Source organism: Nocardia sp. NPDC050175 (assembly GCF_044459885.1).
Classification (GTDB): domain Bacteria; phylum Actinomycetota; class Actinomycetes; order Mycobacteriales; family Mycobacteriaceae; genus Nocardia.
Genome location: NZ_JBITJI010000011.1, coordinates 57,672 through 115,342, shown reverse-complemented (window position 1 = coordinate 115,342; position 57,671 = coordinate 57,672). Strand labels below are relative to the sequence as shown.

Below are 57,671 nucleotides of genomic sequence, written 5' to 3'. Positions count from 1 at the left end.
ACATACTGTCCGGCGGCCTCGGTGATCGAGGCGAAGCCGTCCTCGCCCGCGACGTGCGGTGCCTGCAGCCCGTACACCGGACGGTCCGGCGCGAGATGCGCGAGCAGACCGGAGTAGCACCAGGCCAGCCCGATCGCGGGATGGATGCAGAACAGCGGCGCCCCGGTACCGTTCGGACGGATCGGCAGCACCGGACCCAACGCCGCCGCGATGCCCGCGCCCGAGCCGTCGAGGCGCGCGGCGATGGCCGCCGGGGTCGCCTCGCCGAACATCAACTGCACCGGCAGGTCGAGACCGTTGGCCCGCACCTGCGCAACAACTTTCGTGGCAAGCAGCGAGTTGCCGCCGAGTTCGAAGAACCCGTCGTCGGCGCCCACCGATTCCATGCCGAGCACCGTCGCGAAGGCCGCGCACAGCGCAACCTCGGTCGGAGTCGACGGCGCACGGTAGCCCTCGGCGGACGCGAACACCGGTTCCGGCAACGCTTTTCGATCCAGCTTCCCGACCGGACTGAGCGGCACCCGGTCCAGCATCATGATCGATTGCGGCACCATGTAATTCGGTACCAGCTCGGCCACGTGATCGGTGAGCTCGGCCGCGGACACCCCGTTGCGCGCCTTCACATACGACACCAGCGCGGTAGTCCCCGCAGGCGTGCGATGCCCGATGGTGGTGGAGAATTCCACCGCGCCGTGCCGCGCCAGCGCCGCGTCGATCTCGCCGAGTTCGATACGGAAGCCACGGATCTTGACCTGATGATCGGTGCGCCCGACGTATTCGATCTCACGCCCCGCGCCCGTGCTGCGCCCCGCCGACAGCGAACCCTGCCCGGACCACCAGCGCACGAGATCGCCGGTCCGATACATCCGCTCGCCCGGCTTCCCATACGGATTCGCGACGAACCGCTGCGCCGTGAGACCCGGCCGATTGAGGTAACCGCGCGCCAACGCGGCACCGGACAGATGCAATTCGCCGGTGACACCGACCGGTGCCGGGTGCAGGCGCATGTCCAGGATGGTCGCGCTGACACCGCGGATCGGCCCGCCGATGGTGATCGGACCGCCCGGCGTCAACGGCTGGCCGATCACCGTGACGATGGTCGTCTCGGTGGGCCCGTACACGTTGTACAGGTTGCGGTTCGGCGCCCATCGGGTGACCAGGTCCGGCGGCAGCGCCTCGCCGCCGACCAGCACATGCTGCAGCTCGGTGACCCCGGTCGGGTCGACCGTGCCGAGCGCCGAGGTGGTGATGAACGCGTGCGTGATCGCCTCGTCGATGAACACCCGCGCCAGATCTTCGCCGCCGACCACGCCGGGCGGCGTGATCACCAAGGTGGCCGCGCCGCCGAGCGCCAGCAACAGGTCGAGCATCGCCGCATCGAAGCTCGGCGTCGCGAAATGCAGGACGCGGCAACCGGGTCGGACGTCGAACCGCTGCGCCGTCTCGGCCGCGAAGTTGGACAGACCGCCGTGCGTGACCACCACGCCCTTCGGCGTACCGGTCGAACCGGACGTGTAGATCACATACGCCGGGTTGTCCATCCGCAGCGGCGCGGTGCGTTCCGCGGCGGTGATCGGCGCGTCCGACGCGTCGAGCACGAGCCCGCGGAAGTGCGCGTCGTCCAGCACGATCCACTCCACGCCGGCGGGCAACTCGGCCCGATAGTCGCTGAGGGTAATGCCCAGCGCCGCACCGGAATCCGACAGCATGTGCTCGATCCGATGCGCCGGATACAGCGGGTCGACGGGCACGAACGCGGCACCGGCCTTGGCCACCGCCAGCACCGTCGCCACTGATTCGACCGAGCGCGGAATACCAAGCGCCACCAGCGTTTCCGGACCGACGCCCTGCCGGATCAGCACCCGCGCCAACCGGTTCGTCCACCGGTCGAGCGCGTCGTAGCTGACCTGCGTCTCCTCGGTGCGCAACGCGACCGCCTTGCGATCGACGTTCGCCGCCGCCGCGAACACCTCGGGGAAGGTGACCGGCCGGTCCGCCTCCGCACCCCGCACCGGGGCGAGCCCGGACCATTCGGCGGGATCGAGCAACTCCAGATCACCCACGGCCGTAGTGGGATTCGCGGCAACGGCGGCGAGCAGCCGGACCAGCCGCTTGCCCAGCCGCAGCGCGGTCTGCTCGTCGAACAGGTCGCTCGCGTAGTTCACCGACAGCGTGATGCCCGCCGGATCCCGTTCCGGGGTCTGCGATTCGGTGAGCGTGAACTGCAGATCGAACTTGGCGATGCCGGTGTCGATATCGGCCGCCTCGATCCGCAGTTCGGGCAGGTCGAGGCCGCGCACCGGCTGGTTCTGCACCGAGAGCATCACCTGGAACATCGGGTGATGGGCTTGTGAGCGGGCCGGATTCAGCACCTCGACGAGCCGCTCGAACGGCACGTCGGCGTGGGCGAACGCGTCGAGATCGGTGTCGCGGACGGTGTGCAGCAGGTCGGTGAACCTGGCATCCGGATCGATCCGAGTACGCAGCACCAGGGTGTTGACGAACATGCCGATCAACCGGTCCAGTGCGGGGTGGCCGCGTCCGGCGATGGGCGTGCCGACGGTGATGTCGTCGGTCGCGCTCATCCGGTGCAGCAGTACCGCGAGCGCGGCGTGCAGCACCATGAACATGCTGACGTTGTTGCTGGTCGCGACCGTCCGCAGTTCGCGGTGGGTGAACGCGTCGACCGTGCATTCGACCAGCCCGCCCCGGTAGGACGGCACCGGCGGCCGCCGCCGGTCCGCGGGCACGGTGAGCAGCTCGGGACTGCCGTCGAGGGTGCGCCGCCAGTAGGCGAGCTGACGGCTCAGCACCGAGTCGGCGTCGTGTTCGGCGCCGAGCGTGTCCTGTTGCCACAGTGTGTAATCCGCGTACTGCACGGTGAGATCGGTCCACTGCGGCGTCTGTCCCGCGCAGGCCGCCCGGTAGGCGGTGGCCACGTCGAGCGCCATCGGCTCGAGCGACCAGCCGTCCATGGCGATGTGGTGCACCACCAAAACGAGGACGTGCTCGTCGGACACCTCGGCCGGATTCTGCACGCCGGTATCGCCGTAGGGCGACACGGAGATCAGCGCGGCCCGGATCGGCACCATGCCCGCGAGGTCGAATCCCGGTGCGGCGAAGCGCCGTACGGCGTCGTCGACTTCGTCCGGGGTGACCGTCGCGACGAACAGCGTCAGCGCGGCGGCGGCCAGATCCAGGATCTGCTGGGCCGGTTCACCATTGGTCTCGGGGAACACAGTCCGCAGCGTCTCGTGCCTGGCCTGCACCGCGTGCAGCGCCATCACCAGCGCGTCGACGTCGAGCTTGCCGTTCATCCGCAGCACCACCGGCACGTTGTACGCGCCCGCGGTCTGGTCTTCACCGGATCCGTTGAACCGGTTGAGGAACCACAGCCGACGCTGCGCCGCCGACAGCGGAATCCGTTCGGGGCGGTGCCTCCGCGCCAACGCCGGACGTGCGTCCGAGCCCGCGGGCCCCGAATCAAGCAGCGCGGCAAGCGCGGCCACCTTTGGCGCGGCGAACACAGTGCGCACTTCCAGCCGGATGTTCGTCGCCGCGGCGAGCCGGGCCACGAGTTGCGTTGCCAGCAACGAGTTTCCGCCGATATCGAAGAAGCTGTCGTCGGCCCTAACCTCGTCGACGCCGACCAGGTCCGCCATCACCCTGGCGACCAGCAGCTCCGACTCGGTCTCCGGCGCACGCGCCGCGACGTCGGCGATGAGCTGCGGTTCGGGCAGCGCGGCGGTATCCAACTTGCCCACCGGTGTCAGCGGAATATGTTCCAGCACAGTGATACTTGTCGGCACCATGTGCGTCGGCAACTGCGCGCCCAGATGGGCGCGCACCGCCTCCACATCCACACCTGCGTGCTCGTCGGAGGCCTGCACAAAGGACACGATCCGATCCGCGCCCGCGATCTGGCGCACCTCGGTGTGCGCGAACCGCACTCCGGGATGCTCGCCGAGCGCGGCGGTGATCTCGCCGAGCTCGATACGGAAGCCACGAACCTTCACCTGATGATCACTGCGGCCGAGGTAGCACAGCTCGCCCGCGCCGTTCCAGCGCACCACGTCACCGGTGCGGTAGAGCCGCGCACCGGCCGGACCGTACGGATCGGCCACGAAACGCAGTGCGGTGAGCCCGAATCGGTCGAAGTAGCCGCGCGCCACGCCGTGTCCACCGAGGTACAAATCGCCGGGCACACCGACCGGCACTGGCCGCAGCCGTTCGTCCAGCACCAGCGCCCGCGCGCCGCGCACCAACGTGCCGATGGTGACCGGCCGGTCGGCGGTCAGCGTCGCGATGGTCGCGACGACGGTCGTCTCGGTCGGCCCGTATCCGTTGAACATGGTCCGTCCCGGCGCCCAACGGGCCACCAGGTCCGGCCCGCAGGCCTCGCCGCCAACCATCAGCGCCCGCAGGTGCGGCAGCGGCCAGCGCTGGTGATCGATGGTGGACAACGCGGCCGGGGTGAGGAAGGTGTGCGTGATCCGCTCCCGCTCCAGCAGCGCCGCCAGCTCGTCGCCGCCGTAGACCTCCGGCGGGCAGATCACCATGGCCGCACCGGAACCCACCGCGAGCAGCAGGTCCAGCATCGCCGCGTCGAAGCTCGGCGAGGAGAAGTGCAACGTGCGCGACTCGCGGTCGACCCGCATGCGGTCGCGCAGCTCGTCGGCGAAGTTGGACAGTCCGGCGTGGGTGACCGCGACGCCCTTGGGTTTTCCGGTGGAGCCGGAGGTGTAGATCAGGTACGCGAGGTCGGACGCCTCGATGGTGCACAGCCGGTCCAGGTCGTCGACCAGTGCGTCGTCGTACGTCTCCAGTTCGGTGCCGAAGTCGGGATCGTCCAGCAGCAGCCATTCGGTGGCCGGGCCGTCGATCGCGTGCAGCCGGTCGGCGTGCGCGGCGACGGTGACGCCGACCCAGCAGCCCGCGTCGGTGAGCATGTGCTGGATCCGGTCGGCCGGGTAGTTCGGGTCGACCGGCACGAACGCGGCGCCGGACTTGACGACGGCGAGCTGGGTGACGATGGACTCGACCGATCGGGTGAGCCCGAGCGCGACCCGATCCCCGATCCCGATATCCCGCGCGAGCAGGGCGCGTGCCAACCGGTTCGAGCGGCGATCCACCTCCGCGTAGGTCAGCGTGGTGCTGCCCGACTGCAGCGCGGTGCGCTGCGGATGCATGTGCGCGGTGGCGGTGAAGTACGCGGACAACGTGCACTGCGGCATCGTCGCCCCGCCTGTCGCCGGCGCGAACAGGCGTCGCTCGCGTTCGGTGCGAGCGTCGATGTCGCGCACCAGGACTCGCGGATCGGCGGTGACCGCCGCGAGCACCCGCAGGAACCGGTCGGCCAGCGTGTGGATCGTCGACTCGTCGAAAAGCTCGGCGGCGTAGACGAATTCGAAGGCCTGACCGGGTTCGCCCGGCCCGGCGTCGCAGCCGATGTGGGCGACCCGCAGCTCCAGGTCGAATTTGGCCAGCGCGATGTCGAGTTCCTCGGCGCGCAACGCGAGACCCGGCAACTCCAGCATCGGGACCGGACCGTCCTGCACGCTGAGCGCCACCTGGAACAGCGGATGGCGACCGGAACTCCTTGCGTCCCGGCCCAATTCCTCGACGATGCGCTCGAACGGTATGTCGGCGTGCGCCATTGCGGCCAGCTCGGTGTCCCGATCGGCGCGCAGCAGCCCCGCGAAGGTGCGGTCCGGATCGACATCGGAACGCAGCACCAGCGTGTTGACGAACATGCCGACCAGCTCATCGAGCTTGGTGTCGGTGCGCCCCGCGACCGGGGTACCGATGACGATGTCGCGACCGCCCGTCACCGAGCGCAGCAGCACCGCAAGCGCCGAGCGCAGCACCATGAACATGCTGACGCCCTGCTCCTTGCCGAGATCGGCGAGGGCATGCTGCACCGGCTCGGGCACCGTGAATTTCACCGTGCCGGCCCGCTGCGTCGGTTCCGCGGGTCGCGGCCGGTCGTAGGGCAGCGGGAGTTCGTCGGGCAGGTCGGCCAGCGCGGTCCGCCAGTACGCCAGCTGATTGCCCGCGAGGCTGTCCTTGTCGTTCTCGTCGCCGAGGCAGGCGCGCTGCCACAGCCCGAAGTCCGCGTACTGCACCGGAAGTGGCGCCCACGCGGGCGCGGCGCCCTCGTGCCTCGCCACATACGCGGCGGCCAGGTCCCTGGTCAGCGGGCCGAGCGACCAGCCGTCGGCGGCGATGTGGTGCACCACGATGCCGAGCAGGTAACGCTCGGAGCTGGTGCGCAGCAACGTTGTTCGCAGCGGAGTGGCACGCACCAGATCGAAGCCGGTGTGCGCGAGGATGCGCAAGGCCGCCGCCGCACCCGCGTCGTCGGTGTCGATCGGGTCGATCGTCGGCAGCGCGCGGGCGGTCGGCAGCACCGACTGCTGGGCCCCGGCGCTGTCCTCCGGGAAAACCGTCCGCAACACCTCGTGCCGCTCGACGACGTCGGTGAGTGCCGCGCGCAGCGCCGCCACATCCAGATCACCGGAGATTCGGATAACGAAAGCGATGTTATATGCACTCGATTCGGGAGAATATCGATTGAGGAACCACAGTCGCTGCTGCGGCAGCGACAATGGAATGCGTCCCGGACGCGTGGTCTGCACAGCCAGCGCCAACCGCTGCGTCCGGGGCGCTTCCGTCAGCCGCTCGGCGACACCGGCGACGGTGGGCGCCTCGAAGATCACCCGCACCGGCAGGTCGACCCCGAACTCCGCGTGCAGTGCCGCGGCGAGCCTGGTGGCCAGCAGCGAGTTGCCGCCGACATCGAAGAAGCTGTCCTCCGCCCCGGTGACGGGACGGCCGAGAATGTCGCCGAACACGCCCGCGACCCGCAATTCCAGTTCGGTACTCGGCGCGCGCGACGAACCGATGGCGGCGAAAACGGGTTCCGGGAACGCCTTTCGATCCAGCTTGCCCGCCGGAGTGACCGGCAGCTCGTCCAGCACGATGACCGACGCGGGCACCATATATCCGGGCAGCCGCTGCCGTGCGGTCTCGACGATCGCCGCGGCCTCCACCGGCCGGTCCGCCGTGACATACGACGCGAGCCGCGGTTGCCCCTGCTCGTCGGTGTGCACCACGGTGAGCGCGAAACTCACCCCGGGGTAGCCGCGCAGCACGTGGTCGACCTCGCGCAACTCGATCCGGAAGCCGCGGATCTTGATCTGATCGTCGGCCCGGCCGAGGAAGCGCAGCTGCCCTGCGTTCACCCACCCCGCCGGCTCCGCCGGCTGCCGTCCCCCGGCGGATTCGACGACCACCAGATCGCCGGTGCGGTACATGCGCTCGCCGCGCCTGCCGTGCGGGTTGGCCGGAAACCGTTGCGCGGTAAGGCCGAACCGCCCGTGATAGCCGCGCGCCAGCCCGGGTCCGGACAGGTACAGCTCACCGGGAGTCCCCGGCGGCACCGGGTGCAGCCGTCCGTCCAGCACGAACAACCGCATGCCGCGGATCGGCCTGCCCAGCGGCACCGGGCGGCCCGGCACCATCGGACCGGTCGCGGTGGCCGCGACGGTCGCCTCGGACGGCCCGTACATGTTGTGCATGCGGTGCTCGACCGACCAGGTTTCGACGAGCTCCTCCGAGCACGCCTCACCACCGACGATGACCGCCTCGAGCTCGTCGAGCCCCTCGCTCGGCACGGTCGCCAGCGCGGCGGGCGTGACGAAGGCATGGGTGACCCGTTCGTCGCGTAAGAACGCGGCGAGTTCGGTGCCGCCGTAGAGGCCGGCAGGCGCGACGACGATGGTCGCGCCCGCCGCGAATCCGAGCAGCAGCTCGAGCACCGACGCGTCGAAGCTCGGCGACGAGAAGTGCAGTGTCCGTGCCGAATCCGAGACGCCGAACAGATGCATCTGCTCGTGCGCGAGGGACGCGAGCCCGGCATGGGTGATGACCACTGCCTTCGGCGTTCCGGTCGAGCCGGAGGTGTAGATGAGGTACGCCGGATGCACCGTGCACAGCGGGAGGTGCCGGTCCACATCGGTGATGGGACCCGTTGAGTGGTCCACCAATTCGTCGGCCAACTCGTCGGAACCGAGCACCAGCCAGTCGACGTAGGTCTTGCGATGCTTGCCGCGGGGCGCGGGCCATTCCGGCATGGCCGCAAGGCATTCCGCGTCGGTCAGGCCGAGCAGCGCGCCGGAGTCGCCGATCATGTGGGTGATCCGGTCGCCCGGGTAGCCCGGATCGATCGGCACATAGGCGGCACCGGTTTTCGCGACAGCCCATACGGCGGTGATGGCGTCCAGTCCGCGCGGCAGGGCGATCGCGACGACCACCTCGGGACCCGCGCCGTGCTCGATCAGCGCGCGGGCCAGCTTGTTCGACGTCTCGTCGAGCTCGCGGTAGGTGGTGTCGATGCCGAGGTAGCGCACCGCCACCGCGTCCGGCAGCCGCTCGGCGGTGTCGGTGAGCAGCCGCGCCAAGGTGTTGAACGGCTCGGCGGGCGAGCCCGCGATCGGCACCAGGTTGGCCAGTTCGCGGCGGTCCAGGATGGTCAGGTCACCGATCGGCAGGCTCGGCGCGGCGACCACCGCGTTGAGCACGGCGACGAAGCGGCGGGCGAACGACTCGACCGTCGAGGCGTCGAAAATGTCGGTGGCGTAGCCGAATTCGGCGGTCAGCGGCCCGTCGGAGATATCGTCGTGCACCACCAGCTGCAGATCGAACTTGGCGATGTCGGAGACGATCGGCAGCACCTCGGCCTGGACGCCGGACAGTTCGACGCGCAGGTCGGGCGCGCGGTCGTAGGACAGCATCACCTGGAACAGCGGATGCCTGGCGGCGGAGCGTTCCGGATTGACCACCTCGACCAGCCGCTCGAACGGCACGTCGGCGTTGGCGAACGCGTTGAGGTCGGTCTCGCGCACCACGTCGAGCATCCGGTCGAAGCCCGCGGCGTGGTCGACCTCGGTGCGCAGCACCAGGGTGTTGACGAACATGCCGACCAGCTCGTCCAGCGCCGGGTCGGAGCGGCCTGCGATGGGCGTGCCGATGGCGATGTCGGTGCTCGCGCACAGCCGCGACAGCAGGGTGGCCAGCGCGGCGTGCAGCACCATGAACATGCTCACGCCCCGGGTGGCCACCAGTTCGCCTGCGGCACGCCGGATTTCGGGGGCGATGGTGAATTCGACCCGGGCGCCGGTGGTGGACCGGCGCAGCGGGCGTGGGCGGTCGAGCGGCAGGTCGAGCTGGTCGGGCAGCCCGGCCAGCGCCGAACGCCAGTGTGTCAGTTGGCCACTGAGCGCGCTGGCCGGATCGGATTCGTTGCCGAGCAGTTCGCGCTGCCACAGCGCGAAATCGGCGTACTGCACGGGCAGCGGTGTCCACTGCGGCGCGGCACCGTCGGTTCGTGCCGATACCGCGGTCATCAGGTCCCTGGCCAGCGGCGCGATCGACCAGCCGTCACCGCAGATGTGGTGCAGCACAAGGAGAAACACCCAGCTGTCGGGTCCGGTGGTGTAGAGCGCGACCCGGATCGGGGCCTGGATGCGCAGATCGAAGCCGTATCCGGCGAATTCGGTGGCCAGCGCCGCGACGTCGGCACCGGTGGCGTCGATCGGGTCGAGCGTCAGCGGGATCTCGGCGGCCGGGTGGATCAGCTGGCACGGCCCGTCGGTCGACTCCGGGAACGTGGTGCGCAGGCTCTCGTGCCGTTCGATCACGTCGACCAGTCCGGCGCGCAGGGCCTCGACGTCGAGCGGGCCTTCGATCCGAACAGCAAGGGGCATGTTGTAGGCGGCGGCGTGTTCGGCGAACCGGTTGAGGATCCACAGCCGCTGCTGGGCGAGCGACAGCGGAATCCGCTCCGGCCGTTCGCCTGCAACGAGTTTCGGCGAGGCGACGTCGGTGGTGTGCGTGGCGAAGCACTGGGTGAGCGCGGCGATGGTGGACGCCTCGAACAGGTCGCGGATGGTCAGACCGGTGCCCAGAGCGGCGTTGATCCTGGCCACCGCGCGGGCGGCGATCAGCGAGTTGCCGCCGAGGTCGAAGAAGCTGTCCTCGACGCCGATGTCGTCGGTACCGAGCACCTCGGCGAAGATGCCCGCGAGCACGCGCTCCACCTCGGTGCGCGGCTCGGCGGTCGATCTGTTGGCCGAGCGGGCACCCACCGCGGGTGCGGGCAGCGCCTTGCGGTCGATCTTGCCGTTGGCGCTGAGCGGCAACTCGTCGAGCTCCATCAGCGCGGACGGCACCATGTACGCAGGCAGGGTGCGACGCAGTGCGGTCAGCAGTGCGGCGGTGTCGATCCGGGACGCCGGGTGCGGCGGGCCTGCGCTGGGTACGGCGGGGCGATACTCCTCGGCGTCGAGGGCGGCGACGACATAGGCGACCAGTTCGTCACCGTTGCGGCCGGTGTGCGCCACACACACCGCCCTGGCCACCCGCTCGTCGGACAGCAAGGCTGCCTCGATCTCGCCGAGTTCGATGCGCAGGCCGCGGATCTTGACCTGGAAGTCGCTGCGGCCCATGTATTCCAGCACGCCGGGGCGGCCGGTCGAGAGCTGCCAGCGGGCCAGGTCGCCGGTGCGGTACATCCGGACGCCGGGGCTGAACGGGTTGGCCACGAAGCGATCCGCGGTGAGCCGGGGCTGACCGAGGTAACCGCGGGCCAGCTGCACACCGGCCAGATACAGCTCACCCACCACACCGGGCGGCACCGGTCGCAGGTGCGAATCCAGCACGTAGGTCTGGGTATTCCAGACCGGCGAGCCGATCGGCACGGTCGACGGATCGGCCGTGCACGGCCAGTAGGTGACGTCGACGGCGGCTTCGGTCGGACCGTACAGGTTGTGCAGGGCAGGGTGATGCAACGCGGCGTGGAAGTCGCGAACCGTCGCGGCGGGCAGCGCCTCACCACTGCAGAACACCTGACGCAGCGCCGTGCAGCCGCGCACGTCGGTGTCAGTGACGAACACCGACAGCATGGACGGCACGAAATGCGCTGTGGTGATCTTCTTTTCGGTGATCAGCCGGGCGAGGTAGCCGGGATCGCGGTGCCCGTCGTGCTCGGCGACGACCAGTCGCGCGCCGATCTGCAAGGGCCAGAAGAACTCCCAGACCGAGACGTCGAAGGTGGCCGGCGTCTTTTGCAGGACAGCATCGGTCTGGTCGAGCGGATATTCGTGCTGCATCCAGCGCAGCCGGTTGACGATCGCGGCGTGTGTGACGCCGACGCCCTTCGGCTTTCCGGTCGAGCCGGAGGTGAAGATGACGTAGGCGAGGTGACCGGGGCGCAGCGCGGCCGTGCGGTCGGCGTCGGTGATCGGGGCGCCGTCGAAGCAGGACAGGTCGACGGTGTCGAGGTCGAGCCGGTGCACGGGCAGGGTGAGCTCGTCGCGCTCGGCCGTCAGCACGCAGACCGGTGCCGCCTGAGCCACGATCTGTTCGATGCGCTCGGCCGGATGCTCGGGATCCAACGGCAGGTAGGCCGCGCCCGTCTTGACGATCGCGTACATGCCGACGACGAGTTCGAGGCTGCGGCGCAGGCAGAGGGCGACGACCCGCTCGGGACCCGCGCCGTGTGCGATGAGCAGCCGGGCAAGCCGGTTGGCACGGTCGTCGAGTTCGGCGTAGGTCAGTGCGTCGTCGCCGAATTCGAGGGCGACAGTCCTGGGGCAGCTCGCGGCACGCTCGGCGAACAGGCTCGCGAGGGTGCCGGTGTGCGGCGGGGTCTCGGTGGCGTTCCAGTCGTGCAGGACCCGGTCGCGTTCGGTCGCCGTGATCGCGGTGAGCGACTCGGCGAGGGTGTCCGGTGCGGCGGTGAGGAAGCGAGTGAGGAAATCGAGGTAGCGGTCGTGGTGGGTGCTCACCTCGGTCTCGCTGTAGAGCCGGGGGTTGGCCTCGAAGTCGACATGGATGCGGTTGCCGACGCCGTTGTACAGGTTGACCGACAGGTCCTCGACGGGTCCGGTGGCCAGCACGTTCAGCGAGCCGACCAGGTTGCCGAACTTCAGCTCGTTGTGGAACAACATGATGTTGACCATCGGGCCGAAGAAACCGCGCGCGTCGCGGGAGTAACCGCAGTCGCGGCGGATGTCGTCGTGCCGGTAGCGCTGATGGCGCAGCGCGCCGGTGATCTGCAGCTCGGTGGCCTTCACCACCTCGGCGACGGTGGTCTCGGCGGTGAACCGCAGCCGGATCGGCACCACGTTGGACACCACGCCGGCCGAGCGGCGCAGCGAGACCGTGGTGCGCGCGGACACCGGCAGGCTCAGCACCACATCCGAATTGCCGGTCACCGACCGCACATACGCGCCGAGCGCCGCGACGAACAGCGCGGAGTTGGCGGTGCCGAAGCCGGTGACCGCCGCGTCCATCGCGGACTGGGCGCGGTCGTCGAGCACCGCGGTGGCGGTGCGCCGGCCCACGTCGTGGCTGGCCGCGGTGACGGTGGCACCGCTCAGGCTCATCGGCTCGCCCGCACCGGCCAGCTGCTCGAGCCAGTAGTCGCGGTCCGCGCGGAACCGGCTGGTGTCGCGGTAGCGCACCTCGTCGGCGTAGATCTCGGCCAGCGGGGTCGCCCTGGACACCACCGGCTCGGTCTGGTTGTCCAGCGCGGTGTAGATCTCCGCGGTGCGGGTGAGCGCGTTCATCGCGCCGTAGCCGTCGATCACGATGTGGTGCGCACGGGCGTACCAGATGTAGTCCGAATCACCGGTCCGCAGTACGACATTCGTGCTGAGCGGATCGCGTTCGAGGTCGATCGGCGCGCTGGCGTGCTCGTGCATCCAGCGCATCGCCGCGGCGTGCGGGTCGGGTTCGGCGCGCAGATCGACCCGCGCCCACCCCGGCCGACGCGTGGAATCGACCACCTGATGCGGGATTCCATCGATTTCCCGCAGCCGCACCTGACCGACCTGGGCTTCGGCGCCGAAGCGCTCGATCGCGTAGAGCAGCCGGCCGACATCGAGGTCGCCCCGGATCTCCACATACTGGGCGATCGTCAATGGCACGTCCGGACGAATCCGCTGCGCGTACCAGAGAGCCGTTTGGGCCGGCGACAAGACGAATGGTTGTGCCGAGGATTCGCCCGATGAACATTGGTCGACGCTGTCCGTGGCCAATGAACTCATCAATCACTCCGTTCTGCCGCTGTTTGACGCAACTCTCTGAGCTACGTCCCACAGCAGGCACGCAAGGCCGACCGTGGAACGTGATCCACGCCCTATGATTCGGAGCGTCTGATCGGCCGGATTGCCAACGTGGCGGATTTGTTTCACATCGCACGCTAGCTACGATGGTCCCGATTGGCTAGCAAACGTTTGGCTAACTACCCAAACCGCCCAGATGGCACAGCGGAAGCGCCCGGACATTTATGCGCTGACAAGCGCTTACGGTCGCCCAATCGCACTCTTGCGAATGTTTCGTTACATGACGAGTCACTCACAGCAACCACAGAAAAAACCGGGAGTCAGGTTATCTCCCCGAGACCTTCAGCCGAGGATTTCGGCTTTAAGTACCTTCCGGTCGGTCTCGTTTGCGGCTCGTGCAGACCTTCTCCGGAGCATCGCAGCGATCATGGCGAGGACAGTCAATGCGACAAAAACCCGTTCTGGCGCGGGCCCCACCTGGGTTGCTACAGTGTTGCTGGTACGTAGCGGGAGGTCGGCTACCAACGCGGCGGGCACGAACTGCGGACTTTCTTGCCGCACACTGCCATCCGCGCCGATGATCGCGCTCACCCCGGAGGTCGCCGCGACGACCAGGGCACGACCGTGCTCGACCGCTCTGATCCGCGACATGGCCAGCTGCTGGTAGGTCATCTCGCTGTCGCCGAAGGTCGCGTTGTTGGTCGGCACGGTGAGCAGCTGGGCGCCCGCGCGCATCGCGTCCTCGAAGGCACGGTCGAAGGCGACCTCGTAGCAGGTCGCGACGCCGATCGGGATGCCGTCGGCGTGTACAACGCCGTCGCCGTGGCCTGGCACGAAATATCCGGCGCGGTCGGCGTATTCGGAGAACAGCCGGAAGAACGAGCGCATCGGCAGGTACTCGCCGAACGGCTGGATGATCTTCTTGTCGTGCCGCTCCCCCGGGCCCGCCGCGCCGTTCCACACGATCACCGAGTTGGTGGTGGTGCGGTCGCTGTTCACCAGCACCGCGCCGACCAGGATCGGTGCGCCGATCTGCTCGGACGCCTCGGTGATCAGCGTGGCGGCGTCGGTATTACGCAACGGGTCGATGTCGGACGAATTCTCCGGCCAGATCACCACATCCGGCTTCTTGACCTGGCCCGCCTCGATCGCGCGGGCGAGTTCCTTGGTGCGGCGGACGTGGTTGTCCAGTACGGCGCGGCGCTGGGCGTTGAAGTCGAGGCCGAGGCGCGGCACGCTGCCCTGGATGGCGGCGACGGTGATGGTGCGGTCGCCCTGATCCGGGTCGGGCAAGGTCGCGCCCAGGATCAGACCGGCGATCGGCATGATGACCAAAGTTACTGCGGCGGTGACCAATGCGATTCGCGGGGCGCGATGCTGGTCCGCGGATGCGCGATGCTGGTCCGCCGGAGTGCGAGGCTGGTCCGGGGTGCGAGGCTGATCCGCCAGGGTGCGAGGTTGATCCGCAGGCGAGCGATCCGGTTCCCCGGCTGTGTGGTCCTTGACGCCGACGCCATGCCCTTGTTGGCCTTGGTCCGAGGCGTCTTCAGTCACGGCGTCCGTATTCGACTCCTCGCCAACACCATCCGAGTCGGACCGACCCGCACGCATCGATCGCACGACCAGAACCAGTGCCGCAGCACCAGTTCCAGTGAGCGCCACCGCAAAACTGACCAGCGGCGCACCACCGATCGAAGCCAGCGAGAGGAACCACCCATCGGCCTGCCCGAATGCCAAACGGCCCCACGGAAATCCACCGAACGGAAAACTGGACCGCGCCCACTCAGCGGTCGCCCACGCCAAAGCCACCCACAGCGGCCAGCCCGGCAATCGGCCCACCAGCCGCGCCATCAACCCGAACAGCCCGATGTACACCGCGCACACCGTCGAAAGCGCCAGCCACGGCACCGGTCCGACATAGATCCCGGTCCACGGCAACAACGGAACGAAAAACGCGAGCCCGGCCAGGAACCCATACCCGAACCCACCACGCAACCGCCCGCTCCCCCGCACGACCAACGTGAGGACCGTAATCCCCAGCGGCGCAAGAAACCACCACGGCCGCGGCGGAAAACTGCCGAACAACAACAGCCCCGCCACAATCGCCGCCACCGATCGCCACAACACCGGATACCGCGTCAATGCCGCCGACAGTCGTTCAAGCACCACGAGTGGTCGCCTTTCCATGCGATAAGGCCGCAGCGATTCCCCGATGCAGCGATGTGGTGCCGAGCCGCCGACGCGCACGCCGACCGCAGCGAGTTCGATGGCCGCACAGCTCGACTGGACTGCCTGTCGAGCTGAAACCCGAGCGCTGACTGTCGCTCGCAATGGTCCGCGCCCTGCTCGTCGGAACGCCACCGATGGCAGCGATTGTGGCGCTGATGGATTCGGCCACATCGATGCGACGAGGTGCGCCTGCAGGCCGCGCGCTCAACTTCAGTGATCTGCGTAGCGAAGAAGCGGGCCAGGCGGCGCGTTCACGCTTCATAGATGGTTGCTCCGCGGTGCACGGTGCGCAGGCAGGTGGGCAGGGGCGAATTCGGTGCGAGCGGGGGCAATCCGGGGACGCGGGATCTCGGGTCGGTGGACCAGCGTTGGACGGTGTCGGCGGCTGCGGCGACGACGAGTTCTTCGGCATCCCATATCGCGTAGGAGGCGGGGGCGCCCGGGACCAGGGTGCCCGCGATGCCGTCGCGGACGCCGCCTGCGCGCCAGGCCCCTCGGGTGGCGGCGGCGAAAGCGGCTCGCGGGGAAAGGGAGTGGCCGGGGGTGTGGTGGTTGGCTGCGGCGCGGACGGCGGACCAGGGGTCGAGGGGGGTGACGGGGGCATCGGAGCCGATCGCCAAGGAGATACCTGCGGCGGCCATGGCGGCGAAGGGATTCAGGGTGGCGGCGCGGTCGGTGCCGAGGCGGGCGGCGTACATGCCGTCCGCGCCGCCCCAGGCCGCGTCGAATCCTGGTTGCACGCTGGCGATTACGCCCCATGAGGCGAGTTTGGCGATCTGGTCGGCGTCGAGGAGTTCGGCGTGTTCGACGCGGTGACCGAGGGCGGCGACGGCCGGGCCGCCGAATTCGGTGACGACACGGTCGAATCCGGTGATGATCGCGTCCATGGCGGCATCGCCGATCACGTGGAAGCCCGCCTGAATCCCGACTTCGGTGCAGGCGCGGACGTGGGCGGCGATGGTGTCGGCGTCGAGGTAGGCGCGGCCGGTGCCCGGGTCGTCGGTGTATCGGTCGCGCAGCCAGGCGGTGTGTGAGCCGATGGAACCGTCGACGAACAGGTCACCGCCGAGGGCGTGCACGCCGAGTTCGTCGACCAGTGCGCGGGCTTCGTCCGCGCTCTGCACCGCTTCGCCCCAGTACGCGCGCACCTCGACCCCGTGCCGGAAGTCGAGCAGTTCGCGAATGTCGGTGCGGCCGGATATTTCTGGGCCCGCGCATTCATGCACCGCGACGATGCCGTGCGCGGCCGCGTGGTCGAGGGCGGCGGTTCTGGCTCGATCTCGTTGTGCCCGATCCAGTTCCGCGAGCACGGCGGTCCGCACCAGGTGATGCGCGGTGGCCCGCACCGGCTCGCCGCGGGTGAAGCCGTCGGCGGCGGTCACCTGGGGCATCGCGTCGAGCAGCGCCGACGACACCGCGGCCGAGTGCGCGTCCACCCTGGACAGGTACACGTGCCGGGGGCCCGCGGCCGTGTCGATCTCCTCGACCGTGGGCGGGCGGCCCTCCGGCCAGGTGGTCTCGTCCCAGCCGTCGCCGAGGATCGCACCCTCGGGACGTGCCGCGGCGAAGTCACTGAGCAGCGTCAGGCAATGTTCGAGCGATCGAGCCACCGACAGGTCGAGTCCGGTGAGCTTGAGTCCCAGCGCGGTGACGTGCACGTGCGGGTCGACGAAGGCGGGCGCTACGAACGCGCCGTCCAGGTCGATGACCTCGGCATCCGGATGCAACGCTCGCCCCGGCTGTTCGGCACCCAACCACACCACGGTCCCGTCGGTCACCGCCATCGCTGTCGCGTCGGGGGAACTGGAACTGTAGAAACGACCGCCGATCAGCAACTGGGTTCTCACGAGGCACCAGTCTGCCGTATGCCTGATTCAGGTGTTCAGGTCAGCCGTTCAGTACGGCGTGCGGCACCGTGTCCTCCGGGCACGCCAGCACCGTCATCACCTCCGCGAACTGCGACGGGCCTAGGTGCGACCCGGAACGACACCCTGCTTCGACTGCGATCAGCTCCAGCCGCAGCGCCGCTGCGGTGAACCCAGAAATCGACTGTCCGGCAGCTGCCGCGGCTTTCTTGACCGCTGCGGCTAGCTCCTCGCTCACCGTGATGGTGAGTTGCTCGGTGGCCATCGCGCCACCATAGTCCCGATTCGCGCGGATCCCTAGCGCGCCCGCGCGCCTTTACTACTCGTTGGTAATAGCGAAACTATGGCTTGGTAATCGCACGGTGTGCGTTGCCTTGTCCGTCGTCGTACCACTGCTGCACCACGACGCCGTCGACCACCTCGTCGCCGTCGATCACCACACCCCGATACGGGACTGCCGCGGCCAGCTTGCCGAACCGGCGCGCGGCGAACGCGGTGACCACCGGCCGCACCAGCATCCGGGTCGGCGGCAACAGCAGGAGCAGGCCGAACAGCGAGGTAACCAGACCGGGCACGAACATCAGGAACCCGCCCGCGGCGACCAGCGCGCCGTCGGCGACCGCGGTGCCCGGCGCGATCTCGCCGCGCCCGGCGCGCCGGAACTGCTCGAACACCCGCCGACCCTGCGAACCGATCAGCAGCATGCCCGCGGCGGACCCAGCGATCAGCAGCAGAATGGCGGGAATCACACCGAGCCACTGGCCGACGGCGACCAGTGCGATGATCTCGGTGATCACGTAGAGGACGAATACTAGGGCGGGCATGGCGATCCTTTCGGACGATCTACTGGTTGCAACGTCCGGCGGCGCCGATTTTCTCCCGAATCCGCCTGAGAGCCCGCTGAGATCCGATCAGGCGACCGGTTCGCGGTAGGAGGTCATCTGCGCGATGAGGTTCTCCAGTGCGTCCGGTCCGAACATGACGGCTTGGTTTTCGGCGGAACCGGCGGCCATCTCCGCACTGCGCGGGAAGAGGGCTTGTTCGTAGGTCCGCAGTGCCTGCTCGGTGTCCGGGTGGGTAGCGAGGGCAGTGGCGAGTTCGGCTCCGTCGAGCATGGCGAGGTTGGCGCCTTCGCCCGCGAAGGGTGACATCAGGTGAGCGGCGTCGCCGAGCAGCGTGATGCCGGGAGTCGGGTCCCACCGGTGGCCGATCGGTAGCGCGTTGATCAGGCGGGGAACGAGTGGGCCGTCGGCGTCGGCGATGAGCGCGCGGAGTCGGTCGTCCCAGTCTTGGAACTGTTGCAGTACAGCGGATTTCGCTGCGTCGGCGTCGGCGAAGTCGATAGTGTTCAGCCAGTCCGCTGCCGCGGCGAAGGCGGCGTAGGTGTGCACCGAGCCGTCGGTTTCCGTATGCGTCAGTAAGCCTTTGTGGTCGGCGAGGGCGAACATCATTCCGCCGCCGACCAATTCGGCGGTGGCGGGATGCTGGGTCGCGTCCCGAAGGTCGCATTCGATGAACGAGACGCCGGAGTAGCTCGGGGTGGCAGCCGACACCAGCGGGCGGATCTTGGACCAGGCGCCGTCCGCGCCGATCAGCAGATCGGTGGTGAAGATGGTGCCGTCGGCGAGGGTCACCTCGTGCCTGCCGTCGCCGAGCGCGCGTGCGGCGGTCACCTTGGCGCCCCAGCGAATCACGTTGTCGGGCAGCGAGTTCAGCAGCAAGCGCCGGAGGTCGTTACGGTCGATTTCGGGTCGATCGCCGTCCTCGCCCGCCTCCGCCATGCGGACGGTGCCGTGCTTGTCGATGATGCGCATCTCCTCACCACCCTGGTGTACGAGGGCGGTGAACTCCTCGAACAGTCCGGCCGCGCGCAAGGCGGCTTGGCCGGATTCCGCGTGCAGGTCGAGCATGCCGCCTTGGTTGCGGGCGGTCGGCGAGGCGTCGAGTTCGTAGATGGCCGTTGCTATTCCGTGCACGTGCAGGACGCGGGCGAGCACGAGGCCGCTGAGCCCCGCGCCGATTACGGCGATGGGATGGTGTTCTGACATGGCATTCCCCTAACGGTTCTGTTCGATGGGGCGCGGTGTGTGTATGGCGCCGTTGATCAGTAGCCGGAAGCCCCAGTCGAGACGGTCGGAGCCGGGGCCGGACACCAGGTCGTCACCCAAAGTGGCGATCCTGGGGTGGGTTTCGGCCGAGGCGTTGCGGATGGCCGCGACGAGCGCGTCCATTTCCTGCTCGGCCTCGGTGTTGTGGTCGCGGGTAGCTTGTTCGGCGGCGGTCGCGGTGGCGAACTGCAGCAGGACGTCGCACAGCCAGGCCGCGCGTCCGTCGGGGACGGCGCCCTCGTTCAGCAGCGCGAGCACCGCTTCGAGCAGGTTCAGGTAGCCGGGGCCGGATGGGCGGGCGACCAGCGCGGATTGCGCGAGGCCGGGGTTGTCGAACAGCAGCTTCGTGTACGACACGAGCACCTGCACGAGTCGGTCCTGCCAGTCGCCCGTTGCGGTGACCGGAGTGAGGTCGACCGCGCCGAGCATGCCATCGAGGACCGCCGCGTGCAGTTCGGCGGTATTGCGGACATACACGTAGAGCGAGGCAGGTCCGGTGTCCAACTCTGCCGCGAGGCGTCGCATGGTGACTCGCTCCAGACCTTCGGCCCGCATCAGTTCGACGGCTGTCGCGATGATGCCCGGCCGGGTCAGTGCGGGTTTCGCCGGCCGCTCACGGCGGCTTCGCGGTCCATGTCGCTGAGTTGGCATGACTTCATACTAGCGAACATGTTCGTTACGAACAAGTTCGTTGATGCGAACAATACGAAAAAGCCTGGTCAGGACGCATAGCAGGCACGCCGACGAAGAAGGAGGCCGCCCCGGTTGGGTGCGACCTCCTTGATCTCTGGTCAGTAGTTACGCCAGCTGCTCGCCGCCAGCTACGAAGCCGAAGCCGGCGACGCATAGGCCGGAGGGCCACCGTACGGGTGCGGATGCTCAGCACCGGCCAATTCGGTTGCGGCGCTGCAGGGCTCCCTGATTCTCGATCCAGCGCAGGAAGAATCCGTCAGCCGCCGGGACGGACCAGTCCGGTCTCGTAGGCAAGCACGACGGCCTGAACCCGGTCGCGCAGACCAAGTTTCGTGAGGACGCGACCCACATGGGTCTTCACCGTGGCCTCGGAAAGGAAGAGCTGCTCGGCGATTTCGGCATTCGAGCGACCCGCAGCGATCTGCTCCAGCACCTCGCGCTCGCGGGCCGTCAGCACATCGAGGACACCCGGATCGCGCATGCGCGCCGGATCCTCGGCGATGAGCCGGTCCAGCAGTCGCTTGGTCACCTTCGGCGACACCACCGCATCCCCCGCGGCGACGCTGCGAATAGCGGAGATCAGGTCTTCCGGCGGCGTGTCCTTCAACAAGAACCCGCTCGCGCCCGCACGCAACGCACCGAGCGCGTGCTCATCGAGATCGAAGGTCGTCATCACGAGCACCCGGCAACCATGCCCGGCCTCGACGATCCGCGCGGTCGCGGTAACCCCGTCCACCACGGGCATCCGCACATCCATCAACACCACATCGGGCCGCAACTCCGCCGCCCGGCTGACCGCGGCCGCCCCATTGGCCGCCTCCCCGATCACCTCGATATCCGGGTGCGCACCGAGCACCATCTTCAACCCCATACGCATGAGTTCCTGGTCATCCACAACGAGAACGGTGATCGGCACGCCCCCAATCTAACGTGCCCACCCCCGCACCCCACCCCGCACGCCGCGCACCTCCTCACCCGCCGCGCACAAATCAGCTGGCAATTCCACACGCAGCGAGCGGACACGTGCGCGGCGCACCGGCATGTACGCGGCACGCAAACCCGAGCGCACCGCCGAACAAGGTGATCGCCGCGCACCCTTTCGCCTGCCGCGCGCAGATCCGTTGGCAATTTCATACGCGGCGAGCGGATTCGTGCGCGGCGGACAAACACGCGCGCAGCGGGGCGGATTCGCGTGCCACCGAGTGCGGTGGTGGCCGCGCGCTGTTTGGCCTGCTGCGCACGAATCAGCTGGCGACTTCGTGCGCGGGACGCCAATGACTGCGCGGCGGGCGGATTTGTGCGCGGGGCGACTACTCCGGGAAGCCGGGTTCGAGGGGGATGGTGGCGTGGACGCGCCAGGCTCCGTCGGCGGCGCGGCCGGTTTCGAGGGTGCCGCCGAGGACGGCGATGCGTTCGCGCATGCCGACCAGGCCCATGCCGCCGCCCTTGATGCGGACGGCGGGTTCGTCGAGGGGGACGCCGCCGGTGTCGGTGATGTCGATGGTGACGTCGGTGTCGCGGCGGCGCACCTGGACCCAGGCCTTCGGGTGCGGGCCGGCGTGGCGCAGGGTGTTGGTGAGGGATTCCTGCACGATGCGGTGTACGCCGAGGCTGACTTCGGGGGCGATGTCGTCGAGTTCGCCGGTCAGTTCGAGTTCGACGGCGAGGCCGGTGCCGCGCATCATCTCGACCACCTTCGCCAGGCCTGCGGTCCCGTGTTGTGGCAGCTGGTCGGGGGCGTGTTCGGTGCGCAGTAGCGCGACGGTCCTACGGAGTTCGCGCAGCGCCTCGCGGCCGGTGCCCGCGATGGTGCCGAGGGCTTGTTCGGCGGCGTCGGGGTCGCGGCGTAGCGCATACCTCGCGCCGTCGGCCTGCACGATGATCACGCTGACCGCGTGTGCGACCACGTCGTGCAACTCGCGCGCGATGCGGGTGCGCTCGGACGAGACCGCGTCGTGCGCGCGGCGTTCCTTGTCGTAGTCGGCGACCGCGAGCCGCGCCGCGACCTCGGTGTCGTAGGCATGTCGCGCGCCGATGAATTCGGCCAGCGTCCAGCACAATGCGAAGAACATCGCGGTGAAGATGAGATCACTGGGCGCGACGATGCCCGCCGATGCGGACAGACCGCTGTCGGCGACCAGTCCGACCCCGAACCACAGTCCGTCCCGCCGCCCGACGTAGGCCACCAACGTGTACAGCATGATGCCGAGGCTGAACAGCGTGATGTGCTCGACCTTCTCGTCGCCGACCACATACTGCACCGCGGTCGCCGTGAACGACAGCAGCAACGAGACCGCCGCCATCGCCCGCGGATACACCCGCCGGAACACCACGGGCAGCGGCAGGAACAGCCCGATCGCGATCGCCGCAGGCTTGTTCTCCGCATTGGTCGCCCCGAGCACCTCGAGCACCAACAGGACAAACGCCAGCATCGAATCCGCAACGATGGGCTTCCCGCGAAGCCACAGACTGAACCGACGCATCGCTTCAGCCTAAGGCGACCGGCACCCCGCCTACGACATCGCCACAGCTCCCAGCGCAGCCGCACGCCTCTTGATTTCCAGCACCGGAAATCGCATGCGATTTCCGGTGCCACAAATCGGAAGGCGTGCGGCCGCACTGGACCGCTGACTGGTATTGGACACCTGGTCTGGTTGGCTGACGACGTGCAGATCGGTGATTGGGCGGTGTTGTTGACCGCGGCGACGGCCGCGGGCTGGGTGGACGCGGTGGTCGGCGGCGGCGGATTGATCATCCTGCCAACCCTGTTCCTCGTCGCACCGACCATCGCGCCGCAGACCGCGCTCGGCACCAACAAACTGGCTGCGGTCGCGGGCACCACCGCTTCGGTGGTGACCTTCGCCAAGAAGGTTCCGCTGCGCTGGCGAGCGCTGCTGCCCGCGGCGGCGATCGCGGCGGTCGCGGCCGGAATCGGTGCTGCCGCCGTGTCTTTGATCGATCGCGAACTGTTCATCCCGATCGTGATGGTGGTGCTGGTCGCCGTCGCGGTGTTCGTCACGCTGCGTCCGTCGATCGGCGTCACTCTCGCCACGCACGCGCCGACGCGACGCAAGTTCATCCTCACGATCGCGCTGGCCGCGGGCCTCATCGGCCTCTACGACGGCCTACTCGGACCCGGCACCGGCACGTTCCTCATCATCACCTTCGCCACCCTGCTCGGTACCGAATTCGTCCGCGCGGCGGCGATGGCGAAGGTGATCAACTGCGGCTCGAATGTCGGCGCGCTGATCTTCTTCGGCGCGACCGGCCACATCATCTGGGCGCTCGGCGCGGCCATGGCGGTCGGCAATGTGGCGGGCGCGATCGTCGGCTCGCACATGGCGTTGCGCAATGGCGCGGGGTTCGTCCGGGTCGTGCTGCTGGTGGTGGTGATCGGGATGGTGATCCGGTTGGGCTGGCAGCAGTTCGGCTGATCAGCCGCGCGTTTCCACCTGCGAGGCGAGCCACGGCTTCAGCACTCGCGAGGTGGTCTCGTGGATGCGCCGGTGTAGCCGCTCGCCGTCCTCCGCGCCGTTGAGCGGCTGCTGGAACAGCACGGTGAGCGCGCCGGACACGGCGCCGACGACCGCACCGACCAGCGCCGCGGCGCCGACCTCGTCCAGTTCGTTCGGGAACGCGATGTGCAACTGACGCGCGATCTCACGCTGCGCGACGAGTTGCGCGTGCGCGGCCCGGCCACTCACCGACGGCACGGTGCGCGACACCTGCGCACGCAGCGCGGCGATCCGCGCGTTCAGATCGTCGACGAGATGCTCGCCGGGATTGTCCCCGGCCGCGCGCAACGCCCGTAGCAACACCTCGACCGGCCGCTCCCCCGGCCGCCTGCTGCCGATCGCGGCGACCGCGGCCCGCACCCGCTCGTCCGTCTCCGGAAAGAGCAGTTCTTCCTTGCTGGCGAAGTAGTTGAAGAAGGTGCGGGTCCCGACATCGGCGACCGCGGCGATGTCGGCCACCGTCGTTTCTTCATAGCCTCTCGTTTCGAAAAGCTCTACGGCTGCCTGGAGCAGGGCTCGGCGGGTACGTTCGCGTTTGCGGTCACGAAGGGCGGATGGCGGCACGGCGGGCACAGTACGGCATTTCGCGAGGCAGACGCGGTAGGCGGCGGTTTCGCGCGTGCCGTTTTCCCCGCTCATGCCCTGTCTTTCACGGTGTGCCACTGTGCATTTCGTGCCTGTTTGCATGCACTGCAAACTCGCACGGCGTGTAATCGAGGCGGGCGCAAGTGCTCTCGGATGGAACCGACTAGGTTGGACCGGGTGAGCATCGCGACTTCCAAAGACGTGGACGCCGAGTTCCTCGACCTCCCACTGGCCGCGCTCGCCGAGGCCGCGTTGACCGCGGCGAAGGCGGCGGGCGCCGAACATGCCGACCTGCGGGTGCATCGGCTGGTCACCCAGTCGATCCGGCTGCGCGACGGGCGGGTCGAGTCGATCACCGACAACGCCGAGCTCGGCCTCGCGGTCCGGGTGATCGTCGACGGCACGTGGGGCTTCGCCTCGCATGCCGCGCTGACGCCGGAGACGGCGGTGGACGTGGCCCGCCGCGCGGTGACGGTGGCGACCACGTTGCGCGCGCTCAACCGCGAACGCGTGGTGCTCGCCGACGAGCCGATCTACGACAACGTGCACTGGGTCTCGGCCTACGACCTGGACCCGTTCACGGTGTCGACCACCGACAAGGTCGCACTGCTGCAGGACTATTCGGGCCGCCTGTCCGGCTCCGACGGCGTCGACCACGTCACCGCCTCGGTGCTGCAGGTCAAGGAGCAGACCTACTACGCCGACACGGCGGGTTCGTCCATCACCCAGCAGCGGGTCCGGCTGCACCCGGTATTCGAGGCGACCACCGTCGACTCCTCGGCGGGCGTGTTCGAAACCATGCGCACGCTGGCGCCGCCGGTGGGTCGCGGCTGGGAGTACGTCAGCGGCGCCGACGGAACGTGGGACTGGCAGGGCGAACTCGCGCGCATCCCCGAGTGGCTCGCCGAAAAAGTGAAGGCGCCGACCGTCACCCCCGGCCCGACCGATCTCGTGATCGATCCGACCAACCTGTGGCTCACCATCCACGAATCCATCGGCCACGCCACCGAATACGACCGCGCCATCGGCTACGAATCCGCCTACGCGGGCACCTCGTTCGCCACGCCCGACAAGCTCGGCTCGCTGAAGTACGGCACGCCGATCATGCACGTCACCGGCGACCGCACCCAGGAGCACGGGCTGGCCAGCGTCGGCTACGACGACGAGGGTGTCGCCGGACAACGCTGGGACCTGGTGCGCGACGGCATCCTGGTCGGCTACCAGCTCGACCGCGTCTTCGCGCCGCGCCTCGGCCTGGACCGCTCCAACGGCTGCTCCTACGCCGACTCCCCGCATCACGTGCCGATCCAGCGGATGGCGAACGTCTCGCTGCAGCCCGACCCCGAGCGGGACACCAGCACCGAGGAGCTCATCTCCCGGGTCGACAACGGGATCTACATCGTCGGCGACAAGTCCTGGTCGATCGACATGCAGCGCTACAACTTCCAGTTCACCGGGCAGCGGTTCTTCCGCATCCGGGACGGAAAGTTGGACGGACAGCTGCGCGATGTCGCCTACCAGGCGACCACCACCGACTTCTGGGGTGCGATGGAGGCGGTCGGCGGACCGTCCACCTGGCAGCTCGGTGGCGCGTTCAATTGCGGCAAGGCGCAACCCGGGCAGGTGGCGGCGGTCAGTCATGGTTGTCCGTCGGTTCTGGTGCGCGGCATCAACATTCTCAACACCCGGACGGAGGCGGGCCAGTGACTACGCAGACTGTTATCGCTGCGGGCGAGGTCGTCGAGCGGGCGCTCGCGCTGTCCCGCGCTGATGAGGCGATCGTGATCGTCACCGACGCGCACGACGCCTCGCTGCGGTGGGCCGGGAATTCGATGACGACCAATGGGTCGTCGGTGTCGCGTGATTGGGTCGTCGTGTCGATCTTCCGCGACGGACCGCACGCGGCGCGCGTCGGCACCATCGGCTCCACCAGCGTCGACCCCGCCGAGATCGAAGCGGTGGTGCGCAAGAGCGAGGAGGCGGCGCGCACCGCCGAACCCGCCAGGGACGCGATGCCGCTGCTGGAACCGGACGCGTCCGCCGACGACTGGGCGGCCGCGCCGGGCAGCACCGGGATCGAGGTGTTCACCTCACTCGCCCGCGACCTGTCCACCGGCTTCGACGGCAGCGACCGGCTCTACGGTTTCGCCCACCACACCGTGCACACCACCTGGCTCGGCACCTCGACCGGACTGCGGCGTCGCTTCGTGCAGCCGACCGGTTCGGTGGAGATCAACGGAAAGCGCGGCGGGGGAACCGATCTCGCGAGCGCGTGGGTGGGTGTCGGCACCGCCGATTTCACCGACGTCGACGTGCCGGGCCTGCTCACCGAGCTGTCCCGGCGACTGGACTGGGCCAAGCGCAAGGTCGAACTGCCCGCAGGCCGCTACGAAACGCTGATGCCGCCCTCCACCGTCGCCGATCTCATGATCTACATGAACTGGGAGATGGAAGGACGCGGCGCGCACGAGGGCCACACCGCATTCTCCCGCGCGGGCGGCACCCGAATCGGCGAGCGGCTCACCGACATTCCGCTCACGCTCTACTCCGACCCGACCGCGCCCGGGCTCGAATACCGTCCGTTCGTCGCGACATCCTCATCGTCGCAAGCGATGTCGGTCTTCGACAACGGACTCTCCGCCGAGCGCGTCGACTGGGTGCGCGACGGCGTCATCGAATCACTGGTCTACCCACGCGCCACCGCCGCCGAATTCGACACCGCCGCTACGGTTCCCGGCGGCAACCTACTCCTCACCGGCGGCTCCGACGCCACCCTCGACGAGATGATCGCCCGCACCGAACGCGGCCTGCTACTCACCACCCTCTGGTACATCCGCGAGGTCGACCCCGCCAGCCTGCTCCTCACCGGCCTGACCCGCGACGGCGTCTACCTCATCGAAAACGGCCAGGTAACCGCCGCAGTCAACAACTTCCGCTTCAACGAAAGCCCCCTCGACCTACTCCGCCGAGTCACCGAAGCAGGCGCCACCGAAATCACCCTCCCCCGCGAGTGGAAAGACTGGTTCACCCGAACCGCCATGCCCCCCTTACGAATCCCCGACTTCCACATGTCCTCGGTCAGCCAGGCAACCTGATGCTCGGGATCTGCACTCTCTCTCGGGATCGGCACTCGGAATAGGGCCCTAGAGTCGGTGCTGATCCCGAGAGAGTGCGCGGATTCTGCCGTCGGCTCGGCGTGGGGTTCCGGCGTGGTGGGTTGTTAAGGGGTCAGGGTGATTTCGATGGCTATGGTGCCCTTTTTGCCGCGGCGTAGGTTGCTGCCGAGGATGGTGATGGGGCCCATCAGCCAATACTTGCGCATGAGGAGTTTGCGGACGCGGTCGGTGCCGTCCTGGTCGAGGATGCGGGCGGTGCCTGCGACTGCCTCGCCGCGGGTCTTGCCTGCGACGTTGCACGGCTGGACGGTGACGTCGGTGTTGCGGCGTAGCCGCTTGACCTTCCAGCTGTCGGTGACGGTCCAGACGTAGAGCTTGTCGCCGTCGGCTACCGCCCAGACCGCGGTGCCGACGGGTGTGCCGTCCTTGCGGAACGTGGTCAGCAGAACGTAATCGGCCTTGCCGACGGCTCCCAGCGTGTTCGTCATGAGGGCAGCGTATCGGGGTGTCGGTTATTCGGACATTCGGTACTCGCCGGCCTCCAACCGGGCCAGCACGCCGTCGGTCCAGCCGGTGAGGTTGCCGAAGACGCTGCTCCACAGTTCCAGGAGGTCCGTCGTGTGCGGCGGCTCGTGGCGGCCGCCGGGGAAGGTCGGGATCATCTCGAGCAGGCCGGCGCGGACTTCGTCGCTGCGCCTGCGCTGTTCGCGCAGCTTCTCGATGACGTGCGCGCGAGGCAGCGCGTCCATGAACGCGATGCCCGCGCCGAGTTCCTCCATGTCGATGCTGACCAGCGCCTCGTCCATCAGCTTACGGAATTCGGCCTCGCCCGCCTCGGTGAGGTTGAACAGCGTGCGGCCCGGGCCCTCGCTGCTGCCCTCCGTGCCGAAGGCGCTCAACTTTCCTTCTTGCGTCAGCTGTTTCAGCGCGTGGTAGATCGAGCCCGGCTTGACGTTCGTCCACGTTTCGGCACGCCAGGACAGCAATTCGCGACGCACGGCGTAGCCGTAGGTGGGCTGACGCAAGCGCATCACCCCCAGCACCAACAGGCGCACAGCCGACATCGACGAGCCTCCTCCAGATAGGAAATCTCCATAGTAGTCAAACTTGACTTCTGGGTCGCGACCGCCCTAATCTTCGGTAGTCAAAATTGATTACCGCAGTATGGGGAGGCTTTATGAGCGACGTGTCGGTGCCGATGATGTGGAGCGGCGACCTGTCCGAGACGCTCGACTTCTACCGAACGCTCGGCTACCAGGTGACCGCCGAGCAGACTCGGCCCTACAACTACGGCGCGGTGGCCCGCAATGGTTACTCCTTGCATTTCGGCCCCACCCCGAAAGACAAGGGCACTGCCGAGGAGTGCCACGTGTCGTGTGTGGTGTTCGTCGACGAGGTAGCCGAGCTGCACCAGCGGTTCAGTGCCGCGTTGCGGGAACGCTTCGGGCGCGTGCCCGCCAGCGGCCTGCCGCGCATCACCAGGTTCCGGCCGGGCCAGACCAGGTTCACCGTGATCGATCCGGTCGGCAACACGGTCGTCTATGTAGTGCGCGACGAACCCGACCCGGACTATGGCGGATCGCGCGAACTCCAAGGGCTGCAACGGACTTTGGACAACGCCCGGATCCTGCGTTACTCCAAACTCGACGACAAGGCGGCCCGCAAGGCGCTGGAGTCCGGGCTGCGTCGCTTCGGCGCCACGGCAGCTCCGGTGGACAAAGCGCACGCACTGGCCGAACTCATCGAGTTGGCGGTGGCGGCAGATGAACGGCAGCGCGTCACCGAGTTACGCGCCGAGATCGCCGCACTCGACCTGTCCGACGAGGAACGCGCGAAGATCGACCAGCACCTCCAGATCGCGACCGACTTGGAGCAGTGGTTGGACGAAACCGACTGAGCCGCAGCAAAGCCGTACCCATCGGGCAAGAGCTGCTTAGGACTCCAGGCGTGCACCTGTCCATTGAACTGAAGACCTATCCACGTTTCCTGTGAAGTAGTGCTGAGCGCGTCGTGTGCGTACCCGGCTTTAGGTGTGCGTCAGCGGCGCGGGGTCGCGTTCTGGAGGTGGTCACCGGCTTGTGGTTGCGTCCCAAGCGCCTCGGACAAGAGGGGTCGTGGCGGTTGGGGCGTCGATCAGCCCTGCGAACGCGGCCCACCGGCGGTATTGCTGAAGATCTGCACTCTCACTCGGGATCGGCACTCGGAATAGGGCTCTAAAGCCAGTGCGGGGCCCAAGTTTCAGTGCAGGCCCCGAGTTAGGGTGCGGAGTCTGTCACCGGCGGTGGGACCGTCGATCAGCCATGTGCGCGACGGCCGCACCAGCGGCGACCATCGGCTTGTGCCCGCATTGCAGGAACCCCAATCGAGCTGCACTCCACCGGCAGCCTCGGCGACTCGACGTATGAAGCGTGCTCTTGACGTAGGTTGCAGCATGCTCCAAGTGCATGCAACGTACGTCAAGTGGGTTGCTGTGAGGGCGGCGCTTCTTACGGACGGTGTTGTGGTCCTTGGGCTTTCACTGGGGCCAAGGTCAGGACGTCGGGGCCGGATTCGGTGATGGCGATGGTGTGTTCGGAGTGGGCGGTGCGGGAGCCGTCGGCGGAGCGGATGGTCCAGCCGTCGGGGTCGGTGACGATGCGGTCGGTGGTGCGGGCGAACCAGGGCTCGATGGCGATGGTCAGGCCGGGGCGCAGGCGGAAGCCGCGGCCCGGTCGGCCGACGTTGGCGACGTGTGGGTCCTCGTGCATGGTGCGACCCAGTCCGTGGCCGCCGAATTCGGTGTTCACCGGGTAGCCGTAGTCGCGGGCGACCGCCGAGATCGCGGCGGAGATGTCGCCGATGTGGTTGCCGGGCAACGAGACTGCGATCGCGGCGGCGAGTGCTTCCTCGGTCGCCCGGACCAGGCGCAGATCCTCTTCCGCGGCATTGCCGACCACGAAGGTGGTCGCCGCATCCGCCACCCAACCGTCGATGCTCACGGCCAGGTCCGTGGTCAGCACGTCGCCGTCGCGGAGCGCGTAATCGAACGGAAGTCCGTGCAGGACAGCGTCGTTGACCGAGAGGCAGACGGTATTGCGGAACGGGCCGCGCCCGAAGGACGGCGAGTAGTCCCAGTAGCAGGATTCCGCGCCACGCTGCTTGATCCGTTCGCGCACATGGGCTTCCAGCTCCAGCAGGTTCACCCCGACGCGCGCGAGCTCCCGCAACTCCCCCAGCACCTCGGCCACGAACTGACCGGTCACCCGCATCCGCTCGATCTCGTCCGGCGACTTCAGCTCCACCATGAGCATCCCTTTCCTTGGTATTTTTATACCAACGTAGCTCATTCGGTATTTTAATACCAACCCCTCCTGGTCCCCAGCGGTATGTGCAGGTTCCAAAGGGTCGTGGTGCAACCTCAGATGCACACGATTCAACGTTGAATGCGCATATCTACGTAAGAGCATGGTTCAATCCTGAACGTTCCACTGAGCCTGATGGCCATGCCAGCTGAGGCGCCGAACACGACTGCGCCCGACGCATGGGTAGGGCCTCGCACCGGTCTACGCGGTCAATATAGGAGCCGTAGCGGCGATTTCGGTGTGACCAGTTACGAAAATGTCCACTCAGACCGACTTAGGCGGTGCCGCGATCACTCAACCGACGGGCAACGCGTCGCGAATCGATACATCCGCACATCCGACCGCTCGCCCAGCACATACTTGCGGTATTTAAATACCGCCAATACTCTGTGCCCATGGTCCGTCTCCCGTTGACCCCGGCTCAAATCGACGCAGGTCGCCGCCTCGGCTGCGCCCTGCGCGCCGCCCGCGCCGACCGCGACCTCATCGAAGTCGCCCGCTCAGCAGGCATTTCCCCGGAAACCCTGCGCAAGATCGAAACCGGCCGCCTCCCCTCCCCCGCCTTCGGTACCGTCGTCGCCCTGAGCCTCACCCTCGACCTCCCGCTCCAGGACCTCGCCGACACCTGGCGCGCCGCAGGCCTGGCCGAATCCGCCTGACCGCTACTCGCCGACGGCAGGCTGCTGAGTGATGGCGAGGCCGATGGACCCGTCCGCGCCGCGAAACAGCTTGTGCAGCTTGATAACCAACGTGCCGATGATCCCGTACTTGCGCGAAACCAGATCGCGCACCCGCTGAGTGCCGTCGGCATCGAGGACCGCGGCGGTACCCGCGAACACCTCGTCGGCCTTCGGGCGGCCGCGAGCATCGGAGGCCTGCAACGTCACGTCTGAGTTGCGGCGGACGCGCTTGACCTTCCACGTCGTCGGATTGGTCCATACGACGATCCGATCCCCGTCCGGCGCGACCCACACCGGCGTCCCCACCGGTGTGCCGTCCTTCTTATACGTCGTCAGCAGCACGAACGTGCTCGCGCCCAGCTCATTCCATGTCATAGCGAAAACGGTAGGCCGCCAATCGCGCCCGGACATCCGTCCGTAGACACAAATCCGCACTACGCGCCGTGACGTATCCGCAGCGAGTAGGGATCGGCGTGCGCCGATCCCTGTTGCGACTCAACCTCGATGGCCGCGGAAGAACGTCCGCACGTCCTCGAGAAACAGCTGCGGCTGCTCCAACGCCGCGAAGTGGCCACCCTCGGCGTACTCGGTGAAGTGCTCGATGTATCCACCCGGGTTCATGACTCGGCGCATCAGCGGGCTCGTATTGAACACCGCCCAGCCCTGCGGGACACCGGAGGGCATCACCCAATCCATGCCGGAATGAGCTGTCTCCCACAAGAACTGAGCAGCCGAGGCACCGCTGCGAGTGAACCAGTAGATGCTGATATTGGTCAGCAGCAGATCACGGTCCACCGCCGCACCGGCCGGACGAGCCTGGTCGGTCCAGGCCTGAAACTTCTCCGCGATCCACGCCAACTGCGCGATCGGCGAATCGGTCAACGCGGCGGCGATCGCGTTGGGCTGCGTCGTCTGCAGCACCAGATACCCCTTCTGCCCCGACCACCGCACCTGCGCCTCCTTGATCGCCGCCAACTCCTCGTTGGTCAGCCCATCCGGCACCGGCAACTGCTCGCCAACCAATCCGAGCGAGCCCTGATCACTGTTGACGTGCGTCGCGATCACCCGCTCCGGATAGATCGCGGCCAGCCGCCCGGTCACCCCCGCACCGACATCCCCACCCTGCGCCGCGAACTTCTCGTACCCCAGCCGAGTCATCAACTCCGCGAACGCATCTGTCGTCCGCGCCAACTCCCACCCGGTCGACGCCAACGGCGTGGAGAACCCGAACCCAGGCAGCGACGGAATCACCACATGAAACGCGTCCGCCGAATCACCCCCGTGCGCAACAGGATCCGTCAACGGCCCGATCAGATCGAGAAACTCGACCACCGACCCCGGATACCCGTGCGTGATCAACAGCGGCAGCGCCCCCGCCTCCGCCGACCGCACGTGGATGAAATGGATTGCCTGCCCGTCGATCTCGGTCGTGAACTGGTCGAACGCATTCAGCTTCGCCTCCTGCGCCCGCCAGTCGAACCCGTCCCGCCAATACTCCGCCAGCTCCGCGAGATACGCGGGCGCAATGCCACGGCCCCAATCGTTTTCGGTCCCCGGCACCGAATGCGGCACCCGCGTGCGTGCCAGCCGGTCACGCAGCTCATCGAGCTCGGCCTGCGGGATGTCGATACGGAAGGGGCGGATCGCTGTGTTCGTCATGAGAACCACTCTCGCGGGCATTGCGGCGGACTTTCTTCCGCAATCCAACGCTGCGGCCCAGAACATTCGGCAATGATCCGGGTCGCCGTCATGCACTGCCGTATTGATGCTTCCCGTCGAAGTACTCGCGCACCCGTCGCTCGCCGTCCTGCATGGCGCGAGCCTAGTTCGGAATCGACCCGCTACTCCACCTGCAGCTCGACGGGCTTCCCGAGTAAGTCGCTACCGCTAGGGGCGCCGTCCCAGCGGTTCGGCTATTTCGGGCAATCTCCTCTATCTTCTTGACGACGTCGAGCGAGACATTGGTTTTCTGAGTCAGTGGTGCACCCGCTGCCGGTGACTGCGCACAGACCTTCCAGTTGCCGGGCCATTCGACATGTCGATGTTGTCCGCTCAGGTCCCTGATTTCGGTCTTCTCGTGCTCACCCAAGATGTTGAGGGCTCGAGCGAGTCCTGTGTCCACCAACTTCGGCATCTCAGCCGGCGCGGCATTGGCCGACGCCGACGCGCAAGGGACAACACACGCCGCTGCGTCTGCCGAGCCGCCTGCTCGCATCAGCTGCATACCAAACCACATTCGCCGAGGTGGACCGGACGGTCCGATTCACCGTACTTCCCAATATCCGGACCAACGCGTAGCCCGGATGGGCCGGAGTGTCAGCTGCAACGGGGTTCTGCTGGCCTGCGGCCCTAGCGCGCGGGGTTCCAAGCCTTGTGCACAAACTCCAGACGGTTGCCATCGAAGTCGGCGACATTGGCGGCGTAATAGCCTGGGGCGAAATAGGTCCGGTGGGCCGGACCGCCTTCATCGATGCCACCGGCGTTGATCGCGGCGAGGTAGGCGGCGTCAACTGCCTCGTTGGTATCGCACACGATGCCGATGTACAGACCTGTCTCGCCGGGCTGACGCTGTCGCAGCCAGATGCTCGAGCCGACTCCGGTGCCGGAGATGTATGCGTCGTCGCCGAGACCGAAGAGATTCGGGACGTTGTCGGGCCCGGACGCGGCGTCGTAGTTCCCGAATTCGCGCCAACCGAGGGGCTTCAGTGCCCCGACGTAGAAGGCCACCGACTTCCCGATGTCCGTGACCGAGATGTAGACATGATCGATCATTTCGAGGCATCCTTCCTCATTGCGGTGTTCTTGCGGGCGACGGAACGTGCGCCACGGTACGCCGGTGATCTGCGCGACCAGACCCGACAGACAGCGATCAGACCACAACGCTTTCAAGCAGCACGTGCAGCACGATCGCCGACCAGGTGCCGAGCCCGTACAATCCGGCATGCTCTGAAACCCTGTCGGCCACATGACAACTGGACAGGGCTTCAGCCGCATCGAGCTGTCAGGCCGTCTTGATCGCACCGCCGTCGATGATGTGGTCCGCGCCGGTGATACTGCCGGCCAACGGTGAGGCCAGGTAGCTGACCAGGGCTGCGACTTCGGCGGGCTCCACGAATCGGCCGCTGGCGATCCCCATCGCCGCTGGCAGCTGCGCCAGGAGTTGGGCATGCGGCACGCCCATCGAACGCGCGAGCTCCGCGCCGTAGCCCTGCGGGGATTCCCACATGAAGGTGCGCACCGGGCCGGGCGAGATGGTGTTCACCCGCACGCCCTGCGGGCCGACTTCCTCGGTGAGCGCCTTGCCGAACGCGGTCAAGGCCGCCTTCGCGGTGGTGTACGGCATCGGCCCGGCGTGCGGCATCCGGGCTGCGTTGGACGAAATGTTCACGATGACGCCCTTCCGTCGCAGCAGGCTGGGCAGTGCGGCACGAGTGGTGCGGACCGCACTGAAGAAGTTCAGCTCGAACATCCGCTGCCACTGTTCGTCGTCGAAGGTGGCGATGCCACCGGTCTGGCGGCCGTCGCTGTCGCCGCCACCGACGTTGTTGACCAGCAGGTCGATCTCCCCTAGCTCGGTCAAAGCCCGTTCGACGAGCTGGACGGAGCCCTCGGCGGCGGAGAGGTCGACCGGCACCGCGATCGCCCCGGACGCGGCGAGTTCCGGCGGGATGGTGCGCGAGCCGGCGACTACGCGCATCCCCTCCGCGATCAGCGTGGTGACAACGGCCAAGCCGATACCGCGGCTGGCGCCGGTCACCAAGGCAGTCTTGCCAGCTAGTTGAAAGTCCATATCCTCAAGCCTTCCTAACAGCATCAACGAAGACCTCGTTGACTTCTTAGTTGCAACACTAATGTTGCAACTAAGAAGTTACAAGTGTCTTTTCTGTAGCGCTTCTGCTTGACGAGGAGGTAGAGACCGCCCGCACACCTCCCTGCATCGACTCCTTGATCCTCGGCAGGGGATTGACGCCCGAGGCTAACTCGATTAGCTTTACGGCTAACGCAGTTAGCTTTTTCGAAGGGTAAGACCATGACGCAGTATGTGGACATCGACGGCGGCCGGATCGCGTACGACGAGATCGGCACCGGACCGCTGGTGGTGCTGTCGCACGGGATGGGTGTGGACCGGCGCGCCTATCAGAATCTGATTCCACTCCTGGCCGACGCCGGATACCGGGTGGTCAACACCGATATGCGCGGCCACGGCGAGTCGAGCATGAACTGGGCCTCGGAAACCGGCAAGGCGGCCATCAGCCGGACCGACGTGGCCGAGGATCTGCTCGCGGTCATCGAGAAGCTGGGCGGCGGGCCTGCGGTCATCGTCGGGCACTCGCTCTCGGGCGGATCGGCCACCATCGCCGCCGCACGGCGGCCGGACCTGGTGCGGGCGATCGTGGAGATCAACCCGTTCACGCTGACCCAGAAGATCGATATCGGAGCGCTGCTCACCAACTCGCACCACCGGCGCGGCATGGTGCCGCTGATGGGCACAATGATCTTCAAGAGCCTCCGCCTGTGGCTGAAGTACCTGAGCGTGGCCATTCCGATCAAGAACGCCGACTATGACGAATACCTGGCCGGGGTCGCGGCGAGGCTGCGCGAGCCCGGCCGGATGGCCGAGTTCATGAAGACCGGTCAATCGACGCCCGCGGACGCGGAAGCTCAGGCGCCCAACGTAACTCAGCCCGCGCTGATCATCATGGGCGCCATCGATCCCGACTTCCCGAGCCCGCAGGCCGAAGGCGAACGCATCGTCGCCGCACTGCCCGCCGGGTTGGGCAGCCTCGCCATGATCGACGGCAGCGGGCACTACCCGCATTTCGACTCCGCCGAGCGGACCGCCGAGGTGATCCTGCCGTTCCTGAAGGAACACCATGCCTAGGGTGGGCCTGTGCAACGCCGACGTCGTCGCCGCGGGGGCCACCCTCGCAGACGACGTAGGCTTCGCCAACCTCGCGCTCGGCACGCTGGCCCAGCGGCTGGGCGTGCGCACGCCGTCGCTGTACAAGCACATCGACAGCCTCGCCGACCTGCGGCACAGCATCGCCACCCTGGCCATCACCGAACTCGACCAGCAGGTCCGCGACGCCATGCACGGTCGCTCCGGAACCGAGGCGCTGGCCGCGTTCGCCACCGCCTTCCGCAACTACCTCGTCGCGCATCCCGGCCGCTACGCCGCCACCATCGGCGAGCCCTACAGCGGACCGGAAGATCCCATGCTGCACAGCGGTTCTCGGCTGCTGCAGTCCCTGGAGGCGGTCCTGCACGGCTACGGGATCGACGAGACCGACATGGTGCACGCGATGCGCTCGATACGCGGCGCCTTGCACGGATTCGCCACCCTGCAAACGTCCAACGGCTTCCAGTGGAGCGAAGACACCGACCTCAGTTTCGACTGGATGATCCGATTCATCGACCAGGGGCTCACCCAAATCGGCTCGCGCCGAACCGATCTCCACGGACAGGTCGCCGACTGATCCAGCCCGCGGGCGCCGCGAAGTCCCTACCCTCGAAGGAAGGGATCCCTCGACGCACGCGGAGGACATCGATGATCGAGACCGCCGTCCTCATGCTCGACCTGCAGAACACCTACCTCGCCGACGACGGCGTTCGTGACGCACTGGGCTGGCCGCCGATCTGGCGACTCGACGAGGTCGTGCGCGAATGCGCCGAACTCGCGACGCATGCCCGCAGTAGTGACTTACCGCTCATCTACTCCCGCATGATGGCCGGACAGACCGGGCTGGTCGGCACCGGCCCGCGCCCGCGTCGCCACCTGCAACAGCGCAGGCACCTGGTGCCGAAGCTGTCGACCGAGCATCGGGAGTGGAAGGCGCAGATCATGGACGCCGTCGCGCCGCAGAAGGGTGACCTGGTGCTGGTCAAGACCCGGCACAGTTTCTTCGCCTACACCGAGTTGGAGCCGCTGCTACGCAACCTGGGCGTGCACCGTCTGGTGGTCGCGGGTCTGCAAACGAACGTCTGCGTCGAGGCGACCGTGCGCGCGGCCCTCGAGCGCAATTTCGAGGTCGCCGTGCCGGACGACGCCGTCACCACCGACGGCCCGGCGCTGCATTACGGCTCACTGAACGCCATGCGCGTCCTGTACGTGGAAGTCGCCCCGTGGCGGGAACTGCTGGCCCCCGACGCCCCGTGGGACCGCGCGTACACCACCCCTGACTACGGGCGTGACCCGGAATATTGGACCGGCCCGGCATTCGGGCCCTGATGCACTGCGGGGGCCTCAGCTGATAGCTGAGGCCCCGCGGGTCGTGCCGACCGGTGTCCGAGTGATTTCCTCTGGGCCCCTGCCTCGATACATGAGGCTTTCATACTTCCGCGCATTCGGCTCACCGAGCGACGCGGCAACCGGTGAGCTCGTGTGCTCGTGCATCTGTACTAGCACCGCGAGAACGATCTTCCGCTCGAATCGCCGTCCGAAAGCCGTTCGCAGATAACGAATTAGCAACGCCACCGCCGAATCGTGCTCAAACTGTTCCGCTCGCCGACACCTGCCGCGCACCAAGAATTCGCCCGCGGGCCGCCGCCCGGCAACGGTCCGCCCGCTACTGCCGATGTGCCCCTCGGATAACCTGTCCCGATGTTCTTGGCCCAGATCGTCGCCGCTCGCGTGCCGAGCCGGATGCTGTCCGTGTTCGTGCGGAACGCGGAGTTGCTGAAATTCCTGACCGTCGGAGCTATCGCCTTCGTCACCACCATGGTGCTCTTCTTCGGCCTGAAATGGACTGTGCTGGAAGGCAAGCCGGTAACCGCGAACGTGGTCGCCGTACTGATCGCCACCGTGGTCTCCTACGTGCTGAACCGCGAGTGGGCGTTCACCGCGCGCGGCGGACGTGAGCGCCGTCACGAAGCGGCCCTGTTCTTCCTGGTCGCGAGCATCGGCATGGTGATCAACCAGCTGCCGCTCGCCGTGTCGAGCTACCTTTTCCAGCTGCGCACCCCGCACGTCTCGGTGCTGACGGAAAACATCGCCGACTTCATCAGCGCGACCGTGATCGGCACCCTGCTCGCCACGGTTTTCCGCTGGTGGGCCATGCGTAAATTCGTGTTCCCCGATCCAGTGCGGCCCGCCATGGAACACGACGAGCCGGTTTCCGAGACGCGAGCCTGACCGTGCTGGCCGCCATCCCGGCGGGAACGGTGACGCTGTCGGATCGGCGGACCCAGCGCAGTTGGTCGGTGGCCGTCGCACCGTTCCAGCTGGCGGCAACCCCGGTCACCCAGGAACAGTACGAGCAGGTCACCGGACAGCGGCCGAGCAGCGGCGGAGGCGACCGGCTGCCGGTCGACAGCGTCTCCTGGTGGGAAACGCTGCGATTCTGCAATGCCCTGTCGGCCCAGGAGGGGCTGACACCGGCGTATCGACTCGACGACGAGAACGCCCTGTGGGACAACGCCGCCGACGGCTATCGACTACCCACCGAGGCCGAATGGGAGCACGCCTGCCGCGCAGGCAGCACCGGCCCGCGCTACGGCGAGCTCGACGAAATCGCCTGGTACCGGGGCAATTCGGCCGAGCACATGCACGAGGTGGGCGGCAAGCGACCCAATGCGTGGGGCCTCTACGACATGCTCGGCAACACCTGGGACTGGTGCTGGGACATCTACGACGCCGAAATCTACGGCTCCTACCGGGTATTGCGCGGTGGCGGCTGGTTCGACGAACACTGGAGCTGCCGCGCGTCGGTACGCCGCCGCAGCCATCCGACACTGCGACTGGACGATGTGGGATTCCGCGTCGCGCGTTCAGTGAGTACCTGAGCCAATACTTCCCTCCCCCAGCACCTCCGCGAGCTCGCCATCCGGGCCACAGCATCGGTCGGGCTACCGTTCGGCGGTGTCACCCACACGGCTGATCGGACATTCCCGACAGGTTCTTCCGTACGCTCCACGAAATCGTCGGCGCCGCACATACTGTCCGGTACAAGCATGGCTATCACCCAGACAACGCGCCAGTGGCACTGCTAGCAGGAGCCACATCGACCCCCGAAGCGAGCGTATTCATGGTCATCTTCGCTGTGCACGACGCCCTCCTCGCGCAGATCGGCAATCCGACGCCGGAAGCGCCGCCGGTCTCGGACAAGATCTTGCAGATGGTCCGCTACCTCACCTGGCTGGTGCTGATCTCCGGGGTCTGCGGAATCACTTACGCCGGTGGACGATTCGCGTGGGAGAAGTGGCAAGGTGGTCCGATCGACTCGCCGAAGATGATCGCGGGGGCGATGATCGGCGGTGTTGTCGCCACCAGCGCGGGCACGATCATGAACGCCGTCGTCGGCTGAGCCGTCGTCCCGGCGAGTGCCGGGATCGAGTCGCCGCCGAGGAGAATCGCGGAAGGTAGTCTTCCGCGATTGCTGCGATGATCGAATGATGTTGGAGACCTCCGCGCGACTACTCCGGCTGCTGTCGCTCCTGCAGCTGCACCGCGATTGGACCGGCCCGGTATTGGCCGAGCGCCTCGGCGTATCCACTCGCACGGTCCGCACCGACATCGAGCGACTACGCACCCTCGGTTACCCGGTGCACGCCACACCCGGTGTCGCGGGCGGCTACCGGCTGGGCGCGGGCTCCGCGCTGCCGCCGCTGCTGCTCGATGACGACGAGGCGGTTGCGGTCGCGGTCGGCCTGGCCACCGCGGCCAACGGCGCGGTCACCGGCATCGAGGAGACCTCGGTGCGTGCGCTGGTGAAGCTGCAGCAGGTGTTGCCGTCGCGGCTGCGTAATCGGGTGGCGGCGTTGACGTCGGCCACCGTGCACGTGCCCGGTGTCGGTCGGCCGACAGTGGATGCGGCGGTACTCACCGCTGTCGCCGGGGCGATCCGCGCGAGCGAGCGATTGCGCTTCGACTACGAAACACATTCCGGCACACCGTCACGCCGCGATGTCGAGCCGCATCGGCTGGTGCATTGGCGCGGCCATTGGTATCTGGTCGCCTGGGATCCGGGGCGCGGCGACTGGCGCACCTTCCGGGTGGACCGGATCGCGCCGAAGACGCCGAACGGCCCGCGGTTCACCTCGCGGGTGCTGTCGGAGGCCGAGATCGCCGAGCGGGTGCAGCGTGGTGTCGGCACGGCGACCTGGCGTTATCGCGCGACGGTGCGAATGGCCGGGTCCGCCAGTGCAATTCGGGCGAAGATGCCGGCGGCGCTGACCGTCGAGCCGGACGGGCCGGATCACTGTGTGGTTCAAGTGGGTTCGGATTCGCCGCAGATGCTCACGTGCTATCTCGGTTTGGCCGACGTCGAATTCGAGGTGCTGGACGCCCCTGAGCTCACCGAGCAGCTGCTGGCGACCGCCGAGCGATTTCGCCGGGCGGCCGGTCGGCAATGACACCTCAGCCCACCGGAATTCCGCGGTAAAGCGAAACCCGGCCGGATCAGGCGGAATTCGCCGATCACGACCGGGTCGCTACTATCCGGAATTACCCGTCAGGGCTGGTTGGCACCCGCGATGCCGCCGATGATTCCACCGATGATGCAGCCGGGGATGGCTCCGACAATGGCGAAGATCAGTCCGATCAAGAACCCGATCGCGCAACCGATCAACACGCCGGCCACGGTGGTCCCCGCGTCACCGATGAACTGCGGCGCCCCCATTTCCGGGGTCGCCGCACCTACCGGGGTCAGCGTCAAAGTGGTTGCGCCGGCGTTGACTTCCGGCGCCACCCGCACCTGCTGGCCGGACACCGACTGCATCGTGGTCGGCACGGTGGCGACCAGCGATCCGTCCGGTGCGACCACAGAGATGCCCTGATCGGGCGTCAGCACGAACGTGCCGGAGGCGAGGGTGAGCGTGGCGCCCGAGTGGTCGGGCGCGACCGCCGCCGTGTACGCGACGCCCTGATCGACACCGCTGAACGCGGCATCGGCCACCTGCGCCTCACCGTGTGCGGTGGCGGCGGCGACACCCGTTGCGGCGATGGTGAGAACTGCTGTTGCTACGAACTTCCTGATATTCATAAGGCTTTCCAATCATCTAGCCGAATCGATTGGCGTTTCCCCGAGAACAGCCATGACACACCATCGATCATGCGCTCTCGGCAACAGCGTTGTCGAGAGTTGTGCGAAGATTGAATTGCCTTGCAAGATCGCGCAATTCACCAATCCCCCAACAATTGGGGGGTTGATTTTCCCGCTATTCCAATTCCCCTTCGGTCTCCAAGTAGACCTGCCGCAATCGATCCAGTGTCGCCTGCTCCGGGTGCTCCCACAAGTCCCGCTCGGCGGCCTCCAGCAGCCGCTCGGCAATGCCGTGCAGCGCCCACGGGTTGGACTGCTCCATGAACTTGCGGTTCACGTCGTCGAAAACGTAGCTCTCCGCGAGCTTCTCGTACATCCAGTCGGCGACGACATTGGTGGTGGCGTCATAGCCGAACAGGTAGTCGACCGTCGCGGCCATCTCGAACGCGCCCTTGTAGCCGTGCCTGCGCATCGCCTCCAGCCAGCGCGGATTCACCACGCGGGCCCGGAAGACCCGGGAGGTCTCCTCGGAGAGCGTGCGGGTGCGCACCGCGTCGGGGCGGGTGCTGTCGCCGATGTAGGCCTCGGGGTTCTTGCCGGTGAGCGCGCGCACGGTGGCGACCATGCCGCCGTGGAACTGGAAGTAGTCGTCGGAATCGGCGATATCGTGCTCGCGGGTGTCGGTGTTCTTGGCCGCCACCGCGATTCGGCGGTACGCGGTGCGCATGTCGTCGGCGGCGGGAGCGCCGTCGAGGTCGCGGCCGTAGGCGTAGCCGCCCCAGGTGGTGTAGACCTGCGCGAGGTCGTCGTCGGTGCGCCAGCTCTTGGAATCGATGAGCTGCAGCAGGCCCGCGCCGTAGGTACCCGGCTTGGAACCGAAGATGCGGGTGGTGGCGCGGCGGGCGTCGCCGTGCTCGGCCAGGTCGGCTTCGGCATGCGCGCGAACGTAATTCGACTCGGCGGGTTCGTCGAGTTCGGCGACCATGCGCACCGCGTCGTCGAGCAGGGCGAGCACGTGCGGGAACGCATCGCGGAAGAAACCGCTGATGCGCACCGTGACATCGATACGGGGACGGGACAATTCGTCGAGCGAGAGCACTTCTAGCGTGGTGACGCGGCGGCTCGCCTCGTCCCAGACCGGCCGGACACCGAGCAGGGCAAGGACTTCGGCGATATCGTCGCCGGAGGTGCGCATCGCCGAGGTGCCCCACACCGAAAGGCCCACCGAGCGTGGGTATTCGCCGTGGTCGGCGAGGTAACGCGCCAGCAGCGAATCCGCCATGGCCTGACCGGTTTCCCAGGCCAGCCGCGACGGGACGGCCTTCGGGTCGACGGAGTAGAAATTGCGGCCGGTCGGCAGGACGTTGATCAGGCCACGCAGGGGTGAGCCGCTGGGGCCCGCCGGGATGAAGCCGCCGTTGAGGGCGTGCAGGACGCGGTCGATCTCGATGCCGGTTTGGCGGAGGCGGGGGACGACTTCGGTTGCGGCGAAACGGAGTACGTCACGGACCGCGGTGAGTCGGGGATCGGCGGTCAGGGCGTCGGACGGGGAGCTATCCGCTGACGCGAGGAGCGAGTCGGCGAACTCGTCGACGAGTCGGTCGACCGCGTCCGCCGACCAGTCGGCCGATTGAAGTGCGGCAACGAGTCCGCGGGCTTGGCTCTCCACGACGTCGACTCGGCCGCGGACCTCGGTGCCGGATTCGTCCAGCCCCAACGCTTCTCGCAGGCCGGGCACGTTCCGTTCGCCGCCCCACAGCTGGCGAGCGCGCAGCATGGCGAGCACGAGGTCGACCTCGCTCTCCCCCGCGGGCGCCTGGCCCAGGATGTGCAGGCCGTCGCGGATCTGCACGTCCTTGATCTCGCACAGCCAGCCGTCGACGTGCAGCAGCATGTCGTCGAAGACTTCCTCGTCCGGGCGTTCGGCGAGGCCGAGGTCGTGGTCCATCTTGGCGGCGCGCATCAGCGTCCAGATCTGCTGGCGGATGGCGGGCAGTTTGGCCGGGTCGAGGGTGGAGATGTTGGTGTGCTCGTCGAGCAGCTGCTCCAAACGCGAGATGTCGCCGTAGCTTTCGGCGCGGGCCATCGGCGGGATCAGGTGGTCGACCAGGGTCGCGTGCGCGCGGCGCTTGGCCTGGGTGCCCTCGCCCGGGTCGTTCACCAGGAACGGGTAGATCAGCGGCAGGTCGCCGAGGGCGGCGTCGGTGCCGCAGGAGGCGGACATGCCGAGGGTCTTGCCGGGCAGCCATTCCAGGTTGCCGTGCTTGCCGAGGTGCACCATCGCGTCGGCGGCGAAACCGTCAGCGGACCTGACCCATTGGTAGGCCGCGAGGTAGTGATGGCTCGGCGGCAGGTCGGGGTCGTGGTAGATGGCGACCGGGTTCTCACCGAAACCGCGGGGCGGCTGCACCATCAGCACCACATTGCCGAAACGCAATGCGGCGATGACGATCTCGCCGTTCGGGTCGGCGGAACGGTCGACGTAGAGCTCGCCGGGCGGCGGGCCCCACGCCTCGATGACGGCCTCGCGCAGGTCCTCGGGCAACGTGTCGAACCAGGCCGTGTAGGCGGCCGCGCCGATCCGAATCGGGTTGCCCTCCAACTGTTCCGCGGTCAGCCAGTCCGGATCCTGGCCGCCCGCCGCGATGAGCGCGTGGATGAGGGCGTCGCCGTCCTGCTCGTCGAGGCCGGGGATCTCACCCGGTTCGCCGAGGTGGTAACCGGCGGTGCGCATTTCGGTGAGCAAGCGGATGGCGCTCGCGGGGGTGTCGAGGCCGACGGCGTTGCCGATGCGGGCGTGCTTGGTCGGGTAGGCGGACAGCATCAGGACGACGCGCTTGCGATCGGCCGGGATGTGCCGCAGCCGGGCGTAGCGCACCGCGATGCCCGCGACCCTGGCCGCGCGCTCGGCGTCGGGGACGTAGGTGGACAGGCCGTCGGCGTCGAACTCCTTGAAGGAGAACGGGACCGTGATGATCCGGCCGTCGAACTCGGGGACGGCGACCTGGGTGGCGACGTCGAGCGGCGACATGCCGTCGTCGTTGGCGGCCCACTGTTCGCGGCCGCTGGTCAGGCACAAGCCTTGCAGGATGGGCACATCCAGGTCGGCGAGCGCGCCGACATCCCAGGCCTCGTCCTCGCCGCCCGCCGAGGCGGTGGCGGGCTTGGTGCCACCCGCGGCGAGCACCGTCACCACGAGGGTGTCGGCCTGGCGCAGTGTCGCAAGCAGTTCCGGCTCGGCGGTGCGCAGCGAGGCGCAGTACAGCGGCAGGGCGCGCGCACCCGCGTCTTCGATCGCACGGCAGAGGGCGTCGATGTAGCCGGTGTTCCCGGCGAGATGCTGTGCGCGGTAATAGATCACCGCGACGGTGGGCTGATCGGCGGCCGGCTCGGCCGAAACCCGTTCCAGCACACCCCAGCTCGGCAGCTGCACCGGCGGCTCGAAGCCGTGGCCGGTCAGCAGGACCGTGTCGGAGAGGAAGTTGTGCAGCTGCAGCAGGTTGTCCGACCCGCCAGCGGCCAAGTAATTATGTGCGTCGGCGGCGACACCGCCGGGCACGGTCGAGCACTCCATCAGCTCCGCGTCCGGCGCGATCTCGCCGCCGAGCGCCACCATCGGCACGCCGCTGGCCCGGATGGCGTCGAGGCCGTCCTCCCAGGCGCGCTTGCCGCCGAGGATGCGCACGATCACCAGATCGGCGCCGTCGAGCAGCGCGGGCAGGTCGTCCACCAGCAGCCGTGCGGGGTTGCCCCACCGGTACGCGGCGCCACTCGCGCGGGCGCTCAGCAGATCGGTGTCGGACGTGGACAGCAGCAGAATCACAGGTGACGGCCTTCCTCGGGTTACGCGCCCATCGGGGGTTGCTGCTCGCCGGAGAGGGTCTGGCTTTTCACAGTGGCGCGACCGCACCGGATTTCCACCGGTTTCCTCGTCGCCCGTCGAGCATGCAGATGCTACCTGCTGTGCGGTTGCGTTCCGCTCAGGCGGTCACCGCGCGGGCCTTCGTCGACCTGAAGCCGGCCGTGGTCCGGTCGCGCGCTGCTGCCCTGCAGGTCGCCCTACTGGGTAGGGCCTCCCGCCCAGCCTCAGGCCGAATTCGCCAAGGTCGCTTTCATCCACGGCGCTCAGCAACCCTGGTCTGGCGTTCGCGCCGCGACAGACAGGCGAAGGTGCCGCCGTTCCTTCAGGGCCGGCGTCATCTATCGCTGATCGGGCGGGTCAGGTCAGATCGGCGTTTCCATCGATGACTTTGAGCTGGTAGTGGAACTTGTTGACGCGCCAGCCGTTCGGAGTCCGCTCGGCGCCGATGGCGTAGCTGCCGACGAAGGTGCGGGTCTTACCGTTGGTGGCGGAATTCTTCACGTGTACCGCGATGGCGTCCGCGTGGACGTTGGCCGTGTCATCCGCCAGCTCGATCAGATGGTTTCCGGACTGGTGATGCAGCTCGTCCAGGTCAGCGAGCCCGACCCGCCAGTCCTCGACGATGTCGGCCGCGTCCCGCTCACCGACCGGGCCGCCGAATCCGCCGTCGAAATCGACCTTCGGCGTGAATACGGCGTCGACCAGGTCGCTCCAACGACGCTGGTCGGTGTAGACGAACATCCGGGTGACCACGTCGATGATCGCGAGTCGATCTGCCAGGGTAGAGATTTCAGACATATGTCTCACATTAGCGATCCCCAACGTTCACCGCTCGCCATTAATCACCACCATCGCCCCCTTGCCGACTTGACGTACGAAGGGTGTTCTTGACGCACGCTGCAACATGCGTCAAGAACACCCTTCGTACGTCAAGTCGCTGTCGGTGGTCGGCGGTCGACGGTCGGCGGGGGTACGTACGCTGGGTGGACTATGAGTCGACGTGTTCCGGATTCCTGTCCCGGTGTGCTGCGGTTGCATGAAGCTGCCGATGGGCCGTTGGCGCGGATACGGGTGCCCGGCGGGCGGGTGACGCCGGGGCAGTTGCAGGTGTTGGCGGAGGCGGCGCGGGAGCTCGGGGACGGGAATATCGAGCTGACGTCGCGGGGGAATGTGCAGTTGCGGCAGGTGCGGGACGCGGGTGCGCTGACCGGTCGGCTCGAGGCGGCCGGGTTGTTGCCGAGTCACACGCACGAGCGGGTTCGCAATATCGTCGCTTCGCCGCTGTCCGGTCGGATCGGTGGTTCGGCGGATGTGCATGCGCTTGTTCCGGTCCTCGATGCCGGGCTGCTGGCCGCGCCGCGCCTGGCCGAGTTGCCCGGGCGGGTGCTGTTCACGCTCGATGACGGGCGTGGGGACGTCAGTGGACTGAGTGCCGATATCGGCGTACATGCCACGGGCACAGACGAATTCGCGCTGCTGCTCGCGGGACGGGACACCGGCATTCGGATCTCGGCCGCCGACGCGGTGGATGTGATGCTCGCCGCGGCGCAGGGGTTTCTCGACCTGCGCGGCGATGACGCGGGCCAGTGGCGCCTGCACGATATCGAGGACGGTGCCGAGCAGGTGGCCGAGATGCTTGCCCTCACTCGCGGTACTGATCGAGTGGAAATCGGTGCGGCCCAGGATATTCCGATCGGCTGGCTGGATCAGGACAACGGATTGGTCAGCCTCGGTGCCGGAGTTCGTCTCGGCTCCCTGCCCGCGCGCACGGCCGAATTCATCGCCGCCATCGAGCGTCCGGTATTCATCACCCCGTGGCGCAGCCTGGTCATCACCGATATGGACGAATGGACCGCCGAGCAGGTCGTCCGCGTGCTGGCCCCGATGGACCTGATCTTCGACGCCAACTCCCCCTGGCTGCAGGTCAGCGCCTGCGCGGGGCGACCTGGTTGCGCGAAGTCACTCACCGATGTCCGCGCCGACGTGACGGCAGCCGTCGAATCAGGGCGCGTGCTTCCGGCAGAGCCGAATCAGCCTACGCACCAGGACATCCCGATCCTCGCCGCAGCCGAGGTGACCGTCGCCGGCCGCCAACACTGGTCCGGCTGCGACCGCCGCTGCGGCCGCCCCCGCGGCACAGTCACCGACGTCATCGCCACCGACACCGGCTACCGCCAATCCTCGCCGCCGACGACCTGACCGTCACCGCTCTCGCCGCCAATCACCGAAATCCGCACTCCCTCTCGGGATTTGCACTCGCAATAGGGCCGAATTCTGAGTGCAGATCCCGAGAGTGGGTGCGGATTTTGCGGTGATGGGGTTGGCTACTCGTGGACTTCCAGGGTGCAGCACTTGACGCTGCCGCCGGCCTTGAGGAGTTCCGACATGTCGATGCCGATCGGGTTGTAGCCGCGGGCGCGCAGGGCTTCGGTCAGGGCCGTGGCCTTGTTGCTGAGGAAGACGTTCAAGCCGTCGGAGACACCGTTCAAGCCGAGGACCTCGGCGTCCGCGTCGGTGGCGACGATGGCGTTCGGGAACAGCTCGGTGAGCACCGCCTGGCTCGCCGCGCTGAAGGCGGGCGGGAAGTAGGCGATGGTGGTGTCGTCGAGGGGCAGCAGGACGGTGTCGAGGTGGTAGAAGCGCGGGTCGACCAGCTCCAGCGACACTACCTCGCGCGAAAAGTGCTGGGCCACTTCCTGATGCGCGGCGAGCGAGCTGCGGAAGCCCATGCCTGCCAGCATCCGCTCGCCGACCAGGAGGAAGTCGCCCTCGCCCTCGTTGATCTCGGTGGCCTCGACCAGTCCGGCGAGGCCGTGCTGGGCGAACCAGTTGTGGTAGGCCGGGCCCTCGGCGGCCCGCTGGACGTGGGTGAACCTGGCCGACATCGCGCGGTCGCCCACGATGAGTCCACCGTTGGCGGCGAACACCATGTCGGGCAGGCCCGGCACGCCGGGCACCACGTCGACCTTGTGCCCGTACTCCTCGTAGGTGGCGCGCAGGGTTTCCCACTGCAGCAGGGCGAGGGCGCGGTCGACCGGCGCATCGGGATCCATCCACGGATTGATGCAGTAGGTGACCTCGAAGTAGTCCGGACGGCACATGACGAACCGTCGCGGCGACGACTTACGAGCGGTGGACTCGGCGCGGAGGGTGGCTACAGACGTCAACGTGTCTCCCGTAGGTCGGCGCGATTTTGCGGCTCACACGACCGTAATTCGCCTACTATTGCGCCAGGAACAACGAATCGTTGCGCATTTCGCCCCTGAAACACCGAATCGTTGTGCAACGAGGAAGCGAGTGTGACGTGGACGACATCGACCGGCGGATTTTGGAGCACCTCCTCAGACAGGCACGGGCCTCGTTCCAGGAAATCGGCAGCGCGGTCGGCCTCACCGCGCCCGCGGTGAAACGGCGCGTCGACAAGATGGTCGCGAGCAAACAGATCACCGGTTTCACCGCGATGGTGAATCCGGCGGCGATGGGCTGGAAGACCGAGGCGTACGTCGAGGTGTACTACCGCGACAACATTTCCCCCGCCGAACTGCGCCGCACCCTCGAACCGATCCCGCAGGTCGTCGGCGTGTGGACGATCGCGGGCGAGGCCGACGCGCTGATCCACGTGATGGCCACCGACATGGCCGAAATCGAGGTGACCGTCGAACGAATCCGCGAGAACGCCCGCGTCGGCCGCACCCGCAGTTCCATCGTGATGTCCCGCATCCTCGAACGCCCCCGCACCTGACCCACCGACTCGGCGGGCGATCCAGCTGTCGGCGTCGAACCGGTTACACCAGCTACCCGCGCCGACCTGGCCGCGAGAACACCTCTTAGGGTGGACCGCATGTCCGACGTGCGTGCCAGCTACCTCACCGACGGGGCCGAGATCTATCGGCGCTCGTTCGCGATGATCCGCGCCGAGGCGGAGCTCGGCGGGTTCCCGCCGGACGTGGCGCAGGTGGTGGTGCGGATGATCCACGGGTGCGGTCAGGTGGATTTGGCCGGGGATGTGGCGTTTTCGCCAGGGGTGGTGGCTTCGGCGCGGGCGGCGTTGCGGGCGGGGGCGCCGATTTTGTGTGACGCGAACATGGTTGCCTCCGGTGTCACGCGTAAGCGGCTGCCCGCCGACAATCCGGTGATCTGCACGCTCGCCGATCCGCGCGTGCCGGAACTCGCTGCGAGCATGGGTAATACGCGTTCCGCAGCGGCGCTCGAGCTCTGGCGCGAGCACCTCGACGGCGCGGTCGTCGCCATCGGGAACGCGCCGACCGCGCTATTCCACCTGCTCGACATGCTCGATGCGGGTGCGCCGCGACCGGCCGCCATCCTCGGCATCCCCGTCGGCTTCATCGGTGCCGCGGAATCCAAGGACGCGCTGATCGATTTCGGCGGTGTCGAGTTCCTGACCGTCCGCGGCCGACGGGGCGGTAGCGCCATCACCGCCTCTGCACTGAATGCGATTGCGAGCGAACAGGAATGACGGACGCGACGACAAACTCCGCGGCGTCGGTGGAAACTGAATTGCGAACGGTGCCAGGTAAATTGTGGGGTGTTGGGCTTGGGCCCGGCGATCCTGAGCTGGTGACGGTGAAGGCGGCGCGGGTCATCGCCGAGGCCGATGTGATCGCGTTCCACAGTGCGCGGCATGGGCGGAGTATCTCCAAAGGCATTGCCGCGCCGTATATGCGGGCGGGGCAGCTGGAGGAGCACCTCGTCTATCCAGTGACCACCGAGACCACCGACCATCCGGGCGGTTACCAGGGGGCGATCGACGAGTTCTACGAGCAGGCCGCGCAGCGACTGGCGGGGCATTTGGCGGCGGGGCGGTCGGTCGCGCTGCTCGCCGCGGGCGATCCGCTGTTCTACAGCTCCTACATGCACATGCACCGACGGTTGGCCGATCGGTTCGAGGCCGAGATCATCCCGGGCATCACCTCGGTGAGCGCGGCGTCGGCGGCGCTCGGCACCCCGCTGGTCGAGGGCGAGCAGGTGCTGACCATCCTGCCCGGCACCATGCCGGTCGACGAGCTCACCCGTCGGCTCCGCGACACCGAGGCCGCCGCCATCATGAAGCTCGGCCGCACCTATCCCGGTGTGCGCCAGGCCCTTTCGGATTCCGGTCGTCTCGCCGACGCCTACTACATCGAACGCGCCAGCAGCACCCGCCAACGCGTGCTGCGCGCCGCCGATGTCGACGACGCCGACGTCCCCTACTTCGCCATCACACTCGTCCCGGGCCCTACGCCGACCACGCCGCTCCCCCGCGTGGACACGGGACCTGCGGTGAAGCAGCACAAGTCGACGGGCGACCACGCCGAGCATACGAATCCTCGTGCAGCGGAACCCCACACGAAGCACCGCGACTCAGTGGCGATCAGCTCTGGCGCATCAGGCGGTCAGCAGAGGGCCGTCTCGCATGTCACTATTTCCACGACCGACCAGCCCGGTGCCGCCCAGGATTCCGCGCCGCTCACGGGTTCTACTGGTCCCACCAACGAATCCGGCTCGCCCGCCCATCATTTCGCCGACAACGCCGCGTCGACGGGCAGCGCCACCACTACGACCGAACCTCGCGCCACCTCCGCACCGCGCGCTACTCTCGCCACCGCTACCGACGAATCCCGCTCGGCCGCGCATCATTTCGCTGACAATGCTTTCCCGGAACGCAGCGCCGATCAGTCTGGTCAAGTTGTCGTCCTCGGGCTCGGTCCCGGCGCGGCCGAATGGACGACCAGCGAGGTCAACGAAGCACTAGCCGACGCAACGGATCTCGTCGGTTACACCACCTACCTGAACCGGGTGCCGTCGCGCCCGGGCCAGCGCAGGCATGCCAGCGACAATCGCGTCGAGTCGGAACGCGCCGCGATGGCGTTGGATCTGGCCAGGCGGGGCGCGCGGGTCGTGGTGGTGTCGTCGGGTGATCCAGGGGTGTTCGCGATGGCGGCGGCGGTGTTGGAGGAGGCCGCCGATCCCCAGTGGCGTGGGGTGCCGGTGCGGGTGCTGCCTGGTCTCACCGCGGCCAATGCGGTGGCCAGCCGGGTCGGCGCGCCGCTCGGCCACGACTACGCGATGATCTCCCTCTCGGATCGCCTCAAGCCGTGGGAGGTTGTCGCCCAACGTCTTTCCGCCGTGGCCGCCGCCGATATGGCGATCGCCGTCTACAACCCCGCCTCGTCCCAGCGCACCTGGCAGGTCGGTGCCATGCGTGACCTGCTGCTGGAGCATCGCAAGCCCGACACGCCCGTGGTGCTCGGCCGCGATGTGGGCGGGCCGACCGAGTCGGTGCGGGTGGTGCCGCTCAGCGAACTCGACCCGGCCGACGTCGACATGCGCACCCTGCTGATCATCGGCGCGTCCACCACCGCGACACTGGAAACCGACCAGGGGGTCCGCGTTTACACCTCGCGGCGCTACGCACGCACAGGCGACGCGACCTCGCCCGACGCGTAAGATCTCCTGACGCACTGACGATTGGAGGGATCTTGGCCGCGACACTGTCGGAGCTGACGCTGCGCGCCCGAGCCCTGGAGGCCCGAGCTACTGCCGGCGAACAAGCACTCGACGAGCAGGGTGATGTTCTCAGCGAACTCGCGGCTCTCACCAGAAAGGCGCTCGACGGCATCGACCGGATCGAGGAGCGCACCGAGAAAATCGAGGAAGACCTCGTCGAACTGCGCCTCGGGCAAGCGCGGTTGGAAGAGGGTATGGCGCTGGTGCTCGCCCGTCTCGATCAGCTGACCAGTAAGTAGGCCAGGCGGCGAGATCCGGCGCACGTTCGTATAACATTCCATTATGGAAGGTTGAGAGCGAAGGGAGCAGTCGGTTGACGAACACCGCGACCAGCCGCAAGCCGTTGAACTCCACGGCCGCGTCGCTGCTCGGATTTCTGCACGAAGGGCCCATGTCGGGCTGGGATCTGGTGGCCCAGGCCCAGCAACGCATCGGCGACTTCTGGACGATCACGCAAAGTCAGGTCTACCGGGAACTCGGCACGATGGACGCGGCGGGCTTGGTGGAGAAGGGTGTGCCGGGCGCTCGTGAGCGCACTCCCTATCTGATCACCGACTCGGGGCGGGAAGCCTTCCTGGAGTGGATCGCCCGCGACCCCGGTGGCGAAAACATCCGCTTCCCCTTGCTATTGACGCTTGCCTTCGGTGACCACCTCGATCGACCGCATCTCGATCGAATGATCGCCGCCAACAAGGAGATTCACCAGGAGCGACTTACCAAGTACCTCGCCGAGGACCCCAGCTGCATGCCCGCCTTCGCACGCGCGACGCTGGATTTCGGCATCGGATACGAACGCGCGGTACTCGACTGGTTCGACCGGCTGCCCGAACTACTCGGCAACTGAGCGAAGCCAATCCCAGACCTGGGCAACACTTTCCATGGCCACGGCGCCCTCGGGCAGCGACGGCCGGTCGATCATGACGACCGGCAGGCCCGCCGAGCGGGCGGCGGTCAGCTTGGCGCCGTTCTGGTCGCCGCCGCTGTCCTTGGTGACCAGCAGGTCGATGCGCCTGTCTGCTAGCAGCCGGGTTTCGTCGTCGACCGTGAAAGGTCCACGGGCGAGCAATAATTCGTGTTGTGACGGTAACGCACCCTCAGGTGGGTCGATGGCGCGGATCAGAAACCAGGGGCGAGTCAGCTCGGCGAAAGCGCCGACGCCCTGACGGCCGATGGTCAAGAAGACGCGATCGCCCTGCTCATCAACGGTTTTCGCGGCGGCGGTGAGATCGGGGACCCGAATCCATTGGTCGCCTGACTGTTCGAACCAGCCGGGCCGTCGCAGATGGACGAGCGGCAGATCCGCCGCCGCTGCGGCGGCATTCGCGCTGATGACGCCCGCGAACGGATGGGTGGCATCGACCACGGCCTCGATCTCGTTGGCCACCAACCATTCCCGCAGGCCCTCGACCCCGCCGAAGCCGCCGACGCGCACCGCGCCGACCGGCAACAGGGGGTCACGAACGCGACCGGCGAGCGAGGAGACGATGTCGAATCCTTGCTCGCCGGCCGCGATGGCGGCAAGTTCCCGGGCTTCCCGGGTACCGCCCAGAATCAGGGTTTTCAGGGCTGGCCGCTGAAGTAGGCGATGCCCGCGTTCAGCAGCGACGGCCCGCCCGCGACGGCGAGGCCGATGATCGCGCCGAGCACGGCACCGGGCAGGATCCCGACACCGAAGAACAGGATTCCGACTGCGGCGCCGATCAATCCGCCGACCAGCGCGCCCAGCGAACTGCGCTGCAGCTCGGCGAAGAACCAGTCCTGCGCGCCGATGAACTCGGCGGCGACCGGGGCGTTCGCGGTCGGCGCGACCTGCGGGGTCAGCGTCAGCTGCTTGGCGTCGTCGGCGATGGTGGCGGCGATCGCCACCTGCTCGCCCTTGGCGGTCTGGGTGAGCGGGATGGTGGTGACGGTCTCACCCGCGGCATTCGTCAAGGTGACCGACTGCTTGTCGGTGGCCAGGCTGAACGCACCGCCGGTGACGTTGGTGACGACCGACTTGCCCGCGTCGGCCAGCTGCAGGGCGTAGCTGATGCCCTGGTCCTGGCCCTTGACGGTCGGTGCGGCGGCTTGATCCTGCGCGGCGGGCGGCGCGGGAACGGGCGCGGCATACGCGGTGCCCGCGCTGATGCCGGTCGCGGCGATGGCCAAAAGTGCGGTAGCGGCGAACTTCTTGTATTTCATCTATCTCCCCATCAGGAACCGGATTTCCGATCATGACCGGATCTCGGCCCCGACCCTACCTGCTGGGATGCGGTCCTCTCATCCGTGGACCTCATTTTGCGATCATTCACTGTGCAGTTTCACAACTGACCACTGCGTGACCGGCAGTTGCGGGCGCCATGTCGTGAAAGATCCCAGTGGCTCGGCACGGTAGATCTGAAACTTCCGCAACGTGCCGCCGTGGCTGGCCGCCCAGCTGAGCAGCAGCGATTCGGATTCCGCGGTCACCGCGTTGGCGACGAGCCTGCCGCCCTGGCGCAGCTGCGACCAGCATGTCTCGAACAGGCCAGGCTGGGTGAGGCCGCCGCCGAGGAAAATCGCGTCCGGCGAAGGGAATTCGGCGGTGCTGTGCAATTCCGCGAGCACTTCGCCGTGCACAGTGATGTGTGGGACGCCCAAAGTGGCTGCGTTGTCCGCGATCTGGCGTCGACGACGTTCGAGTTGTTCGAAAGTGAGTGCACGGCAACTGGGATTCGTACGGCACCATTCGATGGCGATGCTGCCCGAGCCGCCGCCGATGTCCCACAGGAGTTCCCCGGGTGCGGGCGCCAATGCGGACAGGGTCAGCGCGCGCACCTCGTTCTTGGTGAGTTGACCGTCGCCGCTGAACAATTCGTCGGGCAGGCCGGGCAATCGCGTCGCCCGAACATGTTCCGGGTCGGCGACGCATTCGATCGCCACGATGTTCAGCGGATCTCCAGCGGGCCGCTGCCACTGCTTCGCGATCCCCGCCTCGATCCGCTCCGCCGGACCACCCAACTGCTCCAATACCGTCACCGATGAATCGCCGAACCCATTGCGCCCCAACAACTCCGCCAGCAGTCCCGGCGTCTGCTCATCGGCACTGAGCACCAGCACCCGCCGCCCATCCCCCAGCTCCGGCAGCACCGTCTCCAACGCCCGCCCCACCACACTGACCACCGGCGTCTCCGCCAACCCCCACCCCAACCGCGCACACGCCAACGACGCCGACGACGGCTGCGGCAAAACCTGCAGCGCGTTGGCCCCCAACAACCGCGCCAACGTCACCCCGATCCCATAAAACATCGGATCCCCACTGGCCAGCACACACACCCGCGCCCCGGCATACCGCTCGAACAACCCAGCCAACGCAGGCACCAACGGCGACGGCCACACCACCCGCTCCCCCACCGAATCCCGTTCCGGCACAAGATCAAGCTGCCGCGCCGACCCGAAAATCACCTGGGCGGACGCAATCGCCTCCCGCGCCGACCGCCCCAACCCATCCCATCCGTCAGCACCGATCCCCGCTACCACAACCGGCGGCCCCGACCACGCCACCGTCATCCGAGTTCACCTGACAGCGCGCGCATCCCGCGGCAATCGGCCGTCACCCCAGCACGTTGCGCGATACCCGCGCGACGACATGGCGTCGCCGACCGGATCGTGTCGCCCTGCCGACCGGTCACCGCGGCATCCGGCGCCAGATCGCTTGGGGCAGTAGGCGCATCGCGAAAAAGACGAGGCGGAGGATGGCCGGCGTCACGACGACTCCCGCGCGTTTGTGCAGTCCCTTGACCACCGCGGCGGCTACCTGATCGGGGGTGCTGGAGAACGGTGCCGGGTCCATGCCCTCGGTCATCCGGCCGATGACGAAGCCGGAGCGCACCAGCAGGAGATGAACGCCGGTGCCGTGCAACGCATCCGCGAGTCCGCTGGCGAAACCGTCGAGGCCCGCCTTAGCCGATCCGTACACGTAGTTGGCCCGGCGGACCCGCACACCTGCGATCGAACTGAACACGACGAGCTGTCCTTCGCCTTGCGCGCGAAGCAGATTCGCGAGTGTAGTGAGGACGCTGACCTGGGCGACGTAGTCGGTGTGCACCACGGCGAGCGCGTGGGCCGGATCCTGTTCGGCCCGCGCCTGATCGCCGAGCACGCCGAAGGCGAGCACCGCCACGCCGATCTGCCCGTACTCGGCCGCGATCTTCTCGAAGAACGCCGGATGGTTCGCCGTGTCGTCGGCGTCGAACTCCACGCAGTGCACGGCCGCCGCCCCGCCGTCCGTCAGCGCAGCGGTCTGCTCCGCCAGGTCGCCACTGCGCCGTGCTGCGAGAATCACCACCTGCCCCGGTGCCAGCCGCCGCGCCACCTCGAGCCCGATCTCGCTGCGCCCACCGAGCAGCAGCACCGTCCCCTCGGCAATCCCTCGCAATCCCATGCGCTAAGTCTGTCATTCCGCACCTGCCCACCCGCGTCACCCCACGACGAACGGTCACGGCTGAGCCGTTTCACGAAAACGGCCTCGGTGAGGGCCCGTTGATCACGCTGCAATCCATCGAGTGGCACCAACGCGAGACTCTTTCGCCTCGCCTCCACCATGTGCCACTCGAAGTCCAAGCTGGGTGCGGAGACCTCGAGAACGGATGGGGAGTTCGGACATCGCGCAAGTGAGCCGGACCGCACGGCCATCGTGCCCCTGCGGAGTCGGCCCCGGGGCGGCGGCTACCGTCGAGGGATGCCGACGCAGACCGTAGAGCTTTCGCCCGCCGCGCTCGAGTTCGTCATCGAACGGCACCTGGCCACGTTGACCACGTTGCGCGCCAACGGGACACCGCACGTCGTCGCGGTGGGATTCACCTGGGACCCGGAAGCGGGGATCGCCAGGGTGATCACCGACGGCGGCTCGGCGAAGGTGCGCAACGTGCGCCGGGGCGGTTACGCGGCCGTGAGCCAGGTCGAGGGACGACGCTGGCTCACCCTGGAGGGCCCAGCCACCGTGCTCGACGCCCCGGACGCCGTCGCCGAGGCAGAAACCCGCTACGCAGGCCGCTACCGAGTCCCCCGCGAAAACCCGACCCGAGTAGTCATCGCGATCGAAGTCCACCGCGTCCTGTCCAGCTCCACCCTGGCCACCGCAGCCGCCGACCCGCAGTAGCACCGGCAGCGGATTTCGATGCCACACCACAGGCAACGGTCGCACCAGACCACGCCGTCTCCTCACCACGCGCGCATCCGAACAGCCGGCCACAATTCGTGCCGAGCCATCAAGCAGCTCGATGCAGGTGCCGGTTCGCGGAAGGACGTCCACCGAACACCTTCCACTCCCCCTAGCCCGCAGTAGCACGTCGGATCGGGCAGCGGATTTCGATGCCACAAGAGGCAACGATCGCACGCCGTGTCCCCATGACCGCGCCCATCCGAATACCCAGCCGCCAGGCCGCTGGACCCGGTCGCGCCGAGCATCGAGCAGCTCGGTGCATTGCGGGTACTGGTTCGCGGATGGCCGCGGCGGACCTTCCGCTGCTTGACATAGGGTCAGCGTCGGTTCCAAGGCGCGGTCTTGAAGCGCCGTCAGGCTGTGCTGGCGATCGACCCCGCCGTCGCCTTCGACCGAGTCCTAAGTCGCAGCGGTGTAGCACACGCAACGGCAGTCCCGGCGCGAATACGTCTGCAGCCGCACCACTTTCGTGGACCTGCAGCCAGCCTGAGGCTCTAGAACGATCCCAATAGACGGTGCGGATGTGGTCGACTGACAGACCGTCGATCGCCGGGTTTACGACTGACACCCAACCCAGATGCGAACCCTCCGCTGGTACATCAGCCGGCTGCTGGACAGGTGATCACAGGGAACTGATGCAGGCATCGGTCGAGAGAGACCAATGACACCATTTCCTCGTGATCACCTGTTCAGCAACATATCTCGGGTGATCACGGCAAGCAGATCGCTGATCAGCACGCAGCTCCGAGCCGCCGAAGGAACCGCGCTCGCTCTGTGCTCCAGAGCGGGCGCGGTCCGGGACGCAGTGGCCGGTTACAGGACCGTGAGCCCGTGCGGCCGCAGGTTCATGGACTCGCAACCGTCTTCGGTGACCACGA

The 57,671-nt window shown here is 67.6% G+C and carries 45 protein-coding genes and 1 riboswitch (2 of these 46 cut by a window edge); of the genes, 19 read left to right on the top strand and 26 right to left on the bottom strand.

Features of this window, described 5'->3' with window-relative positions; all coding sequences use genetic code 11:
- From ACIBK2_RS32145 to ACIBK2_RS32105, 9 genes are all read right to left on the bottom strand, one after another.
- On the bottom strand, positions 1–13,112 hold the 5' portion of the coding sequence (locus ACIBK2_RS32145) for an amino acid adenylation domain-containing protein (protein ID WP_396972687.1). Its footprint begins 700 nt before the window's first position; 13,112 of the gene's 13,812 nt are visible here — the first part of the coding sequence; it begins with the start codon at positions 13,110–13,112; the stop codon falls past the left edge of the window.
- Between the two features lie 360 nt (positions 13,113–13,472).
- Positions 13,473–15,299 (bottom strand): apolipoprotein N-acyltransferase, encoded by a 1,827-nt coding sequence (gene lnt, locus ACIBK2_RS32140; RefSeq protein ID WP_396972685.1) that lies wholly within the window; start codon positions 15,297–15,299, stop codon positions 13,473–13,475.
- A gap of 311 nt (positions 15,300–15,610) precedes the next feature.
- Positions 15,611–17,206: an amidohydrolase gene (locus tag ACIBK2_RS32135; protein ID WP_396972683.1), complete on the bottom strand. Its 1,596-nt coding sequence runs from the start codon at positions 17,204–17,206 to the stop codon at positions 15,611–15,613.
- Positions 17,207–17,246: 40 nt separating this feature from the next.
- Entirely contained in the window at positions 17,247–17,489 is a 243-nt protein-coding gene (locus ACIBK2_RS32130) for a hypothetical protein (protein WP_357389443.1), read from the bottom strand.
- A gap of 76 nt (positions 17,490–17,565) precedes the next feature.
- Complete coding sequence (locus tag ACIBK2_RS32125) at positions 17,566–18,048, bottom strand: FxsA family protein (RefSeq protein ID WP_357389441.1); 483 nt, start codon at positions 18,046–18,048, stop codon at positions 17,566–17,568.
- A gap of 87 nt (positions 18,049–18,135) precedes the next feature.
- Positions 18,136–19,272: an FAD-dependent oxidoreductase gene (locus tag ACIBK2_RS32120; protein WP_396972681.1), complete on the bottom strand. Its 1,137-nt coding sequence runs from the start codon at positions 19,270–19,272 to the stop codon at positions 18,136–18,138.
- A gap of 9 nt (positions 19,273–19,281) precedes the next feature.
- Positions 19,282–19,983: a TetR/AcrR family transcriptional regulator gene (locus ACIBK2_RS32115; RefSeq protein WP_396972680.1), complete on the bottom strand. Its 702-nt coding sequence runs from the start codon at positions 19,981–19,983 to the stop codon at positions 19,282–19,284.
- A 298-nt stretch (positions 19,984–20,281) separates the two neighbouring features.
- Complete coding sequence (locus ACIBK2_RS32110) at positions 20,282–20,941, bottom strand: response regulator transcription factor (RefSeq protein WP_357389435.1); 660 nt, start codon at positions 20,939–20,941, stop codon at positions 20,282–20,284.
- A gap of 394 nt (positions 20,942–21,335) precedes the next feature.
- Complete coding sequence (locus ACIBK2_RS32105) at positions 21,336–22,508, bottom strand: sensor histidine kinase (protein WP_396972678.1); 1,173 nt, start codon at positions 22,506–22,508, stop codon at positions 21,336–21,338.
- Positions 22,509–22,691: 183 nt separating this feature from the next.
- Here ACIBK2_RS32105 and ACIBK2_RS32100 point away from each other — a divergent pair, with 183 nt between their 5' ends.
- Positions 22,692–23,459, top strand: coding sequence for a TSUP family transporter (locus ACIBK2_RS32100; protein WP_396973056.1), 768 nt, complete (start codon positions 22,692–22,694; stop codon positions 23,457–23,459).
- Here ACIBK2_RS32100 and ACIBK2_RS32095 read toward each other — a convergent pair whose 3' ends face one another.
- Positions 23,460–24,179 carry a helix-turn-helix domain-containing protein gene (locus ACIBK2_RS32095; protein WP_357389428.1) on the bottom strand — a complete coding sequence of 240 codons (720 nt, stop codon included), beginning with the start codon at positions 24,177–24,179 and terminating at the stop codon, positions 23,460–23,462.
- 99 nt (positions 24,180–24,278) lie between these two features.
- On the opposite strand from ACIBK2_RS32095, the gene ACIBK2_RS32090 reads away from it, so the two are divergent.
- Both ACIBK2_RS32090 and ACIBK2_RS32085 read left to right on the top strand, forming a co-directional pair.
- Positions 24,279–25,832, top strand: coding sequence for a TldD/PmbA family protein (locus ACIBK2_RS32090; RefSeq protein ID WP_396972675.1), 1,554 nt, complete (start codon positions 24,279–24,281; stop codon positions 25,830–25,832).
- Entirely contained in the window at positions 25,829–27,220 is a 1,392-nt protein-coding gene (locus ACIBK2_RS32085; RefSeq protein WP_396972673.1) for a metallopeptidase TldD-related protein, read from the top strand. The genes ACIBK2_RS32090 and ACIBK2_RS32085 overlap by 4 nt, the downstream gene beginning before the upstream one ends.
- Before the next feature lie 125 nt (positions 27,221–27,345).
- On the opposite strand, the gene ACIBK2_RS32080 is transcribed toward ACIBK2_RS32085, so the two are convergent.
- Together ACIBK2_RS32080 and ACIBK2_RS32075 are read right to left on the bottom strand one after the other, a co-directional pair.
- Positions 27,346–27,729, bottom strand: coding sequence for a PPOX class F420-dependent oxidoreductase (locus ACIBK2_RS32080; protein WP_396972671.1), 384 nt, complete (start codon positions 27,727–27,729; stop codon positions 27,346–27,348).
- Between the two features lie 24 nt (positions 27,730–27,753).
- A complete protein-coding gene (locus ACIBK2_RS32075) occupies positions 27,754–28,305 on the bottom strand; it encodes a PadR family transcriptional regulator (protein WP_396972669.1) in 552 nt (183 codons plus the stop codon).
- 113 nt (positions 28,306–28,418) lie between these two features.
- On the opposite strand from ACIBK2_RS32075, the gene ACIBK2_RS32070 reads away from it, so the two are divergent.
- Positions 28,419–29,138 carry a glyoxalase gene (locus ACIBK2_RS32070; protein ID WP_396972667.1) on the top strand — a complete coding sequence of 240 codons (720 nt, stop codon included), beginning with the start codon at positions 28,419–28,421 and terminating at the stop codon, positions 29,136–29,138.
- A gap of 589 nt (positions 29,139–29,727) precedes the next feature.
- Here ACIBK2_RS32070 and map read toward each other — a convergent pair.
- Positions 29,728–30,525, bottom strand: a complete 798-nt coding sequence (map, locus tag ACIBK2_RS32065; RefSeq protein WP_396972665.1) for a type I methionyl aminopeptidase — start codon at positions 30,523–30,525, stop codon at positions 29,728–29,730.
- A 452-nt stretch (positions 30,526–30,977) separates the two neighbouring features.
- Between map and ACIBK2_RS32060 the strand changes: the two genes are divergently transcribed.
- Positions 30,978–31,241 carry a helix-turn-helix transcriptional regulator gene (locus ACIBK2_RS32060; RefSeq protein WP_396972663.1) on the top strand — a complete coding sequence of 88 codons (264 nt, stop codon included), beginning with the start codon at positions 30,978–30,980 and terminating at the stop codon, positions 31,239–31,241.
- 3 nt (positions 31,242–31,244) lie between these two features.
- Here ACIBK2_RS32060 and ACIBK2_RS32055 read toward each other — a convergent pair whose 3' ends face one another.
- The 4 genes from ACIBK2_RS32055 to ACIBK2_RS32040 all read right to left on the bottom strand — a co-directional run bounded on the left by ACIBK2_RS32055 (position 31,245) and on the right by ACIBK2_RS32040 (position 35,052).
- Entirely contained in the window at positions 31,245–31,637 is a 393-nt protein-coding gene (locus ACIBK2_RS32055) for a PPOX class F420-dependent oxidoreductase (RefSeq protein ID WP_396972661.1), read from the bottom strand.
- Positions 31,638–31,757: 120 nt separating this feature from the next.
- Positions 31,758–32,921, bottom strand: coding sequence for an epoxide hydrolase family protein (locus ACIBK2_RS32050; protein WP_396972659.1), 1,164 nt, complete (start codon positions 32,919–32,921; stop codon positions 31,758–31,760).
- Positions 32,922–33,611: 690 nt separating this feature from the next.
- Positions 33,612–34,034 carry a VOC family protein gene (locus ACIBK2_RS32045; protein ID WP_396972657.1) on the bottom strand — a complete coding sequence of 141 codons (423 nt, stop codon included), beginning with the start codon at positions 34,032–34,034 and terminating at the stop codon, positions 33,612–33,614.
- Between the two features lie 229 nt (positions 34,035–34,263).
- Entirely contained in the window at positions 34,264–35,052 is a 789-nt protein-coding gene (locus tag ACIBK2_RS32040) for an oxidoreductase (protein ID WP_396972655.1), read from the bottom strand.
- A 240-nt stretch (positions 35,053–35,292) separates the two neighbouring features.
- Between ACIBK2_RS32040 and ACIBK2_RS32035 the strand changes: the two genes are divergently transcribed.
- The 7 genes from ACIBK2_RS32035 to ACIBK2_RS32005 all read left to right on the top strand — a co-directional run bounded on the left by ACIBK2_RS32035 (position 35,293) and on the right by ACIBK2_RS32005 (position 40,613).
- Positions 35,293–36,144 carry an alpha/beta fold hydrolase gene (locus ACIBK2_RS32035; RefSeq protein WP_396972653.1) on the top strand — a complete coding sequence of 284 codons (852 nt, stop codon included), beginning with the start codon at positions 35,293–35,295 and terminating at the stop codon, positions 36,142–36,144.
- Positions 36,137–36,739 (top strand): TetR/AcrR family transcriptional regulator, encoded by a 603-nt coding sequence (locus ACIBK2_RS32030; protein ID WP_396972651.1) that lies wholly within the window; start codon positions 36,137–36,139, stop codon positions 36,737–36,739. Before ACIBK2_RS32035 ends, ACIBK2_RS32030 begins: the two co-directional genes overlap by 8 nt.
- A 71-nt stretch (positions 36,740–36,810) precedes the next feature.
- A complete protein-coding gene (locus ACIBK2_RS32025) occupies positions 36,811–37,491 on the top strand; it encodes a cysteine hydrolase family protein (RefSeq protein ID WP_396972649.1) in 681 nt (226 codons plus the stop codon).
- 372 nt (positions 37,492–37,863) lie between these two features.
- Positions 37,864–38,394, top strand: coding sequence for a GtrA family protein (locus ACIBK2_RS32020; RefSeq protein ID WP_396972647.1), 531 nt, complete (start codon positions 37,864–37,866; stop codon positions 38,392–38,394).
- A 5-nt stretch (positions 38,395–38,399) separates the two neighbouring features.
- Entirely contained in the window at positions 38,400–39,044 is a 645-nt protein-coding gene (locus tag ACIBK2_RS32015) for a formylglycine-generating enzyme family protein (protein WP_396973054.1), read from the top strand.
- A gap of 242 nt (positions 39,045–39,286) precedes the next feature.
- A complete protein-coding gene (locus ACIBK2_RS32010) occupies positions 39,287–39,565 on the top strand; it encodes a hypothetical protein (RefSeq protein ID WP_396972645.1) in 279 nt (92 codons plus the stop codon).
- Positions 39,566–39,653: 88 nt separating this feature from the next.
- Positions 39,654–40,613, top strand: coding sequence for a helix-turn-helix transcriptional regulator (locus ACIBK2_RS32005; RefSeq protein ID WP_396973053.1), 960 nt, complete (start codon positions 39,654–39,656; stop codon positions 40,611–40,613).
- Between the two features lie 98 nt (positions 40,614–40,711).
- Here ACIBK2_RS32005 and ACIBK2_RS32000 read toward each other — a convergent pair whose 3' ends face one another.
- From ACIBK2_RS32000 to ACIBK2_RS31990, 3 genes are all read right to left on the bottom strand, one after another.
- Positions 40,712–41,242 (bottom strand): hypothetical protein, encoded by a 531-nt coding sequence (locus ACIBK2_RS32000; protein WP_396972643.1) that lies wholly within the window; start codon positions 41,240–41,242, stop codon positions 40,712–40,714.
- 175 nt (positions 41,243–41,417) lie between these two features.
- A complete protein-coding gene (gene cobN, locus ACIBK2_RS31995; protein ID WP_396972641.1) occupies positions 41,418–45,065 on the bottom strand; it encodes a cobaltochelatase subunit CobN in 3,648 nt (1,215 codons plus the stop codon).
- 32 nt (positions 45,066–45,097) lie between these two features.
- Positions 45,098–45,219, bottom strand: a riboswitch (cobalamin riboswitch).
- A gap of 242 nt (positions 45,220–45,461) precedes the next feature.
- Entirely contained in the window at positions 45,462–45,902 is a 441-nt protein-coding gene (locus ACIBK2_RS31990) for a nuclear transport factor 2 family protein (protein ID WP_396972639.1), read from the bottom strand.
- 192 nt (positions 45,903–46,094) lie between these two features.
- On the opposite strand from ACIBK2_RS31990, the gene ACIBK2_RS31985 reads away from it, so the two are divergent.
- The gene (locus tag ACIBK2_RS31985; protein ID WP_396972637.1) at positions 46,095–47,303 is read left to right on the top strand and encodes a precorrin-3B synthase; all 1,209 of its coding nucleotides are present in this window, start codon (positions 46,095–46,097) and stop codon (positions 47,301–47,303) included.
- A gap of 125 nt (positions 47,304–47,428) precedes the next feature.
- On the opposite strand, the gene ddaH is transcribed toward ACIBK2_RS31985, so the two are convergent.
- On the bottom strand, positions 47,429–48,271 hold the full coding sequence (gene ddaH / locus ACIBK2_RS31980) for a dimethylargininase (RefSeq protein WP_396972635.1): 843 nt from the start codon (positions 48,269–48,271) through the stop codon (positions 47,429–47,431).
- Positions 48,272–48,408: 137 nt separating this feature from the next.
- On the opposite strand from ddaH, the gene ACIBK2_RS31975 reads away from it, so the two are divergent.
- From ACIBK2_RS31975 to ACIBK2_RS31955, 5 genes are all read left to right on the top strand, one after another.
- Positions 48,409–48,846 (top strand): Lrp/AsnC family transcriptional regulator, encoded by a 438-nt coding sequence (locus ACIBK2_RS31975; RefSeq protein WP_379292002.1) that lies wholly within the window; start codon positions 48,409–48,411, stop codon positions 48,844–48,846.
- A gap of 99 nt (positions 48,847–48,945) precedes the next feature.
- Positions 48,946–49,581: a precorrin-8X methylmutase gene (locus tag ACIBK2_RS31970; RefSeq protein ID WP_396972633.1), complete on the top strand. Its 636-nt coding sequence runs from the start codon at positions 48,946–48,948 to the stop codon at positions 49,579–49,581.
- A gap of 101 nt (positions 49,582–49,682) precedes the next feature.
- Complete coding sequence (cobJ, locus tag ACIBK2_RS31965) at positions 49,683–51,551, top strand: precorrin-3B C(17)-methyltransferase (RefSeq protein WP_396972631.1); 1,869 nt, start codon at positions 49,683–49,685, stop codon at positions 51,549–51,551.
- A 32-nt stretch (positions 51,552–51,583) separates the two neighbouring features.
- Positions 51,584–51,850 (top strand): hypothetical protein, encoded by a 267-nt coding sequence (locus tag ACIBK2_RS31960; RefSeq protein ID WP_396972629.1) that lies wholly within the window; start codon positions 51,584–51,586, stop codon positions 51,848–51,850.
- 74 nt (positions 51,851–51,924) lie between these two features.
- Complete coding sequence (locus ACIBK2_RS31955; RefSeq protein ID WP_396972627.1) at positions 51,925–52,455, top strand: PadR family transcriptional regulator; 531 nt, start codon at positions 51,925–51,927, stop codon at positions 52,453–52,455.
- Here ACIBK2_RS31955 and ACIBK2_RS31950 read toward each other — a convergent pair.
- From ACIBK2_RS31950 to ACIBK2_RS31935, 4 genes are all read right to left on the bottom strand, one after another.
- The gene (locus ACIBK2_RS31950; RefSeq protein WP_396973051.1) at positions 52,441–53,175 is read right to left on the bottom strand and encodes a cobalt-precorrin-6A reductase; all 735 of its coding nucleotides are present in this window, start codon (positions 53,173–53,175) and stop codon (positions 52,441–52,443) included. The genes ACIBK2_RS31955 and ACIBK2_RS31950 overlap by 15 nt on opposite strands.
- Positions 53,172–53,792: a hypothetical protein gene (locus ACIBK2_RS31945; RefSeq protein ID WP_396972625.1), complete on the bottom strand. Its 621-nt coding sequence runs from the start codon at positions 53,790–53,792 to the stop codon at positions 53,172–53,174. Before ACIBK2_RS31945 ends, ACIBK2_RS31950 begins: the two co-directional genes overlap by 4 nt.
- Positions 53,793–53,894: 102 nt before the next feature.
- A complete protein-coding gene (gene cbiE / locus ACIBK2_RS31940; RefSeq protein ID WP_396972623.1) occupies positions 53,895–55,139 on the bottom strand; it encodes a precorrin-6y C5,15-methyltransferase (decarboxylating) subunit CbiE in 1,245 nt (414 codons plus the stop codon).
- Between the two features lie 118 nt (positions 55,140–55,257).
- On the bottom strand, positions 55,258–56,013 hold the full coding sequence (locus ACIBK2_RS31935) for an SDR family NAD(P)-dependent oxidoreductase (protein ID WP_396972621.1): 756 nt from the start codon (positions 56,011–56,013) through the stop codon (positions 55,258–55,260).
- A gap of 297 nt (positions 56,014–56,310) precedes the next feature.
- On the opposite strand from ACIBK2_RS31935, the gene ACIBK2_RS31930 reads away from it, so the two are divergent.
- Complete coding sequence (locus ACIBK2_RS31930) at positions 56,311–56,730, top strand: PPOX class F420-dependent oxidoreductase (RefSeq protein WP_396972619.1); 420 nt, start codon at positions 56,311–56,313, stop codon at positions 56,728–56,730.
- An 876-nt stretch (positions 56,731–57,606) separates the two neighbouring features.
- Here ACIBK2_RS31930 and ACIBK2_RS31925 read toward each other — a convergent pair.
- Positions 57,607–57,671 carry the 3' end of a M24 family metallopeptidase gene (locus tag ACIBK2_RS31925; protein ID WP_396972617.1) on the bottom strand. It continues 1,063 nt past the right edge of the window, so the window shows 65 of its 1,128 coding nt (coding positions 1,064–1,128); its start codon lies beyond the right edge, outside the window; the stop codon is at positions 57,607–57,609.

What these genes read in the sequence shown, in the direction of transcription:
- ACIBK2_RS31985 (WP_396972637.1), top strand. Translation starts at nt 46,095, where the DNA reads ATGAGTCGACGTGTTCCGGATTCCTGTCCCGGTGTGCTGCGGTTGCAT.
- ACIBK2_RS32030 (WP_396972651.1), top strand. Translation starts at nt 36,137, where the DNA reads ATGCCTAGGGTGGGCCTGTGCAACGCCGACGTCGTCGCCGCGGGGGCC.
- ACIBK2_RS31990 (WP_396972639.1), bottom strand. Translation starts at nt 45,902, where the DNA reads ATGTCTGAAATCTCTACCCTGGCAGATCGACTCGCGATCATCGACGTG.
- ACIBK2_RS32080 (WP_396972671.1), bottom strand. Translation starts at nt 27,729, where the DNA reads ATGACGAACACGCTGGGAGCCGTCGGCAAGGCCGATTACGTTCTGCTG.
- ACIBK2_RS32010 (WP_396972645.1), top strand. Translation starts at nt 39,287, where the DNA reads ATGGTCATCTTCGCTGTGCACGACGCCCTCCTCGCGCAGATCGGCAAT.
- ACIBK2_RS31945 (WP_396972625.1), bottom strand. Translation starts at nt 53,792, where the DNA reads ATGAAATACAAGAAGTTCGCCGCTACCGCACTTTTGGCCATCGCCGCG.
- ACIBK2_RS32050 (WP_396972659.1), bottom strand. Translation starts at nt 32,921, where the DNA reads ATGACGAACACAGCGATCCGCCCCTTCCGTATCGACATCCCGCAGGCC.
- ACIBK2_RS32095 (WP_357389428.1), bottom strand. Translation starts at nt 24,179, where the DNA reads ATGAGCGGGGAAAACGGCACGCGCGAAACCGCCGCCTACCGCGTCTGC.
- ACIBK2_RS32105 (WP_396972678.1), bottom strand. Translation starts at nt 22,508, where the DNA reads ATGCGTCGGTTCAGTCTGTGGCTTCGCGGGAAGCCCATCGTTGCGGAT.
- ACIBK2_RS32000 (WP_396972643.1), bottom strand. Translation starts at nt 41,242, where the DNA reads ATGAATATCAGGAAGTTCGTAGCAACAGCAGTTCTCACCATCGCCGCA.
- ACIBK2_RS31930 (WP_396972619.1), top strand. Translation starts at nt 56,311, where the DNA reads ATGCCGACGCAGACCGTAGAGCTTTCGCCCGCCGCGCTCGAGTTCGTC.
- ACIBK2_RS32060 (WP_396972663.1), top strand. Translation starts at nt 30,978, where the DNA reads ATGGTCCGTCTCCCGTTGACCCCGGCTCAAATCGACGCAGGTCGCCGC.
- ACIBK2_RS32055 (WP_396972661.1), bottom strand. Translation starts at nt 31,637, where the DNA reads ATGACATGGAATGAGCTGGGCGCGAGCACGTTCGTGCTGCTGACGACG.
- ACIBK2_RS31970 (WP_396972633.1), top strand. Translation starts at nt 48,946, where the DNA reads ATGTCCGACGTGCGTGCCAGCTACCTCACCGACGGGGCCGAGATCTAT.
- ACIBK2_RS32090 (WP_396972675.1), top strand. Translation starts at nt 24,279, where the DNA reads ATGGAACCGACTAGGTTGGACCGGGTGAGCATCGCGACTTCCAAAGAC.
- map (WP_396972665.1), bottom strand. Translation starts at nt 30,525, where the DNA reads ATGGTGGAGCTGAAGTCGCCGGACGAGATCGAGCGGATGCGGGTGACC.
- ACIBK2_RS32070 (WP_396972667.1), top strand. Translation starts at nt 28,419, where the DNA reads ATGAGCGACGTGTCGGTGCCGATGATGTGGAGCGGCGACCTGTCCGAG.
- cbiE (WP_396972623.1), bottom strand. Translation starts at nt 55,139, where the DNA reads ATGACGGTGGCGTGGTCGGGGCCGCCGGTTGTGGTAGCGGGGATCGGT.
- ACIBK2_RS32040 (WP_396972655.1), bottom strand. Translation starts at nt 35,052, where the DNA reads ATGGACTTTCAACTAGCTGGCAAGACTGCCTTGGTGACCGGCGCCAGC.
- ACIBK2_RS32125 (WP_357389441.1), bottom strand. Translation starts at nt 18,048, where the DNA reads ATGCCCGCCCTAGTATTCGTCCTCTACGTGATCACCGAGATCATCGCA.
- ACIBK2_RS32130 (WP_357389443.1), bottom strand. Translation starts at nt 17,489, where the DNA reads ATGGCCACCGAGCAACTCACCATCACGGTGAGCGAGGAGCTAGCCGCA.
- ACIBK2_RS32115 (WP_396972680.1), bottom strand. Translation starts at nt 19,983, where the DNA reads ATGCCAACTCAGCGACATGGACCGCGAAGCCGCCGTGAGCGGCCGGCG.
- ACIBK2_RS32025 (WP_396972649.1), top strand. Translation starts at nt 36,811, where the DNA reads ATGATCGAGACCGCCGTCCTCATGCTCGACCTGCAGAACACCTACCTC.
- ACIBK2_RS32020 (WP_396972647.1), top strand. Translation starts at nt 37,864, where the DNA reads ATGTTCTTGGCCCAGATCGTCGCCGCTCGCGTGCCGAGCCGGATGCTG.
- ACIBK2_RS32120 (WP_396972681.1), bottom strand. Translation starts at nt 19,272, where the DNA reads ATGTCAGAACACCATCCCATCGCCGTAATCGGCGCGGGGCTCAGCGGC.
- ACIBK2_RS32045 (WP_396972657.1), bottom strand. Translation starts at nt 34,034, where the DNA reads ATGATCGATCATGTCTACATCTCGGTCACGGACATCGGGAAGTCGGTG.
- ACIBK2_RS32075 (WP_396972669.1), bottom strand. Translation starts at nt 28,305, where the DNA reads ATGTCGGCTGTGCGCCTGTTGGTGCTGGGGGTGATGCGCTTGCGTCAG.
- ACIBK2_RS32005 (WP_396973053.1), top strand. Translation starts at nt 39,654, where the DNA reads ATGTTGGAGACCTCCGCGCGACTACTCCGGCTGCTGTCGCTCCTGCAG.
- ACIBK2_RS31935 (WP_396972621.1), bottom strand. Translation starts at nt 56,013, where the DNA reads ATGGGATTGCGAGGGATTGCCGAGGGGACGGTGCTGCTGCTCGGTGGG.
- ACIBK2_RS32035 (WP_396972653.1), top strand. Translation starts at nt 35,293, where the DNA reads ATGACGCAGTATGTGGACATCGACGGCGGCCGGATCGCGTACGACGAG.